At 46.0% G+C, this 57671-nt stretch carries 55 protein-coding genes (2 of these 55 cut by a window edge); 39 read left to right on the forward strand and 16 right to left on the reverse strand.

All coding sequences use genetic code 11. The annotated features are described in order from the left end of the window. Together MKX36_RS08940 and MKX36_RS08945 are read left to right on the forward strand one after the other, a co-directional pair. A protein-coding gene (locus MKX36_RS08940) for a methyl-accepting chemotaxis protein (RefSeq protein WP_016819205.1) crosses the window boundary here: on the forward strand, positions 1–1033 show its 3' portion. 686 nt of this gene lie to the left of the window's left edge; 1033 of the gene's 1719 nt are visible here — the last part of the coding sequence; its start codon lies off the left edge, out of view; the stop codon is at positions 1031–1033. Positions 1034–1123: 90 nt separating this feature from the next. After that, the gene (locus MKX36_RS08945; RefSeq protein ID WP_016819206.1) at positions 1124–2440 is read left to right on the forward strand and encodes an MFS transporter; all 1317 of its coding nucleotides are present in this window, start codon (positions 1124–1126) and stop codon (positions 2438–2440) included. A gap of 118 nt (positions 2441–2558) precedes the next feature. Here the strand turns inward: MKX36_RS08945 and MKX36_RS08950 are convergent, their stop codons facing one another. From MKX36_RS08950 to fsa, 3 genes are all read right to left on the reverse strand, one after another. After that, positions 2559–3758, reverse strand: coding sequence for an MFS transporter (locus MKX36_RS08950; RefSeq protein WP_016819207.1), 1200 nt, complete (start codon positions 3756–3758; stop codon positions 2559–2561). Between the two features lies 1 nt (position 3759). Further along, on the reverse strand, positions 3760–4215 hold the full coding sequence (locus MKX36_RS08955) for a MarR family winged helix-turn-helix transcriptional regulator (RefSeq protein ID WP_025364621.1): 456 nt from the start codon (positions 4213–4215) through the stop codon (positions 3760–3762). Between the two features lie 233 nt (positions 4216–4448). Then, the gene (gene fsa, locus MKX36_RS08960; protein ID WP_013370592.1) at positions 4449–5096 is read right to left on the reverse strand and encodes a fructose-6-phosphate aldolase; all 648 of its coding nucleotides are present in this window, start codon (positions 5094–5096) and stop codon (positions 4449–4451) included. Positions 5097–5280: 184 nt separating this feature from the next. Here fsa and MKX36_RS08965 point away from each other — a divergent pair, with 184 nt between their 5' ends. Both MKX36_RS08965 and MKX36_RS08970 read left to right on the forward strand, forming a co-directional pair. Further along, the gene (locus MKX36_RS08965; protein WP_017425779.1) at positions 5281–5991 is read left to right on the forward strand and encodes a CBS domain-containing protein; all 711 of its coding nucleotides are present in this window, start codon (positions 5281–5283) and stop codon (positions 5989–5991) included. A 22-nt stretch (positions 5992–6013) separates the two neighbouring features. Next, on the forward strand, positions 6014–6634 hold the full coding sequence (locus MKX36_RS08970; protein ID WP_340864558.1) for a TraX family protein: 621 nt from the start codon (positions 6014–6016) through the stop codon (positions 6632–6634). A gap of 87 nt (positions 6635–6721) precedes the next feature. Here the strand turns inward: MKX36_RS08970 and MKX36_RS08975 are convergent, their stop codons facing one another. The 3 genes from MKX36_RS08975 to MKX36_RS08985 form a co-directional block, all read right to left on the reverse strand. Continuing rightward, the gene (locus MKX36_RS08975) at positions 6722–7720 is read right to left on the reverse strand and encodes a polysaccharide deacetylase family protein (protein WP_016819211.1); all 999 of its coding nucleotides are present in this window, start codon (positions 7718–7720) and stop codon (positions 6722–6724) included. Between the two features lie 118 nt (positions 7721–7838). Then, on the reverse strand, positions 7839–11534 hold the full coding sequence (locus MKX36_RS08980; RefSeq protein ID WP_340864559.1) for a non-ribosomal peptide synthetase family protein: 3696 nt from the start codon (positions 11532–11534) through the stop codon (positions 7839–7841). Positions 11535–11678: 144 nt separating this feature from the next. Further along, a complete protein-coding gene (locus tag MKX36_RS08985) occupies positions 11679–13448 on the reverse strand; it encodes a methyl-accepting chemotaxis protein (RefSeq protein WP_016819213.1) in 1770 nt (589 codons plus the stop codon). A gap of 467 nt (positions 13449–13915) precedes the next feature. Between MKX36_RS08985 and MKX36_RS08990 the strand changes: the two genes are divergently transcribed. The 10 genes from MKX36_RS08990 to MKX36_RS09035 all read left to right on the forward strand — a co-directional run bounded on the left by MKX36_RS08990 (position 13916) and on the right by MKX36_RS09035 (position 22290). Further along, the gene (locus MKX36_RS08990) at positions 13916–14386 is read left to right on the forward strand and encodes a GNAT family N-acetyltransferase (protein WP_340864560.1); all 471 of its coding nucleotides are present in this window, start codon (positions 13916–13918) and stop codon (positions 14384–14386) included. Positions 14387–14446: 60 nt separating this feature from the next. Then, positions 14447–15115, forward strand: coding sequence for a ribose-5-phosphate isomerase RpiA (rpiA, locus tag MKX36_RS08995; RefSeq protein ID WP_016819237.1), 669 nt, complete (start codon positions 14447–14449; stop codon positions 15113–15115). Next, a complete protein-coding gene (locus MKX36_RS09000; RefSeq protein ID WP_330720433.1) occupies positions 15115–15564 on the forward strand; it encodes a VanZ family protein in 450 nt (149 codons plus the stop codon). The genes rpiA and MKX36_RS09000 overlap by 1 nt, the downstream gene beginning before the upstream one ends. Positions 15565–15761: 197 nt before the next feature. Continuing rightward, positions 15762–16223, forward strand: coding sequence for a MarR family winged helix-turn-helix transcriptional regulator (locus MKX36_RS09005; RefSeq protein ID WP_013309820.1), 462 nt, complete (start codon positions 15762–15764; stop codon positions 16221–16223). A gap of 182 nt (positions 16224–16405) precedes the next feature. Continuing rightward, the gene (locus MKX36_RS09010) at positions 16406–17470 is read left to right on the forward strand and encodes a cobalamin B12-binding domain-containing protein (protein ID WP_019686963.1); all 1065 of its coding nucleotides are present in this window, start codon (positions 16406–16408) and stop codon (positions 17468–17470) included. Positions 17471–17519: 49 nt separating this feature from the next. After that, complete coding sequence (locus MKX36_RS09015) at positions 17520–19253, forward strand: ATP-binding protein (RefSeq protein WP_330720434.1); 1734 nt, start codon at positions 17520–17522, stop codon at positions 19251–19253. 34 nt (positions 19254–19287) lie between these two features. After that, entirely contained in the window at positions 19288–20541 is a 1254-nt protein-coding gene (locus MKX36_RS09020; RefSeq protein WP_340864561.1) for an MDR family MFS transporter, read from the forward strand. A 22-nt stretch (positions 20542–20563) separates the two neighbouring features. Next, positions 20564–21118: a nucleotidyltransferase family protein gene (locus MKX36_RS09025; RefSeq protein WP_017425770.1), complete on the forward strand. Its 555-nt coding sequence runs from the start codon at positions 20564–20566 to the stop codon at positions 21116–21118. 41 nt (positions 21119–21159) lie between these two features. Next, positions 21160–21582, forward strand: a complete 423-nt coding sequence (locus MKX36_RS09030; protein ID WP_017425769.1) for a GNAT family N-acetyltransferase — start codon at positions 21160–21162, stop codon at positions 21580–21582. 69 nt (positions 21583–21651) lie between these two features. After that, complete coding sequence (locus tag MKX36_RS09035; protein WP_045243873.1) at positions 21652–22290, forward strand: GDSL-type esterase/lipase family protein; 639 nt, start codon at positions 21652–21654, stop codon at positions 22288–22290. 108 nt (positions 22291–22398) lie between these two features. Here MKX36_RS09035 and MKX36_RS09040 read toward each other — a convergent pair whose 3' ends face one another. The 4 genes from MKX36_RS09040 to MKX36_RS09055 all read right to left on the reverse strand — a co-directional run bounded on the left by MKX36_RS09040 (position 22399) and on the right by MKX36_RS09055 (position 25593). Continuing rightward, a complete protein-coding gene (locus MKX36_RS09040; RefSeq protein WP_016819245.1) occupies positions 22399–23076 on the reverse strand; it encodes a tetratricopeptide repeat protein in 678 nt (225 codons plus the stop codon). Between the two features lie 287 nt (positions 23077–23363). Beyond that, positions 23364–23735, reverse strand: coding sequence for an iron chaperone (locus tag MKX36_RS09045; RefSeq protein WP_016819247.1), 372 nt, complete (start codon positions 23733–23735; stop codon positions 23364–23366). Positions 23736–23768: 33 nt separating this feature from the next. Continuing rightward, on the reverse strand, positions 23769–24293 hold the full coding sequence (locus MKX36_RS09050; RefSeq protein ID WP_025364628.1) for a GNAT family N-acetyltransferase: 525 nt from the start codon (positions 24291–24293) through the stop codon (positions 23769–23771). A 265-nt stretch (positions 24294–24558) separates the two neighbouring features. Then, a complete protein-coding gene (locus tag MKX36_RS09055) occupies positions 24559–25593 on the reverse strand; it encodes a stalk domain-containing protein (RefSeq protein ID WP_340864562.1) in 1035 nt (344 codons plus the stop codon). A gap of 246 nt (positions 25594–25839) precedes the next feature. Here MKX36_RS09055 and MKX36_RS09060 point away from each other — a divergent pair, with 246 nt between their 5' ends. From MKX36_RS09060 to MKX36_RS09070, 3 genes are all read left to right on the forward strand, one after another. Continuing rightward, positions 25840–26991 (forward strand): iron-containing alcohol dehydrogenase, encoded by a 1152-nt coding sequence (locus MKX36_RS09060; protein ID WP_016819251.1) that lies wholly within the window; start codon positions 25840–25842, stop codon positions 26989–26991. A 191-nt stretch (positions 26992–27182) separates the two neighbouring features. Then, positions 27183–27605 (forward strand): MarR family winged helix-turn-helix transcriptional regulator, encoded by a 423-nt coding sequence (locus tag MKX36_RS09065; RefSeq protein ID WP_016819252.1) that lies wholly within the window; start codon positions 27183–27185, stop codon positions 27603–27605. 80 nt (positions 27606–27685) lie between these two features. Beyond that, the gene (locus MKX36_RS09070) at positions 27686–28267 is read left to right on the forward strand and encodes an NAD(P)H-dependent oxidoreductase (RefSeq protein WP_025364630.1); all 582 of its coding nucleotides are present in this window, start codon (positions 27686–27688) and stop codon (positions 28265–28267) included. Between the two features lie 88 nt (positions 28268–28355). Here the strand turns inward: MKX36_RS09070 and MKX36_RS09075 are convergent, their stop codons facing one another. Continuing rightward, positions 28356–28877 carry a hypothetical protein gene (locus tag MKX36_RS09075; RefSeq protein ID WP_016819254.1) on the reverse strand — a complete coding sequence of 174 codons (522 nt, stop codon included), beginning with the start codon at positions 28875–28877 and terminating at the stop codon, positions 28356–28358. A 325-nt stretch (positions 28878–29202) separates the two neighbouring features. Here MKX36_RS09075 and MKX36_RS09080 point away from each other — a divergent pair, with 325 nt between their 5' ends. Then, the gene (locus MKX36_RS09080) at positions 29203–30033 is read left to right on the forward strand and encodes a DegV family protein (RefSeq protein ID WP_016819255.1); all 831 of its coding nucleotides are present in this window, start codon (positions 29203–29205) and stop codon (positions 30031–30033) included. 74 nt (positions 30034–30107) lie between these two features. Here the strand turns inward: MKX36_RS09080 and MKX36_RS09085 are convergent, their stop codons facing one another. The 3 genes from MKX36_RS09085 to MKX36_RS09095 form a co-directional block, all read right to left on the reverse strand. Beyond that, a complete protein-coding gene (locus tag MKX36_RS09085; RefSeq protein WP_017425761.1) occupies positions 30108–30734 on the reverse strand; it encodes a BclA C-terminal domain-containing protein in 627 nt (208 codons plus the stop codon). A gap of 209 nt (positions 30735–30943) precedes the next feature. Then, complete coding sequence (locus MKX36_RS09090) at positions 30944–32170, reverse strand: MFS transporter (protein WP_045243869.1); 1227 nt, start codon at positions 32168–32170, stop codon at positions 30944–30946. Positions 32171–32237: 67 nt separating this feature from the next. Then, the gene (locus tag MKX36_RS09095; protein ID WP_340864563.1) at positions 32238–34265 is read right to left on the reverse strand and encodes a beta-galactosidase; all 2028 of its coding nucleotides are present in this window, start codon (positions 34263–34265) and stop codon (positions 32238–32240) included. 137 nt (positions 34266–34402) lie between these two features. On the opposite strand from MKX36_RS09095, the gene MKX36_RS09100 reads away from it, so the two are divergent. From MKX36_RS09100 to coaD, 8 genes are all read left to right on the forward strand, one after another. After that, positions 34403–35239 carry an AraC family transcriptional regulator gene (locus tag MKX36_RS09100; RefSeq protein WP_340864564.1) on the forward strand — a complete coding sequence of 279 codons (837 nt, stop codon included), beginning with the start codon at positions 34403–34405 and terminating at the stop codon, positions 35237–35239. Between the two features lie 193 nt (positions 35240–35432). Further along, positions 35433–37250: an APC family permease gene (locus MKX36_RS09105; RefSeq protein ID WP_013370622.1), complete on the forward strand. Its 1818-nt coding sequence runs from the start codon at positions 35433–35435 to the stop codon at positions 37248–37250. A gap of 164 nt (positions 37251–37414) precedes the next feature. Further along, positions 37415–38533, forward strand: a complete 1119-nt coding sequence (locus MKX36_RS09110) for an acyltransferase family protein (protein WP_340864565.1) — start codon at positions 37415–37417, stop codon at positions 38531–38533. 170 nt (positions 38534–38703) lie between these two features. Continuing rightward, the gene (locus MKX36_RS09115) at positions 38704–39336 is read left to right on the forward strand and encodes a hypothetical protein (protein WP_016819261.1); all 633 of its coding nucleotides are present in this window, start codon (positions 38704–38706) and stop codon (positions 39334–39336) included. Then, positions 39329–39844: an accessory gene regulator ArgB-like protein gene (locus MKX36_RS09120; RefSeq protein ID WP_107734260.1), complete on the forward strand. Its 516-nt coding sequence runs from the start codon at positions 39329–39331 to the stop codon at positions 39842–39844. The genes MKX36_RS09115 and MKX36_RS09120 overlap by 8 nt, the downstream gene beginning before the upstream one ends. A 5-nt stretch (positions 39845–39849) precedes the next feature. Beyond that, a complete protein-coding gene (locus tag MKX36_RS09125) occupies positions 39850–39972 on the forward strand; it encodes a cyclic lactone autoinducer peptide (RefSeq protein WP_013370626.1) in 123 nt (40 codons plus the stop codon). Between the two features lie 316 nt (positions 39973–40288). Then, the gene (rsmD, locus tag MKX36_RS09130) at positions 40289–40927 is read left to right on the forward strand and encodes a 16S rRNA (guanine(966)-N(2))-methyltransferase RsmD (protein WP_016819263.1); all 639 of its coding nucleotides are present in this window, start codon (positions 40289–40291) and stop codon (positions 40925–40927) included. Further along, positions 40920–41441: a pantetheine-phosphate adenylyltransferase gene (gene coaD, locus MKX36_RS09135; RefSeq protein WP_016819264.1), complete on the forward strand. Its 522-nt coding sequence runs from the start codon at positions 40920–40922 to the stop codon at positions 41439–41441. Before rsmD ends, coaD begins: the two co-directional genes overlap by 8 nt. On the opposite strand, the gene MKX36_RS09140 is transcribed toward coaD, so the two are convergent. Continuing rightward, entirely contained in the window at positions 41404–42687 is a 1284-nt protein-coding gene (locus tag MKX36_RS09140) for a nucleoside recognition domain-containing protein (protein WP_019686973.1), read from the reverse strand. The two genes, coaD and MKX36_RS09140, sit on opposite strands and share 38 nt — an antisense overlap. Before the next feature lie 193 nt (positions 42688–42880). On the opposite strand from MKX36_RS09140, the gene MKX36_RS09145 reads away from it, so the two are divergent. Then, positions 42881–43912, forward strand: coding sequence for a SepM family pheromone-processing serine protease (locus MKX36_RS09145; protein WP_340864566.1), 1032 nt, complete (start codon positions 42881–42883; stop codon positions 43910–43912). Here MKX36_RS09145 and MKX36_RS09150 read toward each other — a convergent pair. Continuing rightward, positions 43902–45137 (reverse strand): nucleotidyltransferase, encoded by a 1236-nt coding sequence (locus MKX36_RS09150; RefSeq protein ID WP_340864567.1) that lies wholly within the window; start codon positions 45135–45137, stop codon positions 43902–43904. The genes MKX36_RS09145 and MKX36_RS09150 overlap by 11 nt on opposite strands. A 354-nt stretch (positions 45138–45491) precedes the next feature. Between MKX36_RS09150 and MKX36_RS09155 the strand changes: the two genes are divergently transcribed. The 12 genes from MKX36_RS09155 to ftsY form a co-directional block, all read left to right on the forward strand. Next, positions 45492–46013, forward strand: a complete 522-nt coding sequence (locus tag MKX36_RS09155) for a YceD family protein (RefSeq protein WP_017427905.1) — start codon at positions 45492–45494, stop codon at positions 46011–46013. Between the two features lie 190 nt (positions 46014–46203). Next, positions 46204–46377, forward strand: a complete 174-nt coding sequence (gene rpmF / locus MKX36_RS09160; RefSeq protein ID WP_013370634.1) for a 50S ribosomal protein L32 — start codon at positions 46204–46206, stop codon at positions 46375–46377. Between the two features lie 277 nt (positions 46378–46654). Continuing rightward, positions 46655–47251: a transcription factor FapR gene (fapR, locus tag MKX36_RS09165; protein ID WP_014599659.1), complete on the forward strand. Its 597-nt coding sequence runs from the start codon at positions 46655–46657 to the stop codon at positions 47249–47251. Further along, the gene (gene plsX, locus MKX36_RS09170; RefSeq protein ID WP_016819269.1) at positions 47235–48227 is read left to right on the forward strand and encodes a phosphate acyltransferase PlsX; all 993 of its coding nucleotides are present in this window, start codon (positions 47235–47237) and stop codon (positions 48225–48227) included. The genes fapR and plsX overlap by 17 nt, the downstream gene beginning before the upstream one ends. An 8-nt stretch (positions 48228–48235) precedes the next feature. Beyond that, entirely contained in the window at positions 48236–49225 is a 990-nt protein-coding gene (locus tag MKX36_RS09175) for a beta-ketoacyl-ACP synthase III (RefSeq protein ID WP_017427907.1), read from the forward strand. Positions 49226–49306: 81 nt separating this feature from the next. After that, positions 49307–50248 carry an ACP S-malonyltransferase gene (fabD, locus tag MKX36_RS09180; protein WP_250247137.1) on the forward strand — a complete coding sequence of 314 codons (942 nt, stop codon included), beginning with the start codon at positions 49307–49309 and terminating at the stop codon, positions 50246–50248. A 51-nt stretch (positions 50249–50299) separates the two neighbouring features. After that, positions 50300–51049, forward strand: coding sequence for a 3-oxoacyl-[acyl-carrier-protein] reductase (gene fabG / locus MKX36_RS09185; RefSeq protein ID WP_017427908.1), 750 nt, complete (start codon positions 50300–50302; stop codon positions 51047–51049). Positions 51050–51158: 109 nt separating this feature from the next. Then, a complete protein-coding gene (locus MKX36_RS09190) occupies positions 51159–51392 on the forward strand; it encodes an acyl carrier protein (RefSeq protein ID WP_007429985.1) in 234 nt (77 codons plus the stop codon). A 227-nt stretch (positions 51393–51619) separates the two neighbouring features. After that, positions 51620–52858 (forward strand): beta-ketoacyl-ACP synthase II, encoded by a 1239-nt coding sequence (gene fabF, locus MKX36_RS09195; protein WP_016819273.1) that lies wholly within the window; start codon positions 51620–51622, stop codon positions 52856–52858. A gap of 12 nt (positions 52859–52870) precedes the next feature. Beyond that, positions 52871–53569, forward strand: a complete 699-nt coding sequence (gene rnc / locus MKX36_RS09200; protein WP_013309856.1) for a ribonuclease III — start codon at positions 52871–52873, stop codon at positions 53567–53569. A 255-nt stretch (positions 53570–53824) separates the two neighbouring features. Further along, positions 53825–57394 carry a chromosome segregation protein SMC gene (smc, locus tag MKX36_RS09205; RefSeq protein ID WP_123797101.1) on the forward strand — a complete coding sequence of 1190 codons (3570 nt, stop codon included), beginning with the start codon at positions 53825–53827 and terminating at the stop codon, positions 57392–57394. A gap of 38 nt (positions 57395–57432) precedes the next feature. Continuing rightward, positions 57433–57671, forward strand: the beginning of a protein-coding gene (gene ftsY, locus MKX36_RS09210) for a signal recognition particle-docking protein FtsY (RefSeq protein WP_107734255.1). It continues 778 nt past the right edge of the window; 239 of the gene's 1017 nt are visible here — the first part of the coding sequence; the start codon lies at positions 57433–57435; the stop codon falls past the right edge of the window.

Here is a 57671-nt window from a genome sequence, read left to right on the forward strand (position 1 = left end):
GTCTCAAGGTGGAGGAGATTTGCGAAGTCGACTGGATATTACGTCCAAAGACGAAATCGGTATGATTGCGAGCTCCTACAACAAGCTTATTGAAGGGTTCCGCAGTATCATTGTGGATGCTCAGGATACGGCTCGTACATTAACGGTAACCGCAGAGCGTGTTAACGTCAGTACTGAGGAAATGAATCAGGCCAATCGTCATACCTCCGGTGTAATGGAAGAGCTTGCGACGGGCATGGAGCATCAGGTCGATGATATTACACAAACTACAGATACCATGAAAGAACTTGCCTACGAACTGGAACAGATTGCTGCCACAAGCGAGCAGGTATATGAATTGTCTGATACCGCCGCTAAAGATGCAGAAGCAGGGGAACAATCTATTGGCCAGGCTATGCGTCAGATGGAGAAGGTAAGCGAAAGTGTAGACAGCTCTGCACGTGCTGTACGTTCACTTAGTGAACAGGCGGAGCAGATTGGCATGATCGGATCTGTTATTACCGGATTTGCCAAACAGACTGGAATGCTGGCGCTTAACGCATCCATTGAAGCGGCAAGAGCGGGAGAACAGGGCAAAGGATTTGCTGTTGTGGCCTCTGAGGTAAAAAGATTGTCCGAGCAGGTATCGGTTTCAGCAGCAGAAATCACACAGTTTGTGCAAAACATTCAGGAGCATGTTGGGCATGTCGCTTCCACCATGCAGTCTGGAACAGTTGAAGTGCAATCTGGCGTAAAGGTCATGCAATCCGCTGAAACTGCATTTCGTCAGATTGGAAGTTCCATTCAACAGGTCAGCGAGCAAATTCACAGTGTTAATCGATCTGTAGAACAAATGTCCGATGGATCAGAGCGAATGGTGAAGGCGGCGGAACGCATACGTGAAGTAGCGGAGCAGACGGCAGGAGGAACCCAAAGCGTCAGTGCGGCGGCTGAAGAGCAACTGGCTTCCATGGAGGAAATTGCATCGTCCATTCACACTCTGGCGGATATGTCGCAATTGCTAAACGCAAGGGTCGGTGGTTTTAAAGTATAGTCGTATAAATTCCCACCAATGTAAACACAATAACATCTGTTGAACGAATCTGGACAGCTGTGTTATTACTTTTGCAAAGGTGGTAACGGGATGCAACAAAATAAAGGGAATCTGGTTGCATTAGGTTCCATCCCGCTGATGATGACGCTGGGTAATTCCATGCTGATTCCGGTTTTACCGGAAATCGGACGTAAGCTACATGTAAGCTCCTTTCGGATTAGCATGTTGATTACAGTGTATGCGGTGGTGGCCATTTTACTGATACCGATTGCTGGTTATCTATCCGACCGTTTTGGCCGTAAAGCGGTGATTGTTCCCTGTCTGATTCTGACTGTGATTGGAGGGGGCATTTCTGCGGTTGGAGCATGGCTGCTACATGACCTGGCAGCTTACTGGACCATTATTGCAGGTCGTCTACTTCAGGGCGCGGGAGCGGCGGGGGCTTTTCCTATAGTCATTCCACTTGTGGGCGATCTGTATGAGAACGAGGATGAAGCCAGCAAGAACCTGGGGGTAGTCGAGACCTACAACACATTCGGTAAAGTATTAAGTCCGATTCTCGGTGCTGCGCTGGGAGCTGTACTATGGTTTTTGCCATTGGCAGTGATTCCGGGCCTCTGTCTGATTTCGCTTATTTTGGTCATTTGGCTGATCCATGTACCCAAGCGTAAAAACCAACCGATTAGGTTTCGAGAATTTGTGGGGAATGTGAAGCAGGTGCTTGCCGAAAAGGGACGCTGGCTCTATGCTATTTTTGCTATGGGCGGTATTTGTATGTTCGTCATTTTTGGCGTCTTGTTCTACTTATCCGACATACTGGAAAGTCGTTACAACCTCCATGGCGTCTGGAAGGGCTTTGTGCTGGCCATACCGCTTATTTCCCTCTGTCTGTGCTCTTATTTAGGTGGCAAGGTTATTGGCAAGCACAAAAAGCGTATGAAATGGATCGGTTTCGGTGGTTTGGCCATATTGACGATCAGCTTTGCTATTCTCGGATTTTTTCAACATATTTATGCTGTGATTGGCCTGTTTACGCTAGGGGGCGGGGGTATTGGGCTCGCACTCCCTTGTTTGGATGCACTGATTACTAAGGGAATTGAAAAAGAAGAGCGCGGAACCATCACTTCCTTGTACAGCAGTATGCGCTTTGTCGGAGTATCTTTAGGCCCTCCGGTTGTATCCTTGCTGATCGGCAGCAGTGGGCATGGTCTGCTTTTTGGCGTCATGGCCGCAGTGGGGGGGATTGCGGCTCTGCTTATGCTATTTGCGGTCAAGCCAGAGCAGGATGAACCCGCAGGGGGCAAATCCAGTGATCGTAGCCATAAGACTGAGGGAATGACATACGTGTCTCGAGAAAAGCCTCTTTCTTCTAAGCTAAGACACAAAACTCCTGCGAAATATAAATAAATTGCAATTGAAAAAGCTTTGAAATAAAAAAAGCACCCGTTTTCCATGTAAAGCCATGGTAACGGGTGCTTTTGATATTTGAGCAAATATAGATGGATACTCATTTTAAAGAATAGTCTTACCCCTCCAGAGGGACATTTGTTTTAGGCTTGCGGCTTGCGATAATCTGAATGACGTAAATCAGCAAGAACAGCACAACAAACAGCGACGAAAGACGATACATCCATGCATAATCACTGGCTTTGGCGATAACGCCAAGTATAAGTGCTCCGGCTGCGACTCCAAAATCGAGGGAATTGAGAAACATACCGTTTGCCATGCCCCTCTGTTTAGGTGACACGACCTGAATCATCCAGGTTTGCAAGGTTGGCTGCATAACACCAAACCCGATACCGTAGCAAAGAGCAGACAGATACATAAAGGCGTCACTGTGTGCGTAGGAAAGCAGAATCAGACCACCAATGAGAAACAGGGAACCAGGGATGAGCAGTGCCTTTGCCCCTTTTTTGTCATATATACGGCCCGAGAAGGGGCGCACGATCAGTACAGATACCGCATTAAACAGGAAAAAGTAAGCCGGGTGCGCCAGATTAGCTTCATCTCCATAGAGCGCCATAAAACCGAGCAACCCGCCATATGTGATAGACATCAACATGTTCAACAAGGCGGGAATCCACAATTTACGGTTGAATGCCGGTTTGCGCCCTTCCTCCAAAGGGACCATAGGTGGTTCGACATGCCCCTTAGGCAGTGTGCGAATGAGCCAGTAGGCTAGAGGGAAAATGACAACAATGACAGCAGATGTCGAATAGGCAAGCAGGTTAAAACTGCCGTATTGCAGCATCGAAATACCGATGGTTGGCCCAATAGACATGGCTAAACTAGTGGACAGACTAAAAAATCCCATTCCTTCACCGAGACGTTTGGGAGGGATGACGTCAGTGACCATTGTTGGAAAGGCAGTGCTGCTCATACCAAAGCCAATCCCAAACAGCATACGCATGAGCAGGAGTACCGCAATTGTCGGTGAAACACTGTATCCCAACGTTCCTGCTAATGCAAACAGCAGTCCAACGAAGATCAGGGCGCTGCGATGTCCTTTTTCCAGCATACGGGCAGAAAAAAGTCTTGCGACAATTGCACTTAATGCGAACAAAGTCGTAACAAGACTGACCTGCACGGAGGTAGCATGGAATGCATTTTTCACATAGGAAGGAATGGAAGATACAATCATCTGTAGTTCCAGAAACAAAAATAAATTGGAAACCGTAAGAACGATAAATTCCTTGGTCCAAAGAGGTTGCTTGCCTTGTTGCATATTAATCGTTCTCTCCTTGTTTTTCTGATTCAGTCATGTTGATATGAATTTGTAAAAGCGTTTGGCGGAATTGCTTCAGATCTGCAGAGGAAATTCCTTTTACAAAATCGTGGTTGGCATCTCGTTCGACGGGGAGAGTCTCCTTCACAAGCTGTCGGCCTGCTTCAGTCAAATGAAGCAAATAAGCCCGGCGATCCTGTGGGCTGTTCACACGCTGTACCCAGCCCTTCTTGTCCAACAAATCAATAATACGAGTCGTGGTGGGCTGGTCCTTTACAGCCTTAGCTGCAATTTCTTTCTGATTTAAACCCTCGGCCTGATAGATTTGGTACAGAACCGACCATTGCTCTGGGGAAATATCATAAGGTTTAAGCCGATGCGAGAGCTGTTGACTCATTTTGCGATGGGTGATTCCAAGCAACATCCCAATAGAGCAATCGGGAGGCAAATTATTCATATGACACTCCTTTCTAATTTTCCGCACAGGATACTTTGAAATTAATTAGTTGTTATAACAATTATATGGACAACAAGTTGTTTTGTCAAAAGAAGTTGTGCAGCGTTTTGTAAACATACATTCCTTTTCCACTTTACTTTTACTTGTCTATGCGGGAAAAAGAGCAAAAAAACAGCCCGTAAAAAACGGGCTGTTCGGGTTTTAGTACAATATAGTTTGCCATGACTGGCGAATTAAGCTTTAGGTACGGTTTCCCAATCCTTAAGGAAACGTTCGATACCGCTGTCTGTCAGTGGGTGTTTCCACAGGGAAGGAAGCAGGGAACCCGGAATGGTGGCGATATGTGCACCAGATAGAGCAGCATCTTCTACATGCTTAATGTTGCGGATGGAAGCAGCGATGATTTCGGATTTCAAACCATGAATGTCCAAAATTTGTCTCAGATCACGGATCAGCTTCATGCCGTCAACGGCGATATCATCCAGACGTCCCACAAACGGGCTGATAAAAGTAGCACCAGCTTTGGCTGCCATCAAACCTTGAGCTGCGGAGAAAATCAATGTTACATTCGTTTTGATTCCGTTCTTGGTCAGCTCGTTACAAGCGTACAAACCGTCTTCGGTCATAGGAAGCTTGATCACCACGTTAGGTGCCCACTTTGCGATGTCATAAGCTTCTGCGAGCATATCTTCAGCCTTCAGGCCAATTACCTCAGCACTTACGGGACCTTCAACGATACTGCAAATCTCCTGAATGACTTCCTTGAACACTCGACCTTCCTTAGCGATCAGGGAAGGGTTCGTTGTTACACCATCAACCAGACCCAAACGTTCAATACGTTTGATTTCTTCAATGTTACCAGTATCCAAGAAAAATTTCATTTGATTTTCCTCCTCAGGGTTATATAGTACATAATACATATCATATGGCGTACATTAGCTCATTTAAATGTAGCATATTGCACACGTTAAACTTATAATTAGTATGTATTACATTTTTAATTGTGACACATTTTAAATTTGAAAACAAGCGGTCTTTGATTAAAATTTGATGAATTGTCGAAACATGCTGAAATTGACCGACCTAAGCTCATTAATAATGTATACTACCCCATTCCATAAGGAGGTAATCATTATTCAACTGTCAGAAAGACAGCGGGAAATTGTAGATATTGTCCAGCGTCTGGCGCCTGTTACAGGGGATAAAATTGCTGAAGAGCTGGGACTATCGCGGCCGACTTTGCGTTCTGACCTTGCTTTGCTCGTTATGCTCGGGCTAGTAGATGCCAAACCAAAGGTAGGCTACTTGCCAGGGCGTTATCCAAACTATGATAGCCATATCGGCAGTATGCTCAAAAAGCTGACTGTGGCAGATATACTGAGTGACCCGATTTTGATATCAGGTGATGCTACCGCCTATGATGCGGTGTTAATGCTATTTCAGCAAAATACAGGCACTCTGATGGTCACGGGGGAGGAGCAGGAGCTCATTGGTATCGTTACCCGCAAGGATTTGCTGAAAGTCATGCTGGGACATACTGATCTTCACACTGTCCCGGTGACCATGGCTATGACCCGCCGGGCCCAAATGACGACGCTTGCTCCAGGAGATTCTTTACTGGAAGCAATATCGAGACTGATCCGGCATCAGATTAATTGTCTTCCTGTTTTGGACGAGCCATGTACCTCCTCGGCTCCAATTCAGGGGCTAGTAGGGCGGGTTACGAAAACGGATATTATGAACGCCATTCTGAATTTGACGGAAGAAAAGACCTAAAACATGAATAAGGGGGCCTTATATGTACTGGTTGGCCATGCTGACGATGCTGATTGACCATGTCGGACTTGTGTTTTTTCCGACAGATCCGGCTTGGAGAATTGCCGGCAGGCTTGCTTTTCCAATCTACGCGTATGCCCTCTATATGGGCTATACCCGTACCCGAAATATGCGGAGCTACATGCTTCGCCTGCTCGGACTGGCCCTGATCTCCCAGGTGCCCTACATGTTGGCGTTTGATGTGCATAGACCCAATGTGATCTGGACGCTACTGGCGTCGTTGCTCGCGCTGGCTGCTGCATCTCGCATGAAGCATTGGGTGGCTGTATCGGGTCTGTACGTCCTCACAGCCCTGTTCATGGAGCTCAGCCAGATGGATTACGGAGCCTATGGTCTGCTGCTTGTTCTCATCTATCGATACACCCGTTCATATATGATGATTGCTGCCCATTTTGTTTTGAATGTTGTGTATGATATGGTACACCATGCGAATATTCAGCACTTTAGTCTGCTGTCCAGTATTCTGATTGTATGTTTTGCCACAGGGGAGAGCGGATTTTATCGTCGGGTACCGCGTTGGTTGTGGCGCAGCTTTTATCCCGTACATCTGGCTGTTATTGCGCTAATTCGTATCTGGCCCTGAACTCGAATCCATACAACAAAAGAACCTTTACAACCACGACTTATAGTGGTTGTAAAGGTTCTTTTTATCCTAAATATACTATGCTGTTCAGGATACTTTGTTGGGACCTTGGGCAAAAGGAAGTGGGCGAAGTGGAGCCCCTTCTTTCATATATTGCACCAATACTTCGGGAATATTGTGTATTCCTCCTGCATTGACGCGATAGCCGTTCGTTTGCCCTGGTGAGTTAATTCCTCGTTTCACCGTAAACGTAACGTCAATTCCCAAGGAGCGGCAAATTTCCAACGTCTCCTTGGTATACCCACCATAAGGGAAGGCCAGTACATTCTGATCATTGTGTAAATGTTTAAACAGCTTCTTGTCAGCCAGGTCCAAATCGGTATAAACCCGCTGTTTGAACTCGTCCTCGGTTTCCATTCGCCCCAGCTTTTTCGAATACACCGGGCCCATCAGAAGTGGTTTTTGTTTGGTGCGCTTTGTGTTGGAGTATCCGTAAGCATGCTGGTCATTGGTATGATTGTAAAAATCAATGCCCTCTGCATGCATCTGATGAATTTGATCCCATGTCAGCTTGGGTATACCAATATGTTTAGGATTGCTGATTGTGGATGTAATGAGAAAATTGGTAGCCGGAACATGATACTTCTTCAACACGGGAAAAGTGTCCGTATAGAAGGATTCATAACCATCGTCAAATGTCATAAGGACCGCATTAGCGGGAACCTTGCCTTTATGTAAAATAAAATCCGTATACTCTTTCATGGTGATCCAATGGAAGCCATTTGCTTTCATTTCGTCCAATTGTTTCGTTAAATTACTAAGCTTGAGAGCACCGGGATCAGGTGGAGTCTTGGTTACTTCATGATACATCAGGACAATTACTTTGTTTTGGTAATATACCTTATCTGGGGTAGGCGTCAGTGAAAATAAATGGCGTACCAGTCGATCTGCATTAGCAGTGCGTGTACGATGAGTTCCTTTGACTACAGGTGTGTGATAAATGTTACGTGCTTCATGCACCAAAATCCCGAGAATAGCTACCAAGCTTATGATGAGCAATGTTCTTTTTAAAAAAGTGTGTTTCATTGAATGACATCCCCCGCATGCAAAAAATTCTGAAAGTATAGAGGTTTATACTAAATATGAAACTAGCAAAATCTAGTCTATCATACCGAAAACACGCGGGGGAAATATCACAACTTTGTTACCTCTGTGTTGCTTGTACAGATACCGAAGATGAGGCCGGGAAGTAACCGATCTCGACCGCATGCTGGATCATATTGCGAATAAACTCCAGGTTGGTTACCGGACACTGTACGCCAGCTTGTTCCAGCAGAGCTGTGGTTACAGAGCAGCCGTAACGGTAAGCTGAATCCTTGGCACCATCACCTTCGAGTTGTCCCATAGCAAGGTGAAGTGCATCTTCCTGAATGCCAGAAGACGGATTCAGCAGCCAAGCGCTGTAATCGTCAAAAGGCAGCGTTTCTACTGCGTAGCCGAGCTGGTTTACCATTGCGATCAATTCATCATATGGCAATGGGTTCGGATTACAGATATGGAAAATACGATTTGCACTTTTTTGCTTGACAGACAGTTCTACGATCGCACGGCTGGCGTAATCAATTGGTGTAAAGTCTGTATGCCAATCGGCCTGTGGAGCTTTGCCCAGCAGCAGCATCGCCTTCATCATACGATAATAAGCATTGCTGTCGATATTACGCTGGAAGCGTCCGTTGGCCGAATGGGCTGTCAAATTACCCGCACGGTAGATCGAGACAGGTGTACCTGCTTGAGCTGCTTGGAACAATAGCTTCTCTGCCGCAAGTTTACTGTTCGTGTACAGGTTGTCCACGTTCAGTTCATCTGGGAAGGCAGAGAGCTCTAATGTCGATTCCCATTTTCCTTCGTTTGCAAGATCCTCCGGTATTCCCATAGTGGAAACATGATGGAAGGAGACTCCTGGCTTAGCTTGAGCGATTTTTAGCAGTTCCAATGTTCCGGTGACATTCGTGCGATCGAAGGTTGCCGAATCACCAAAATGGCGAACGTCAGCGGCGCTGTGAATGATACCGTCGATGTGGTGCTCTAGCATATGGCGATCGACAGAAGAGAGACCCAGATCCGCTTGCTCTAAATCGCCATAGATAGCCTTCACCCGTCCTTCCATCAAGCTGGAGATATCTTGACCAAAATATCCTGTCAAAACGGATTGAATACGCTCAAAGCCAGATGGACCGTCCTGAGAAGGTCGTACCATTGCGTATACTTTGGCTTCTGTCCGGTGGAGCAGGTCATACAGAATGTGTGAACCCAGATATCCTGTGGCTCCGGTTAACAAAATCACGCGCAAGTCGCGGATTTCAGCTAAATCTGAAGCACCAGGCAACTCAATAGGATGTTCATTCAAATCTGTTTTCTCCTGAGAAATCGCGAGTGACTTGCGCTGCGGCGCTTGTTCTGTACCTAATTGCTCCACGTATTCAGCAAGCTCACGAACAGTTTTGTAGCGGAAGAAGTCTCCAATACGCAGCGCGCCATAACGCGGCTTCAAAATAGCCAGCACATGAATGACACGAAGCGAATCGCCTCCGATCAGGAAGAAATCGTCAGTCGCGCCAATGTTATGTTTACCAAGCACTTGTGTCCATGCTTCGGCAATGAGTGTTTCAGTTCCTTTACGGAGAGGTTCCCCGCCGGACGTAAGATCAGACACTTCAGGAAGTGGGCGCAGAGCCAACTTTTTACGATCGATCTTGCCAGTTGGTGAAATAGGCATAGCTTCCAGGTGAATGACATGGGTTGGTACAAAATAGGAAGGCAGCTTGCCTCCAATATAAGACTGTATAACGTCCTGTGGAATGGACTGTCCGTCCGAAGTGGTGAAATAGCCCACTAACATGTTCTGATCTGTGTGATCTTTGACGGCGACAACAGCTACGTCCTGAACACCTGGATGTTTGGAGAAATGGTCTTCAATTTCTCCTATTTCAATCCGGTTCCCCCGAATTTTGAGCTGCGAGTCCTTCCGGCTTACGTATTCAATCGTACCGTCTGGCAGCAGCTTGGCAATATCACCTGAACGGTACATTTTTTCACCTGGGACAAAAGGATTGTCCACGAACGATTGGGCTGTACGCTCCGGCTGATGGAGATAGCCGTGGGCCAACGCAGGCGTAGCAATACATACTTCACCCGGAATATTGACTGGGCAAAGCTTGTTATCGTCGTTAACGATGTACACTTTGTAATTGTAAATCGGCTTGCCGATCGGGATATTAACGACATGTTCAGGGACGGCACCGCGGACCCGATGGGTCGTCGTCGCTACGGTGCATTCGGTTGGTCCGTATACGTTGACGATGTCTGTGTCTGTACCGAATTTGCTTTGGAACGCCCGAACTTGTGAGCCATACAGTGCTTCGCCTGCTACAGTAACAATTCGAACATTTGCGAGCTTGCGATAACCTTCATCTGACAGGTACGTCGATAGCTGATTAAAGAATACAGTTGGCAAAATGGTAATAATCGTCGTGCCCGTACGTTCGATGGCTTCAGCGAATTCTTCCACAGATACGCGCTCTTCGGAAGACAGCAAGTACAATTTTGCACCGTAAAACAAGGCTCCAATCGTATCCCATACAGAAGCATCGAAGCTATAGGTGGCGAATTGGGTCAATACATCCTGAGGCGTAATGTCACAATCGCGTTGTACGACAGCTCCTAGGTTAACGACACCGCGGTGAGCGATCAGGGCACCTTTTGGTTTGCCTGTAGAACCGGAGGTGTAGATGACATAAGCTAGATCATCTGGACTTACTTCAACGTTTGGATTGCTTGCTGCATAACCTGCCAGTGGTCCGTCAATAGCTAATATTTCTTTTACGGTTTCAATGGACCCGCATAGTTCAGCCGCTTGTTGGGTGAGTGCGGAAGTTGTTAAGACAAATGGAGAACGCGTGTCCTCGACAATGTAGCTACTCCGGTCAGCAGGGTGAGCGGGATCAACAGGAACGTACACGCCTCCGGCTTTTAGGATGCCGAGCAGGGAAATAACGGTCTCCAAGCTTCGTTCCATGAAGATGGTCACGAATTCACCTTTGGTGAGACCTTTGGATAACAAAACACGTGCGACTTGGTTAGCACGCTCGTTCAATTCACGGTACGTATACTCCCCAGTATGGGAAGCAATAGCTGGACGATCAGGGTACTGGGAAGCCGCTTCTTCAAACATTCCGTGAATCGTCTGATGCTCAGGATATTTTACGACGGTATCATTTAAAGCTTCGTGAGCAGCTCGATCTGCGTCCGATAATATGTCAATGGAATTTACAAGTGCATGGCTGTTGTTGAGCGCGCCTCGCAGAAGGGTTGCAAAGTATTCTGCGTAGCGAACCACCGTTGTTTCCAGCAAGAGTGATTGATCATACCGAATCTGTAATTGATAAGTGCCATTGTTATCACGAACAGCCCAGTCCATAATACGGGATTCTACACCGCTGTCTGTAGGAAGTGTTGTTGAAAATGAAGTATCAGCTTGCGGTTCTGCCAGGAATGCATTAGGCTCACGGAGCATCTCCTGAAATAAGCTTGCCAGTTCATGAAAAGTCGTCTCCTTTTCCACTGTCAACGATGCTGTAAGCAGACCGGATTGAGGCACAAAAGTAGAGAAAGAAACTTCTTCCTCTGCGGATAGACGATATAACCATGCAGTATACGCTGATAAGAGCACTGCTTGTTTGTCTTCCGCAGTGTTTTGTTGATTCAGTTGTTCCGAGATGGATGTTTCTAACTCTACTTGATAAGTAGAGGATGTATACTTGCGCTGTATACGTGCAAAATCCAAGGGAACTAGGAATGGGGATGGAGCTGTCTGTGTGCTGTTTTGTAGTAATGAAGCCATTACGCTAACCTCCTGAATGTTTGATGTTTCAATATAAGTAATGAAGCTAATAAATGCCTCCGATCCCTTCAAATGGATGAACAGGAGGGAGGCATCACCGAACGACTTACTTATGAAATATGCATTGAAATCGATAAATGGATATTATGATTTGGTACGGTTTGTGTCTGCAATTTTGAAATAAGATGTAATTTCTTGAAGCTCTTCAGACATGGACGTCAACTTATGGGATGACTCAATGATAGAATCCAAAGAGGCTTTTTGTTCCTCTACCGTTTGCATAATGTGAACACTGTTATTGGCTGTTTTGGTTACGGTGGAGGAAAGATCGTCTGCTGTCGCGGTCATTTCCTGTGTCCCCGCAGATATTTGCTCAGTAGCACTGGATACTTCTTGGATTTGCCATGCTAGATTTTTAGTTGCTTGAAGAATGTCATTGAACAACTCGCCTGCTTGTCCAGCAACGACGATACCGTTTTGAACTTCAACGTTCCCTTGCTCCATCGAATTCACAGCTTGTCCGATTTCACTTTGAATTTCTTCAATCAGAGACGTAATTTGTTTAGTTGCCTCCGCAGATTGTTCTGCCAGCTTACGTACTTCATTGGCCACAACGGCAAAGCCTTTACCTTCTTCACCGACACGCGCAGCTTCAATAGAAGCGTTCAGGGCGAGCAGGTTCGTTTGGCTAGAAATTCCTGAAATGGTGCTAATGATATTGCCAATTTCCTGTGAACGGCTGTCTAGCAACTTGATGATACGGGAAGTATTAGTTACTGAATCGGTAATCAAATGCATTTGGGATGATACCTTATCTACAATCTCGTTACCTTCATTCGAACGCTTCTCTACCGAATTGGCTTCTTCCGCCACATTGGAAGAACTTGTAGCAATATTTTGAATGACTGATGCCATTTCAGCCATAGCTCGTGCACTATCGCCTGTCGCTTTTTCCTGTGAACGGATATTATCCGTAATTTCATTGATATTTTGGTTGATGATGTTGGAATTGATTCCGTTTTGCTCACAGATTGCGAGTAATTCCTTCGCAGATTCATTGACTTCATCAGTAGTCTGCTTCACTTTGGTCATAATGCTGTTAATATGGCTTACCATATCGTTGAAGTTCTGATTCACGAGCCCCAAGTCATCTTGGCCAGCATGAATTTGAACATCCAGATTTCCTCTGCTTACTTCACTGATACCGTACATCAGTTGCTTAATCGGAGATAGTGTGCGTTTTACTACCCAATATTGAAGCGCCAGGCAGATCAGTAGGAATATCACCAAAATGGTGGCGCCGCTAATGAGCAGCTTGGTCAATCCGGCAGGTACAGCACCGGCATCAGCATCGACAGCAAAATAGGCAAAGATTTTGCCACTAGGATCTTTAATCGGCGTCATCAAAGTCGTCCATGTACCAAAAGAGTCATCGTAAAAACTGGTGAATGTAGGTTTGCCGGAGTCCAGCATGCTAGTTACGCCTACTGCTACGACATTGGGTTGCTCGTACATAGCGCCGACACCCATTTTATCTTTTTCAAATGATTCTCTCAGATCTGTTGGCATGGCGACAATAGATGTCTGATTGCCATTTTCCAGCTCTGTTCCGAAAATATAGGCGTGAGAGATATTCGGGTTCGTTGCCATGATGTTATCAAGATAGGTACGAAGTTTGGTTTGAATGGGTCCATCATAATTTTTTTCTTGAACCGCTTGGGATACTTCATCGGAATTAATGCCCTGCGCCCACTTCAATGTGATTTTTTCCACTTGCCCATGCAATTGGTCAATCAAAATCGTACGTTGGATCAAATAGCTAGACACAATAAGGACTAGCCCGATCAATACGATATTGAAGAAGGATAATAATAAGTTTTTGGTGAAGAATGATAAGCTACTCCACTTTTTCAAAATGTTCCACTCCCTGGTAGTATTTTTGTATATGGTGTTGAACCGCTTATCGAATGAGATAATCAAGTCCCCCTTACAAACACAATAAATAGAGATAATTGACCCTTGATTTTTTCAAAATAGGTCTTAAGTCTTTTTTAGACAAGTATGATATCCCTATATATATGTCGTACAAAAAGCTCATGAAATGAATACCTAACGCAATAAAAAATTAATTTTTAATAGGTAAAGGTTGTGTGTATTTCAGTATTTTCCAATTTATACTCCTGCTTGAAATTCGAGTTCATTTCAGTCCATAAGCAACTATTCAACAGAAACCATCATACTTTATAATAGAGTCAAATGCACTTATCAATTTGGGACATTTTTCATATTTGAAGCCGCGAATGCTTGATTTATCGCGGTTTTCGTGATTTGTTCGCGAAATGAGTCCATGTATCTATGCATAGAGAAGAGGGATGAGAAAAGTGTCGAGGTTTACGATTTTAAAGGTTGAGAGCGATCATGCGGATCTGCATGATTTGATTCGTAGGCTGGATGAAGACTTGTTGGAAAGGTATCCTGCCGATCAAATTTACTTGGTGGATTTTTCCAACCCGAAAGTTAAAAATATGATTTTCGCTGTTGTGTATATGGATGGAAAACCAGTTGCTTGCGGAGGGCTTAGGCCTATAGATACGGAAGAGATGGAGCTTAAAAGATTTTATGTCGATTCCTCTTATCGCAGACAAGGAATTGCAGTTAGCCTATTATCTTTTCTGGAAGAGGAAGCCAGAAAGCGGGGAGTAGTAAGGATTAATCTAGAGACTGGAGCAGCTCAACCTGAAGCAATTGCCTTCTATACCAAGCAGGGATACGAACCTATTGAACGATTTGGGGAGTATGAACACGATGAAAATAGTCTTTGTTATGGTAAAAAGCTGTCTCTGTCTTTATAAAGCGTTCTCATATAAAATAGATGTTGATCAACACTAGCCTATATAGCGGGAGAGATGATAATGAATTTGAAGCAAAAAGCGGCCGAAAAAGCAGTTGAGGCGATTCAGGAAGGTATGAAAGTAGGACTTGGTACAGGCTCGACAGCCTATTGGGCTATTCAAAAAATCGGAGAGCGTGTGGCACAAGGATTACATATACAGGCTGTAGCTACATCCCAAGCCTCGGAGGATCAGGCCAGGGAGCTGGGAATTCCCATCATTCCGTTTGATCAGATTGGGAGGCTTGACGTTACCATTGACGGTGCAGATGAGGTGAATGAGCAACTGGTATTGGTAAAAGGTGGAGGCGGTGCTCTGCTGAGAGAGAAAATTGTGGAAAGCAATACCGATCGATTAATCATTATTGTGGATGAGTCCAAGGATGTGAAGGTACTGGGCGCATTCCCTTTGCCAGTCGAGGTGGTACCTTTTGCCAGTGAATGGACGTTAGAGGCTCTGCGGCAGACAGGCTGTAAAGCGGAATGGCGTATGAAAGACGGCGAGCGCTTCCTTACGGATAACGGAAATTATATTGCCGATTGCCGCTATGGTACGATCGAGAACCCGCAGGAACTGGAAATTCGCTTGAATCAGATTCCGGGTGTAGTCGATAATGGACTGTTCATTAACATGGCGGATCAAGTTATTATCGCACGAGCTAATGGACAAATTGACGTACGGAATAAATAATGTCTGGTAACCGTCTGTTTTATAATGTAGCATTCGTGTTATTGATATTATATACAGGGCTTCTATTATATTGGATGTTTCTCGGTTTTGGTCGCACGCTGCGGCCAGGACCTCCCTATTCATATAATGTTGTTCCCTTGGATACGATCGGGCGATACTGGCGGGCCATGCATTCTTCCCCTTTTCGGGTATGGGGTGTTAATTTGCTTGGGAATATTGGTGTGTTCATTCCCTTCGGTATTCTTTTGCCGATCATTTGGGTATCTATGCGAAGGGTAGGCAGGCTGCTGTTAGTGGTGGTGGCCGCATTGGTCATTCTCGAAGTAACCCAAATGCTGCTGGGCGCAGGTACGATGGATGTGGATGACATCATACTGAATGTACTGGGAGTAATATGCGGACGTGTTGCCTACGTATTTTTACGTAAGAAATTAAGAATTGAATCATAATCGCCCTGCTCTCGATATCAGTATTTAATGACTGGTCGAGGGCAGGCTTTTTTACATAATGAACGGCAACTTTCGCATAATAGATGGTAATTCCTTCAATACAGACTGTAAAAGCAGGAAGGGAAGCGCTTAAACTTGACAAAAGTACGCAATTAAGATATCTTGGAATAAAGATATGAGTAACGGAGGCTGTTAATATGTCTGTAAAACCAGATGATCAGGACTTAGCGCTTAATTTGTTCGTTGTTCTGGCTCGTGCCTATAATTCGGTCACGTCTCGCACGAATCGGGACATTCATAGTCATGGATTAAATACAACTGAATTTGGTGTGCTTGACCTTTTGTATTATCGCGGACCGCAGCCTTTGCAGAAGATTGGAGAAAAGGTACTGATCTCCAGCGGGAATATTACGTATGTGGTGGATAAACTCCAGAAAAAAAACCTGCTTACCCGCCGTGCGTCACAAGATGATCGGCGTGTAATTTATGCAGAATTAACTGATGATGGACGTCATTTTTTTGAGCAAATATTCCCGCAGCATCATCGTGTTATTATGGAGACTGTGGATGGCTTATCCGTGGAAGAGAAGGAGCAGGCTATTCATCTGCTAAAAAAGCTTGGACTAACAGCTGAGGGACAGAAGAGTAACGGATCATAAGTGTTGCATTTTCTGGTTAAATCAGCTTTAAGATAAAATACCGACTTTTCGGTATTTTATTTTTTTGTCTAATTTTGGGCAGTGGGGACGCAAATCAGGTATAATTGTCTAATAGTCTCGATCTGAGGTCATCCCTAGAACCTGTTTCATATACAAATACCTTGTCGGGGAAGGAGCTGTACATGAGTATACAGCAATATACCGCAGGTGAGTCGCTATTGATGCAAGCAGGAGATTTGGCTGAGCTAGTTACCCACAAACAATACGAATTACAGCCAGATCTTTTGGAGCGCTTTGGGGACAACGGTAAAATAAAGACAAAACAGGACTCTTTATATAGTTTGAACTATTTAGCTGAAAGTGTAATCGTGAGCAGTCCTATTTTATTTACGTATTATGTTTCCTGGTTAAAGAGACTTTTAGAAGGTTTCGGCATAACCCAAGAAGATTTGATCATCAATTTTCAATTAATTCGGGAGACATTGGTAGAGCACTTTCACCACAGGGAAAAAACGGTGGTGCTGGAGCATTTGGAATTGGGGATACAGCAAATTGGGAAGAAAGAGGAGTACGCCTCTTTTATTACAGATGATAATCCCTATGCTGCCGATGTGACTCAATATTTGGAATATTTACTGTTTGGTAATCGCAGACAGGCTTTGGATTGGATCGTCCATTTGCTAGATGAAGGTATGTCTATTCAACATACTTATAAATATATTTTTCAAATTTCGCAATATGAAATAGGTCGTCTGTGGCATGAAGGCAAAATTACGGTTGGTCAAGAACATTTTTGTACTGCCGCGACTCAGTTTATTATTTCCAGCCTGTACCCCAGATGGATAGGTGCTGGAAATAAGGGACGCAGCCTCGTAGCAGCATGTGTAGGCAGCGAGCAGCATGAAATAGGCCTGCGTATGCTGGCTGATATCTTCGAGATGGATGGCTGGGATACGTACTATTTAGGTGCCAATGTACCTGATCGGAGTCTGCTTCAGGCCATTGTGAGCTACAACGCAGATGTGGTGGCTATCTCAGCTACCATGGCTTACCATGTCCATCTGGTGAAAAAGCTGATTACTGTGATCCGCCAAAATACTACTACGAGTCATGTGAAAATTATGGTCGGTGGATTGCCCTTTAATCTTGATTCACACTTATGGCAGGAAGTGGGAGCGGATGGATATGCACCAGGTGCGGAGGAAGCGCTGGAGGTAGCAGAGGACATACTTTCGCTCAAGAGATAATGTTAGTGTTGGCAACCCGTAAGTCATTTTGTAAAGGGGGCCTTTTAATATGAAGGAACCGACAGCAGAAATGGCTGTCCTGCGGAGAACGGTCGAACAATTAACGGATGAGGTTCTGAAAAGCAAGGCTGAGGAAGAAAAGCTGCTGAATGAATTTTCAGCAATGAACAACGAACTGGTCAATCTGCAGCGTCAGCTTGCCAAAAGCAATGCGGAATTAAAGCGGACAAAGGAAGAAGCGATAAGGGCTAATGACCTGAAGAGCACTTTTCTCGCCGTGGTTAGTCATGAATTTAGAACGCCAATGAACGGAATTTTGGGGATGATCGAAATGTTAGCTTCATCCAAACTATCTCCAGATCAGCGGCAGGCCATCGGTGTGATACGTGAGTCGGCCTCTCTGCTGCTAAACATGATTAATAATCTGCTCGATATATCCAAAGTAGAAGCAGGACAGATGGAGTTAGAGATCGGAAATGTCAGAGTTCAGGCGATTATGAGCCATGTTGCCCAGTTGTTGGAGCCGCAAATTTATCAGATGGGCAACCAGTTGAGTATAGAGACTGATCGTGCCGTGGCAGAGCATCTCGAAGGAGATTCGGCAAGGATTATGCAGATCTTGCTTAATCTGTTGAACAATGCGAATAAATTTACAAGCGAAGGGAACCTTGTTGTTCGGACAAAATTGGTTGAGGAAACTAAGGATTCCCAACGTGTTCGTTTTGAGGTGCAGGATTCGGGCATCGGGATTTCAGCGGAGGATCAGGACAAGCTGTTTCAGCCTTATGTGCAAGCTGGTGAAGGCAGCGCCTCCCAATATGGAGGAACGGGACTGGGGCTATGGATATGCAGCTCATTTGTGAAACTTATGCAGGGAGAGATTGGGGTCGTTAGCGAAGAAGGCCAAGGCTCCACGTTCTGGTTTGAAATTCCCTTCAGGAAGGCATCAGGACAGGCAGTTGAAATAGAAGAACATGAAAATGGTGAATTGACGGTACGTAGCGAGTTGCTTCGTGAGCATAGTCATTCTCAAGCTATTTTGGTAGCAGAGGATAATCGGGTGAATCGTCAAGTAGTGCAATTACAGCTCAACCACCTGGGATTCCAGCATATTGACTTTGTCGAGGATGGACAAGCTGCAGTAAGAGCGGCCTCCGAACGATCCTACGCCTGCATTCTAATGGATCATCATATGCCTTTGCTAAATGGTCACGATGCGGCGAAAGCGATCCGCCAGTGGGAAGCAGAAAACCAACAGCCGCCTGTGCCGATCATTTCTTTGACCGGAAATGTGTCCGAGGAAGACCAGGCTCGTGGGCGGAAGATTGGTGTGAACGATTACTTGATGAAGCCAGTGACGATTGAAAATCTCTCAGAAAAGCTGGCCAAATGGCTACCCATTCCGGAATCTGAGCCTATTTTGGATGAGGATGTTATTCGTGAGATCATGCTGCTGGACGAGGATGGTAGCACGGGATTACTTGAGTCATTGGTCGAAATGTATACCAGTGATACACCTGCCAAAATCAACAAGTTAAAAGAACTGGTTGCTGCGGGCGAAGCCACAAAAGTAGTAGAGGCTGCTCATGAGTTGAAATCAGGCAGCGTGAGTCTAGGTGTCGGGCGTTTGTCCAAATTGCTGTCTGATATTGAACAGCTTGCACGGGAGAACCGACTTGAGAATGTACAAGGGAAGTTGTCTGCGCTCCAGTCTGTTTATCAGGCAACGTGTTTAGAACTGGAACGTTATATTCACCAGTCGAGACTGACTCCCCCTTGTTAGACTTGTACCTAGAAGGAGGACCTAAAATATATATATGAAAGAACAGCTGCGTTCCATTCACCCGCTGGCCTGGACAATTATAGCGGGTACGATTTTTGGTCGGATGGCGACCTCTATGAGTATCCCATTTTTGTCTATTTATCTGACCACCCGTCTGGGGGTCACCCCCTTTCATACGGGGGTGATCGTATCGGTCAGCTCGCTGGTTGGCATTTTTGCCAGCTTTTACGGTGGATATATTTCAGATCGGATCGGACGACGTAAGGTCATGCTGGTATCCATCGCGAGTTGGGCGCTTGTATTTGTCGCTTTTGCGTTGGCAGAAGCGGCTTGGGCCTTTTTTGTTATTAATGCTCTGAATGGACTGTGCAGATCCTTGTTCGAGCCAACTTCGCGGGCGCTATTATCCGATGTAACCCCCAAGGAGAAGAGATTGCTTGTCTATAACATGAGATATGCGGCGATTAATGTTGGTGTGGTGGCAGGACCGCTGCTTGGTTTGATGTTGGGATCGGCATCTACAGGTACGCCGTTCATGGTAGCCGCTGGTGTGTATGCTCTGTACGGGGTACTGCTGTTGATCCAGTTTACTCGGTATGCATCGGATCTGCATGTAGGCACAACAGCGGGAGAGGCTCCGCTGCGGATAGGCGAGGCGTTCCGAACAGCCAGCAGAGATCCCATATTTATGCCGATTCTGTTGGGAACTGTATTCTGCGTAATGGGCTATGCCCATTCCAATTCGACAATGCCTCAATTTTTATCGTTGTCCTTCGAGGAAGGTACCCGGTGGTTTACATACATGCTAACGGTCAACGCGGTTTGCGTATTGGCTTTTCAGTATCCACTGGTGCGGCTGGCAAGCCGCTTTTCTCCAGTGAATTCCTTAATAGCAGGGAATATATGTATTGCGGTCAGCTTGCTGCTGTGCGGTATGCTAAACTCAGGCTGGATGTTTATACTGGATATGGTGCTGTTTACAATAGGCGAAGTATTATTGTTCACGATGCTGGACGTACTGATTGATCAAATTGCTGATGCTCAATATAAAGGGACCTACTTCGGTACGATCGGCTTTAATAATTTGGGTAGTGTACTGGCTCCTTTATTTGGTGGCTGGTTGCTGGATGTCTATGGTCAAACGGCACCGCTTGCCGTGTTTGTTCCGGTTGCACTGTCGGTTGTGATCGGTATTCCCTTCCTGCTGGTCGCACGCCGCCGTTTGGCGCAGCGTACAGCCCGGTTCGCGGCTCAAGGAGGAGAGTCTGTGCAGCAACTGTCATCATAAAAAAAAGGGGGCTGAGTACAGGATGAAGTCGGAAGAAAATGTGCTACGAATCATACAATATATGAATGATCCACAGGTCTTGGAAGACTTGCGCTATGTGCGAGAGCTGAAGCTTCCGCAAGGTTGTATAGCCGCGGGCTATGTACGCAACCGTGTGTGGGACAAGCTACATGGTTATACAACGGCTACACCACTAAACGATATCGATGTTATTTATTTTGACCCCAAAAATACGCTAGAGGAACGAGATGAATTTCTGGAGCAGTCCTTGAATCGTAAACAGGCGGGACGCAACTGGTCTGTCAAAAATCAAGCTCGGATGCATATTCGCAATGGGGAGGCTCCGTATTCCTCGATAGAGGATGCGATGAGTCGCTGGCCAGAGACGGCAACTGCTGTAGCCATTCGATTGAATGCCAAGGATCAAATGGAGGTCATTTGTCCGCATGGGCTGGAAGATCTGCTGGATATGCGGGTACGTCAAAGCCCATTGTTCCGTCACACTACGGCTTTTCGTCAGCGTGTATTTGAAAAACAGTGGCTAGATAACTGGCCGTTGCTTATTGTGGAGAATTAAAGTGTAATCTCATTTCAGATTGTAAGGAGAGACGACTAACGATGTTTAAAAATATAAAACCAGATTCAGCTCGTGAGGAGGTGTTGGAGCTGCTTACCTACGCCGTGCTAGATCATCCTGAACGCGGAGAGGCAGCTTTGCGTGCTTATCAAGCCTCGGATGAATGGAAGTTGTTCGGTGTGGAAGATGAAGGACTTATTGTAGGTGTTGTCGGTTTTGAGGAGCGGGAGGATGGAACGATTGTGCTCCATCATCTGGCTGTATTGCCTGAAAATCGTCATAGAGGCTATGGCAGAGGGATGTTGCTTACGCTTATTAAGGAGCGTAGCCCGAAGCGACTTATGGTGGATACAGATGCGGAGGGGGCAGATTTCTTCCGCAACGTGGGGTTTGCTGTATATGGATCAGAGGATTTGCCAGATGGTGGGCAATTTCATTGTGTATATGAAATAGACGAAGAATAAGCGAATCTCCGGGTCCCGCTTCCTTTTTTTCTACATAATATATGTTATGTCGGAGGGAGGTGGGGTTCATTGGCGTATCACTACACAGCGATTGGAGATTCTTTAACGACAGGTGCAGGGACGTTGCTAGGTGGCGGCTTTGTACCTGTCTATCGGCAAATGGCAGAAAGATATCTCCGTACACCAGTCAGTTACGAGAATCTGGGAATCAACGGACTGACATCGCAGGAGCTGCTGTCTATGGTTCGCAACAATCCGCTTTTTCGGTCAGCAATCAATCGGGCTGAACTCATAACGGTGACGATCGGCGGCAATGATCTACGTCCATATATCAGTACACTTGCTGGAGGCCCAGGCTCTTCAGGTTCTTCCATTCCACAAGCACTGAATCATACCAAAGAACATGTACGCCAAATTGTACATGCCCTGTATCAAATAAAGTCCGGTCAGCGTGAGCCATTTATCATCCGAATGGTGGGATTATATAATCCTTTTCCAGGGATAAGAGAGGCGGGAGTATATGTACGCCAATTCAACTCGTTTCTCTATACATTGGGTGGACCCAATTACCGGGTAGCGAACATTTATCCTGCGTTCGAAGGCAATGAACGGGCATTGCTTTCGCTGGACCGGATACATCCGAATAGCCGTGGTTATCGTGTGATTGCGGAAGAACTGAATCGACTTGGTTATGCGCCGTTACGATGAGTGTGAGCGGATGCTTCGGATCGGACAAAGTATATGAAAGAAAGAGGTTCATGATGGCAGTAGGAACTGACCATCATAAGCCTCTTTTTTTGCGTTTCAGTGTGCGGTTTAGCCGATTAATTTACGGAATAAGCTACGAGCAGCCCACTTGCGCTCACTTCGTTTGCGGTATTTGGGCAGAGAACGATAGACAGCAATGGATTGGTTAAATGCAGCGCTGGCTTCATCCTTGCGTCCCAGCATACGGTACATTAGGCCTGTCAGATAATAGCCCTCACTAGAAGAAGATTGGATCTCCTGAAATTGCTGTAGATAGTGTAGTGACTTATTTACGTCACGTTCCTTGAAAGCAGCGGCTAAATGCAAATAGGGTTCACCGTATTGCACTCGTGGGTTAATGTCCAGTGCCTTGAGTAAATGCTGTTCTCCATCCTCCAGATGGGTTGTGTGTACCTCAGCCGTACCCCGCGCGTTCCAATAGTCTGCTGAATCTTCATATCGGGATTGAATTTCCAATAGTAGCTCCAAAGCCTGCGAGTATTTCTTGCTTTCGATCCAAATTCGAGCCAAATCAAACTTGGCAGCCACATCGTTGGTGTTTAACGCAATCTGTTGACGCAATCGTGCTGCATTGCGTCTTCTTTTCCACGGTTTGCTGATGCTGGGCAATACACCGACAAAGCTGCGATCCAATATATAGATCAAGATTAAGAGTACGAGCATTGCCAAAAACGGGTTACCGAGCAAACTCCACAGTAGAGAGAAAATCAAAAATTTCCCAATCATTCTGCTCCAATCCTCCTGTATATGTAGCTATCCATACTTTCCACATTATAGCATAGAGGCGCTTTAAGGGGCATTAGCATGATGAGGTTTCGAAGAATGATAGCTTTCAATGTTGGTGGGGAAATGGTAGAGTATACAGCGTTTAGATTGATGCTTGTGAAAATTCGTATGTACAAAAACTCCTCCTTGTATGGAGGAGCATGAGAAATATCAGTATTACATTGAGTGACTGAAGACAACTTGGGAATATGCAGATGAGTTAGTTGCATTGGCCCATCCTATTTTTTTTATTCCCGCCAAAAGGTTGAACAGTCGGCCTTATCCAAAATATTAAACTCGATCATTTTCTCAAGTAATGCGAAATCAACTGGACTATCCCACTGGATACGTACCAACTGCTTGGTGTGATTATAGCCAGCCTGCACAATTAACTCAGAAAAATGATGAATCCCTGCCTTTTCAGGGGCAACGGCTAGATGATGTTTGGCTACGCTAAAGCCAATAATAAATGTGCCGTGATCCGTAAACATAGGCTGTTTCCACGCAATTTTTGGCCTTAAATTTGGAAACTTCTTGATTACCCAAGCTAAAACCTCTTCCGTTCGGGCTTGATGTTGCGGGTTATCAATATGCGCTAAATATTCTGCAAAAGCTTCCATGTAAGTTCCCTCCTAAAATCAAAATTGTATCGTTTAGAGGAATTCCTCAACAAGAATAGAGTACAAATATGAATCATGAAACTCGCCTTTGTAGTACCAGTGTTCTCGCATTATACCTTCACGTTGCATTCCGATCTGTTGCATAACCTTCTCAGAAGCTTTATTTTCTGGACGACATGTTGCATAAATACGATGGACATCAAGTGTACTAAATCCAAATCCTAGCAGGGCTCGTGCCGCTTCTGTTGCATAACCCTTTCCTTGATAATCTGGGTTTAAAATATAACCCACTTCTGCATTAGTATCTTTGACATGAATACCAACACCGCCGATCAGAATTCCAGTGTTTTTCAGACATATAGCTAGTTCGTAGTCTTGTCGTGGCTTTTCCTGCTGGGAGGCTAGAACTTGTTCTATATATGCCTTTGTATCTTCTTCTGTATTGGGTCCCCATGCTGTGTGCCTAGTAACTTGGGGCAATGACGTGTAGGTATGTATACTTCCCCAATCGGATCTGCAAATATCACGAATGATGAGCCGATCTGTCTCAAATTGCATAACGATTCCTCCTGTCCATCATTAGCATACATATTCGTGTTTTCTCGACAAGCTATTAAACCTATTTAAGCAGATCTGATGGAATATTCAAGATTTTAAGAGAAAGTGTTAAAGAAGAGGATCGAATTACGTGTTGAATAAGGGGTACGAATCAATCCTTTTGCCGCCTGAACGCAAACCGCAAGGGAGGCGTCCGGCAAAAGGCAAACAGAAAAAATTGAATGTGGTACTGGATTAGCTGCTGTTATTGGCTATCCAGTCCGTCTTAAAACAGTCTACGGGCTGTTACGAAACGTTCCTTCCATTTATCGTCAAACGTATCAAAATGAACGCCGCGCTCTTTGGAGAAAGTATGCAGCAATTTGTTGTTCCCTGCATAGATCGCCACATGGCCGATCTCCAGCCCACGCGCACTGAAGAACAGCAGGTCACCTTTGCGCAGTTCGTTCAGCCCCACCTCCCGGCCTTCTTTAGCCTGATCGTAAGAGACACGGGGGAGGTCGATAGAGAGCGTATGTCGGAACACTTCCCCTACAAATGAGGAACAATCAAAGGTCGCTGTCTGTCCGGTTGCTGCGCCGAATTCATAAGGGGTACCAAGGAATTTTTGCCCGTAGGCGATCAGTTCATCACCCTGCCGTTCTGCTAGAGAAGTGCTGGTGTAATCACTGTATTTTGGTTTAGCAGATATGTATCCGGTCAGGTTGTTTTTAGTGCGCACTTCCAGCCAGAGAGCATTAACCTCGCGGATGACATGAACCTTTTCACCGGTTGGAATAAGCCGCAGGGAAGGGGAAGCTTCTGATGAATCTGGTTTGCTGCGCAAGTTGACTCCAAAAAGAATCGTTGTGAAAAAGTCTTCTTTAGAGGCAATTCGGATCGTCCGGGTTAGAGCGTCCCATTTCACTGTGCTCCCGAGTGCTTCGCTCACAAAACGCAGTGGAATCATTGTGTTGCCCTTAACAATCTGTCCGGGAACGTTCAGGGACAGAGTTTTGTCGTTGAGGGTGGCAGCAACTTCTCCAATACGATAGGTCAGCGTCGTGTCGTTTTTGGTTGCTGTTACGGTTTTGCTGGCTCCGTTCCAGGAAAGCACAGCTCCTTGCGCCTCAAACAACTGACGCATAGGGACGAGCGTTGTCCCGTCTAGCAGTAGCGGTTGGGCAGTAAGTTCAAGCGGGCGGTCATCCACATAAACGGTTGTTACTGAAGTTAGCGGCGCCGACTTGGCGTAAGATGGGGTTGCTTGCAGCAGTGATACGGTCAGCAGACCCAGCCATACTTTCTTGTTGATTGTCATGCTGTCATCACCTCGTTGTTAAGTTGTTCATCTAAGTTGTACGAGACTGCCTCCGATTAGTTGTGTACCAATTATTGGATTAATTCAAAAACCAAAATAAACAAAAATAAAACAAAGTTATATCTGTGTTTTTATATTGACATCAAAATTAAATAAAGATAGAATTACAAATGTGAAATGTTTCACTTTAGAGTAGTTCTGTATTTAGCGAGGGATCAAAAGTGAATCCTTAGGAGGCAGATTTTTATGAGCGCACATGTATTTTTTGTACCATCTATCAATCTGATGGGAAAAGGCTGTTTGCATGAAGTTGGACCCTATATAAAAGAACTACATTTAAACAAAGCACTGGTCGTGACCGATAAGTTTCTGATGAAGAGTGGAATTGCAGGCAAGGTCACATCCTTGCTGAATGATATTGGCTTGAACTATGTAGTATACGATGAGGTCAAGCCCAATCCAACCTGTAAAAACGTACATGATGGCGTTCAATTTCTACAGGACAACGGCTGCGACTTTTTAATTTCTATTGGTGGAGGATCCCCACAGGATACGGCCAAGGGAATTGGCATTATTGCTACCAATGGGGGACATATAACGGAGTATGAGGGCGTTCATCAATCCAAGCATAAATCGCTGCCCATTGTCGCCATTAATACAACGGCAGGAACATCCGCAGAAATTACAATCAATTATGTCATTACGGACGAAGAGCGCAAAGTCAAAATGGTTATGGTTGACAAGAATAGCGTAGCTACGATTTCAGTCAACGACCCTGAACTGATGGTAGACAAACCCGCCGCATTAACGGCAGCTACAGGACTAGATGCTTTGACTCATGCCATTGAAGCTTTGGTTACTCCGGGTTCTTATCCTGTTACAAATGCGACCGCGTTGGCAGCAGTAGAACTTATTTTTAACAACTTGGCCCGTACAGTGAGCGACGGTCATGATATAGAAGCACGTGAACAAATGGTTTACGCTATTTTCTTGGGAGGACTTGCATTTAATAATGCCGGGTTGGGTTACGTCCATGCTATGGCCCATCAGCTAGGCGGCGTATACGATTTGCCTCATGGGGTTTGCAATGCCATGCTGCTGCCGATTGTGGAGGAGGAGAATGCCAAGCATGTACCAGAGAAGTTTCGTGCCATCGCTAAGGTAATCGGTTTTGAAGATAAGGGGAAAACGGATAAAGAATGCGCGGACTATGTAATTCAAAGAATCAAAGACCTGTCGAAGGAAGTAGGGATTCCTGCCAAACTTTCTGAACTAGGTGTAAATGAGGTGGATTTAGATTTGCTTGCCGAAAACTCCATGAAGGATGCTTGTGCTCCGGGCAATCCGTTCATACCTAGCAAAGAACAAGTTATCGAAATGTTTAAGAAAATTCTATAAATCATACTGCTATTATTTTGTTATATACTTTAAGGGCTGTCCCAGGAACTGATTAAGAACACCAGGGACGGCCCTTTGCATTCTCATTATAACAGACTTAAATCTTATTCATTGAAGCATTTCATACGTGAAAATCCGATCAGACTGACTGAATACTTGATTTATATAGATGTCTATGCAATAATGCTTGTATGTTAAAAAATAATGCAGCTGCACTTGTAGGAACCATTAGGGACTCGATCAATAAATTAATTGTATCTGAGCTCGAATCCTATGGAGTTGAAGGAATTGTACCTACCCATGGTGGAATACTGATGTTTCTGTATCAAACGGATGGACTTTCGATTAAGGAATTGACGCAAAAAATTGCTCGTCAGCAGCCCACAGTCACTGTTCTGATCGACAAGCTAGTAAAATTGGGGTATGTGGAAAGGAAAAAAGAAAGGGAGGATAGCCGGCTTACTCTGATCTATCTTACCGAAAAGGGAAAAGAGCTGGAGCCTATATTTGAGACGATCTCCTATAAATTAAAAGAAACCATCTATGGGGGTCTCAAAGACGAGGAACAAAAACAACTGGAATATCTGCTGGAGCATGTAAAAAACAGGTTTTAAATTTTTTTAAACAAATGTATAGATATCTATACAAATGCCAAAATAACAATAAAACAATAAAACATCTGGGGGTCATGAAAATGAAACATCTTATCATCTATGCTCACTCTAACGCTGAAAGCTTTAATCACGCGATACTGGAAACGGTTGTAACCACCTTGAAGGAAAAAGGTGACGAAGTCGTTGTACGCGATCTATACGCTCTTAATTTTCAACCGGTATTAAAACCTGAGGATACTGCTGCGATGAGAGCTGGACAAACACCGGCTGATATCAAATTAGAGCAGGAGTATATCACGCAGTCCGATACGATTACGTTTATTTCGCCCATTTGGTGGACAGGACTTCCTGCGATCTTGAAAGGTTATGTTGATCGTGTATTTGCATACGGCTTTGCCTATACGGCTGGTGCAGAAGGGATTAATAAGCTGCTTACAGGTAAAAAAGGGTTTATCGTGAATACACATGGTACTCCCAACGCGATCTACGATGAAATCGGTATGACCACAGGATTGAAGCTCACATCAGATACAGGAATTTTTGATTTCGTTGGAATTGAATCGGTTGGTCACTTGCTGCTTGGAAGTATCGGCTACCTTGATGAAGACGGTTATAAAGGATTGTTGAAACAAGTACAAGACACGGTTAAAACAGTGCTGTAAAGTTAGTTCATATTCGTTCAGAAGCGTAGAACATTCTTTAAACGACAAGGTCAACCAGCATTTGAAGGTTGGCCTTTTCTTATAAATGTTAATACTTTTCTAATATAGTCCAGACAACGATCTGATCCTGCTTGTTATTATGGGGATATACAAAACTAGCCTTTGTATGATTTGTTTTGTCATAATATACTAAGGCGTTTAGGCTTTGGGCGGAGTCGTAGCTTTGATCCACGAAATGGTTACCCAATTTATTTTTTACATCATCAAGTTTCTGAAGCTTGTGACCATCGATGCTGGAAAATTCACTCTCGGACAAGGTTTGCAGTTTCATAATCTCTCCACTAGAGCTATAGACAATCAAGAAATTTTCAAAATATCTGTGATCGGCATCTTTCGTGTGTTTATCGTTAAAATCCGGATTCTTTCTATAAGCAGTCAAATCAATCTCCGCAATATTCTTGCTTAGTGGAATATGGTTTATTGTCAATTCCGATAGATCCGTTGATTTTACCGACATCTCCGTCCATAGATCTTTTGTGAAATATGCCGTTAAAGCGATCAGGATAACAATACATATAATGAAGCTTTTTTTGGAGATTAGCTTAAGCATAGTTTGAAGACTCCTTACTATCACAGAGATTAGCATGGTTTATTTTATCGCAAATACTGGAATATACTATTTATTGTAACGAGTCAATGAATGAGATTAAAGAATTTTTTGTTCTCGGCCTGAGAGATGTCTATAGGTGGAGGGGGAAGGATAATAATTCACAAATATTTCATTGTTATTATTGTTGGCAATTCTTTATAGTACATAGTATCCATATTTAGTTTAACGTCGAGATAATGAAATTAATTTTCCTTACTTAGTGATCATCTGCATGTATTCAGAACAAGAATTACGGGAAAAATAACATAATGTGAGGGTGTACTGGGTGAGATATAAAATCATAGCAGATAGTTGCTGCGACTTAACGACAGAGCTTAAAGAAGAGATGCAAGTAACTACGATTCCATTAAACATGACATTGGGTGAAAAATGCTTCATAGATGATGACACATTGGACTTGCCTCAGTTTATGGAAGAAATGAAAGCCTGTACAACCAAGATTGGTTCCGCATCACCATCACCTATGCTGTATAAGGAAGCCTTTCAAGGCGCGCATACTTCTTTTGCCATTACATTATCCAGCAACCTGTCCAGCTCGTATTCCAGTGCATTGGTAGCAAAGGATATGGCGGAAGAAGAGGGAGCGGATGTTCATGTATTCGATTCGAAAAGCGCATCGGCTGGGCAACTCTTGTTAGCTTTAAAACTACGCAAGCTGATCGACGAAGGATATCATAAAAGCGAAATTATCTCTTCCCTGGAGAGCTTTATCAGCAAGATGAAAACCTATTTTGTTTTAGAGAATTTGGATAATTTGGTCAAGAACGGACGAATGAATAAAATCACGGGTAAGATACTCTCATTCTTGCATATCAGGCCTATTTTAGGTTCAGACGGTGACGGAAACATCGCATTATTTACTCAAGCCCGTGGTCAGAATCAAATCATTGAAAAGTTGGCAGATACCATTGAAAAAAGTGGTCGAAGTACCGAAGGGGAAAGCATCGTTATTACTCATTGCAATAATCCCGGACTGGCGCAAAAGTTAATGAATACCTTGAAGAACCGCTATCAATTTAAAGATATTCATATTGTGCCCACCAGGGGAATTAGTTCAATGTATGCCAATGACAAAGGGATCATTATCGCCTTTTAAAAAGTATTCAGGGTTTATCCTCGTGCGATGGATAAACCCTTTTTAGTATGTTGGGGCTTTGCATGAGTCTAAGCCTATCCCAATTTTCTAATGAGAACAGAGGCGTTTATGCTGGCTTGAGTTCCTCCGGCCTGTGTTTGCAGGGTAACAGCAGCAGTAGAGCTATGGTTACGCAGAGTAAGGACATCACCGCATGCCAGGGCGAGGATGGCTTGCCCGGTGTTCTGTTGTGTTCCCGCTCCTGAGCCGTACACGGTTCCCTCAGCCAGTACGCCATTAATAAAGATGGCGAATTGGTTAGGTTCTACACCCGACACCGAAAAGCGGACTTCATACTTTCCTGCATCGGCTACAGCAATTTGTGTAGTCCCTGGAAGGTGAGCAATCCCAGGTGTAAGTATGCCGTTCGTATCGAACATGACCTCCCCTTCAATCGAAACGAGTTGGGGCCTCACATTATAAATGTAACCGAACTGCGCTATATCACCTGTGGTTCTGGAATCCCCTTCAGCATCATGATTAATGTTCACACGTACAACTTGCTTTTTGACAATGATGTCTTTACCAAACGATTTCCGTTTCGAGCGGCTTCTTTTTTTGGGGGGCATTTCCTCAAACTTTTTTTCTAGCTTATCAAACCAGGCACGAACAAAAACATCTTTTTTACGGCCTTTTTTTTGGTTCAATTTAGGACGACCCAATACAAACACCTCCATATGGTTTGTTGTATAGTACTCCATTCATCTAGAGGAGGCATAGATATCTGTCCTGTGTTTCATAGGAAACGATCTATTTTGACTAAAAACAGGCTTCTGTACAAGGTACATTCGTCTAGTATGTAAAAAGCACCTCCAAAAGTATCCTTGGTTGTCAACTAAGGATACTTTTGGGGTGCCAGTAGTAGCTTATATCATGATGAAGCGGTTTGAAGCCGCTTTTTGCGCACATATAGGGCGTACAGGATACCGCCAAGCAGGCACAGGATACAAGCAAATACTGCCAGTAACCAAGCTGAAGCAACTGCCCCTCCACGATCCATACTGTTTCCAAGCCATAGGGGCAGCAGGGCCCCCCCGACTCCACCTGCACCGATAAGCAGGCTGGTCGTCGATTCTTCTGTACCTGGCATCATTTTGCTGGCAAAAACAAGAGCGATGGAAAAGATGCCTGACATGCCGAGTCCCAGCAGTACGATAAGGACAAAGGCACCAGCAGTGCCTTGGATCAACGGGAACACACACAGCAGCAGAGTCGCTGCCAGTGAGCTCAGAGCGACAAAGACACCGTAGCCGTATCGATCGGCAATGTAGCCTGTGAACAACCGTCCAAAGGCCATTGCCAACCAAAAGCAGGTGACGCTGAGTGCTGCTTCGGCTTGTGTGAGACCGAGTCGCTCGATGAACATGGAGGGCAGGAAATTGGCCAGACTCATCTCCGTTCCTACGTAGATAAAGAAAAAAACGATAAATAATGCAAGGAGCCTCCAATTGCCTATAGGGCTGCTTTTAGAAGCCTTTACGGTAGGTGACTCCAGTGAATTAGTGGCACGCTTATGGTAGTCACCTCGGTGTTCTTGTTCGTCCAATAGAGCGTCCATTGTGCCAAAGGACCCGCGCAGCCAGGCTATAGTGGCTACGACTGCAAACAAGGAGATGATGGGGAATGCCAGTCGCCACCAACCTAGAGCAATGAATTGGCTGGCGATAGCCGGCATTGCTAAGGCGCCGATCCCGAAAAAGACTTCCAGACGGCTCATAGCCGCGCCCGTTCCTTGGGTAATACCCCCAATAACAATAGTACCTATGACTGCTTCTACCATGCCGAAGCCAAATCCGGCTACTGCCCCGACGGCATATAGCCAGCCCCAAGGCGGCAGTAGTGAATATAGCACTTCAGCCGCACACAGCAGGAGTAGGGCAAATACCAGGCTTCGGCGTTTGCCGAAAGTCCGGGCAAGCCACGGTGACAGTAGGACTCCAGCCAGAAAGCCGGAAAATTGAGCGAATATCAGGCTTCCGCCATCTGTATAGTTTCTACCGTAATGCTCTAGCAACACGGGCAGTAGGGAGCCTACAACCACATGGGCTAGACCAATTAAAAAATAAGACAAGCTGCCGATCCATAGCAGTCGTTTCATGATTAACTCCTTTGGTACTAATTACCTTCATGCAGTAAAGTGAATGGTATAAGTCAGATTTGAATCATTAGGATAGCTCCAGTACTTGAAAGCCATAGCCTTCAATAGAAATATCTCCTTCCAGGAATTTCCCACTGATTAGCTCTTTTCCTTTTTGGTCATCCAGATGATATTGCTGTGTCTGGGCATTATGGTTCAGAACAAATAGATAAGACTTTCCATCTTTGGACCGCATAGTGGCTTCTATGCCCGCAGGAGCACGCAGCAGGGATGAAATCCCTTTTTGCTCACAAATGTAGCCCAGCAGACCATCAAGGAAAGGTTCCTCAGGGTCGGAAGCGACGTACCACGCCTCCCCTTGACCAAAACGATTGCGTGTCAGCACTGGCTTGCCCTGATAGAAATCATCGCCGTATTCCGCCAGCACCTCGGCTCCTTCGCTATGCAGCAAGTCGCAGAGCAACCCACATTTATATTCACCTTCTAATACGCCCACTTTTTCTTTCAATATAATGCGATTGTGTGATTCAGGCAGAAGCGCATCAATTTCCTCCACCCAGATCCCGAGCAGATTACGCAGCTTACCAGGATATCCTCCGGTTGTGACCAGATCGTTTTCATTTACAATGCCGCTGAAAAAGGTCGTTAGGAAGGTGCCGCCACGCTCTGTGAATTGTTCCAGCTTCTCAGCAGTACCCGGCTTGACCATGTAGAGTACAGGCGCGATAATGAGATCATATTTTTGGAAATCTGTATCCACAGAAATCATGTCTACCTGTACGTTGCGCCGGAAGAAGGTAGCATAATACTTATGCACCTGATCTAAGTATTTCAAGGCGACAGAAGGGCCGCTTGATTTTTCCAAAGCCCACCAATTATCCCAATCAAACAAAATAGCTACTTTGGCATGAACAGTTGCGTCAAGCAGCGTGTTGCCTAAAGCATTAAGCTCGCTGCCAAGCTGTGCCACCTCGCGAAATACACGTGTGTTCTCATGCCCGGCATGCTCAATTACAGCCCCGTGGAATTTCTCACAAGCACCGATCGAGCGGCGAAGCTGGAAGAACATGACCGTATCCGCGCCATGTGCTACAGCCTGATAACTCCATAAACGCATAACACCAGGCCGTTTAAGTGAATTATACGCCTGCCAATTCTGCTGGCTCGGTGTTTGCTCCATCAGCATAAAGGGCTGCCCATCCTTCAAGCCGCGCATCAGATCATGCGCCATCGCCGTATAGCTTATCGGGGTATTAGCTCCGGGATAGCTGTCCCAAGATACTATATCCATGTGCTTAGCCCATTTAAAATAATCCAGTTGCTTAAAAAAGCCCATCAGATTGGTTGTTACCACGGCATCGGGAATATGTTTTTTAATCGCGTTATATTCCAGCAGGTAGCAATCCAGAATACTGTCTGAATTGAAGCGCGCATAATCGAGGGATATACCCTGGAATGTGGAGTGATTTTCTCCCCAATGTTCGCTTAGATTATTTGGAGGTACAATTTCATCCCAATCATAGAAGGTGTGACCCCAGAAGGAAGTATTCCACACCCGGTTTAGCTCTTCCAGTGATCCGTATTTTTGTTTGAGCCACACTCGGAACGCTGCGGCACAATTGTCACAATAGCAATCCCCGCCATACTCATTGGAAACATGCCACACGAGGATCGCGGGATGGTCTTTGTATCGCTCTGCAAGTCGGTCAGCCATCTGCTCGGCGTATTTCCGATAGGTTGGGCTGTTCGGACAAGAGTTATGGCGTCCACCGAATTTTCGCTTACGCCCGTCAGCATCGACCCGAAGAATGTCGGGATAACGGGTAGCCATCCAAGCAGGGTGCGCTGCCGTACTAGTAGCTAGACAAACGAAGATATCGCTTTCATAAAGATTATCAATTAGCTGATCTAGCCACTCAAAATGATATGTGATTTCATCAGACTGAATTTTAGCCCATGAGAAAACGTTGAGTGTGGCGATATCAATGCCGGCCTGCCTGAACATCCGTAAATCCTCCTGATGCGTGGCCTCATCCCATTGCTCAGGATTGTAATCCCCACCGTAAAATACTTTAGGAAGTTTGCTGCTTATCATGCCAATCACCTCTGTATATAAGAATAATCCTATCTTATAATACAAATTAATGCTTTTAAATATAATAAAATGAACATGTATATAACAATATGGATCTATATGAGACACAAATACCGCATACGCCGGAGGTGCTTTTTATGATTTTGACTCCCCATCATTTGCGATTTTTCCTGACTACTCGTGAGCACTCTTTACCTCTTTTTATTGAAAGTATCGGATTTAATAGCAGACAGGAGGATGTGTCCCGTCCAGAGGGCTATCCATGTTTTCACTGGATTCAGACGGTGTCTGGTGAGGGGATGTTTACATATAAAGGGGGGACCTTCCGTTTGGGCGAGCAGTCCGGGGTCCTGCTGCTGCCAGGCGAAGCCCATGCATACAGACGGGCGACCAAGGTATGGCGAACGTTATACATCACATTTGACGGACCCATCGCCGCTGCTGTATTGACTGCACTCGGATTGAAGCATACGCGAGGGTATCATTGGAACCCGGATAGCGAGCTGCACAGCTTTGGGGAAAACATGCTACACTCCATGGTTAGTGAACGTGATTTGTCTGGATTAGATGCTTCGGCCAATATGTACCGTTTTCTGACTCTGCTGCGTAAACATGGACAACATAGCTCGATGCCTTCCCTTTCTCATAATGTGGAACGTTTAACCCCTGTACTGACCTTTATGGAGCAAAATTATGCCAGCCCAGATGTGGGTTTAAGGGATATGGCCGTGATGATGAATGTCAGCGCTCGTCATTTAAATACATTGTTTAAGCAAGCGTTCGGTGTGACTTCGTATGCTTATCTGATTGTAATTCGGTTGCGGAAGGCGAAGGAAATGATGACGGAGTATCCGCAATTAACGGTGAAGGAGATTTCGGAGCGCGTAGGCTTCCGAGATGTCAGTCATTTTGTGGCAACATTCCGCCGAGCGGAAGGAATTACGCCTGAAAGGTTCAAAATACTGTATACATAAGGGTATTTTATCAAAATACTCTTTCTTACTCGGGAATGCTCTTTTTAGGGAGCATTCCTTATTGTTTTTTTCTGGATGAGGGAGTATAAAATAATAGTTCATTTGTTTCATCAATCTGATGTGCAGGTGACATAATAAATATACGATTCATAGTTCTTTTGCAAAACCCTCATCCAAAGAAGGAGTCAACGAAATGCTGAGTAAAGTCAAAAGGTTATTAATCGGTCGTCCGCGAAAGTCGACGGCCCTTGAAGATGAGAAACTGAATAAGCTCAAGGCACTGGCCATTCTGTCCTCAGATGCATTGTCCTCTGTAGCTTACGGCACGGAGCAAATTCTGCTGGTTTTAATTACAGCGGGCTTCGCTGCCCTATGGTATTCCATCCCTATATCCATTGCGGTGTTGGGTTTGCTTATCATCCTGATCCTGTCGTATAGACAAACCATTTTTTCCTACCCTGGTGGTGGGGGAGCCTACATTGTCGCACAGGACAATTTGGGAAAGAGTCCAAGTCTGATTGCAGGCGGCTCTCTGCTGGTCGATTATATTCTAACGGTAGCTGTTAGCTCATCGGCAGGTACAGATGCCATTACATCGGCGTTCCCATCGTTACATGATCATCGGATCGCAATTGCTTTGGTGATGATTATCTTTTTGACTATTATGAATTTGCGCGGGGTGACGGAATCTGCCTCGGTGCTGGCGATACCGATTTACTTATTTGTTGTTGCCATTTTTGTTTTGATTATTAGTGGTATCATTCACTATCTGGCAGGAGGAGCCCATGCGGCGGCGCCGCAATTTGGAGCTACGGTATCCAACGTCAGTCTGTTTCTCTTACTGAAAGCATTCAGCTCGGGCTGTTCGGCGCTAACCGGTGTAGAAGCTGTCTCCAATGCCATTCCGAACTTCCGCAAGCCTGCTGCCAAAAATGCGGCAACTACATTGATGATGATGGGCTTGATTCTCGGCTGTATGTTTATCGGAATTAGTTTGCTGGCTTATTGGTACGGTGTTCGTCCTAATCCGCAAGAAACAGTCATTTCGCAAATTGCGAATGCCACTTTTGGGCGCGGTGTGATGTACTACATCATTCAAGGTGTGACGGCGCTTATCTTGTTTTTGGCGGCCAACACAGCCTATTCAGCCTTTCCGTTGCTCGCTTTTATGCTCGCTAAGGACAAATATATGCCGCATATGTTTATGGTTCGTGGAGATCGACTCGGTTATTCTAACGGTATCCTGTTTTTGAGTATCTTCTCGGCATTGCTGGTCATCGTTTTTGGTGGCAATACCGAAAATCTCATTCCGCTTTATGCTGTAGGGGTATTTATCCCGTTTACCCTGTCGCAGCTTGGTATGATGATTCGATGGATTCGGCTCAAACCTGCTGGCTGGGTCGTCAAGCTGGCTATTAATACGGTTGGGATGCTAACCACGCTGTCGATTACGCTCATCTTTATCTTCACTAAGTTTAGCCAGGTGTGGGTAGTCTTTATCTTCCTGCCTTTGGTACTGTATTTCTTTATGAAGATCAACAAACATTACAAAAATACGGCTGAACAACTGCGCATTGATATCACGAAGGACAAACCTATGGTCAAGGGCAATACAATTATTATTCCGGTGGCAGGCATTACACGAGTCGTTATGAATACCATCAGCTATGCCAAAACATTGTCGGACAATGTGGTTGCTGTATATGTGGGTGTGGATGATGAAGCGATTCAAAAAATGGAACAGAAGTGGGAAGAGTGGGATGTAGGTATACGTTTAGTAGTGTTGAGATCCCGTTATCGCAGCATCATTAATCCGCTCCGCAAGTTCATCGATACAGTAGAGTGGAAAAAGGCAGACGAGGACCATATCACAGTTCTCATTCCACAATTTATCACTAAACACTGGTGGGAAAATATACTGCACAATCAGACCAGTTTGCTGATGAGAGCTTATTTAATCAATTACAAAGACGTCATCGTAACGACCGTACCTTTTCATTTAAACAAATAAAGCCATATTAATACTCATTAGTATGATAAAATCAACACTTTTTGACCGCATCTTGGTGCGGTCGGAGGGTGTTTTTTTACATAATGGGGATATTTACTTGGGTGATACATTTTGTGTATTATGGATACAAAACGTATCATCAAGAATTGTTATGGAGGGATACGATGCCCGAAGACAAGGGGAAGATAGAACAAGATAAGTTGCAATTTGTAGATACGCTAAGGGCGCTGGCGATTATCGGAGTGTTACTTGTGCATGTCAGTCAGTATGTGGACGGATTAAACGGTTGGTTGCAAAAAGGCTTGAGCATAGGAGCCAAAGGAGTCGCTTTATTTTATATGGCTAGCGCTTTTACGCTGTTTCTATCTCTGAGCAGGCGTTCGAGTGACAAGAGAGAAGGAATGGTGGCCTACCTGTTGCGTCGTTTTTTTCGGATTGCACCCTTGTATTACATAATGTTAGGAATCTATTTAGTTGTAAATGGGACAGGTCCGCGATTTTGGCTTGGAGATCAGGAGGGAGTTACTGTCACTAATATTGCAGCCCATGCTCTGTTTTTGAATGGTCTCAATCCGTATTGGATCAACAGCATTATCGGTGTGGAATGGTCCATTGCGGTGGAATGTATGTTTTATCTATTTATCCCCCTCTTATTTAAGTTGATTCAATCGGTTCGCCATGCGACTTGGTTTGTCGTGATGGTGCTTGTGGCAAGCTTCGGGTTAAATACGGTGTTTGCTCAATATCCATTGATTAGTGATCAATCTTTATGGGGGCATTATTTGTATTTATGGTTTCCGAATCAGTTGCCTGTCTTTGGGCTGGGGATATTGTTGTTTTTCATTTGGAAAGACGAGCGTCATTGGAAAAGTGTAGACCCGCTCAGTGGGGGGCTTCTGCTTGTTACTGTGCTGTTTGCGTTTTTTGGAGGTATGACGGATTATCTCATAGGTGTTGGCTTGCTGTTAGGGGCGTATGCTTTGTATCATTGGCAGCCGAAATGGCTACTTAATCGCGTGTGGTCATGGATCGGCCGCCTCAGCTACAGCATGTATTTGACGCATATGCTGGTCCTGGGACTAATCGTACAGATTAAATTACCGTCTGCTCCCTTAGTCAGCCTCTCACTTCTGTTCATCATGACGTTGCTATTCACCGTCGGACTTTCCTGGTTTACCTACACGTGGATAGAACAGCCCGGCATCCGATTGGGGAAAAAGCTTATATCACGTATAAAATCTGTACGCGAGCAGGAAGATTCGGTCAAAGAAAGTGTTGCCTAGTTGCAACTTGAAGCAGCATCAGATAACATTTGGTTGAAGTGCTTGAATAAATCTACGAAATTATTGAAAAGACCTCTTGAAAAGTAGCTCCCAGCCCTTTATATTCGATGTACATCCAAGTTTTTGAATACACCGATGAGGTTTGTTGGAATTGTAAAGGAGATGCACGTATGCTTTTGGAGCCACTTGGCTTTTTACTTTTCTCTACACTGGAAGGAGTAGCTGTTTTTGCGCTGATTCTCAGTATCTTTAAAGTTAGAATGACTCCTTATCTATGGCAGGCTATTTTTGTGAATCTGATTATGAACCTGCAAAGCTATTTGCTCCGAGAGGAATTTTCACTCTCCTATTTAGTACCTGTCATTAATATGCTGCTTTTTATTTTTTTACTTGCTACAGTGGTGAAGATTCCGATTGTTTGGTCAGGTATTATGACAGTTACCGGTTATTTTGCATATGCCGTTATTCAGTCGGTACTCCTGAAAGCTATGTTCGGTAACCTACCGGTTGCTGAGCTGCAGAACGGTTCCTTGAAGGGCTATCTGTTACAAGTGGTTAGCGCAGCGACAGGACTACTAATTTCATTTATATTGTATCGAAAAGAGATCGGCTTTTCCCCAAATTTCAAAAAGCTTAAGTTCAAAGAGGAATATGGCATTGTCATCACACTGATCATTCTGTCTCTCATTTCAACCTCTATTGTGCTTTACTATAGCGAGGTATGGTTGAGTATGATATTTTTTGCACTGGTATCGGGATTTTTTATCTACTATGCAGTCGGAAAGGAATACCGAGATGATTGAAACGATGGCTTTCAAACTTGCTAACCAGATTAAACGTACTGTGCCTGATCATCCGGCTTCCGTCCCAGTACTTAAATACTCACTTGCTCTCATTCTGAATGCGTCTATGATCATCGTGTTGACACTATTCGCCTCATTCTTCACGGGGCGGATGGTCGAAGCTGTAACGATTCTCGTCGCTTTTGCCTTGCTGCGCCAAGTATCTGGTGGTATTCACTTGAAAACGGGTATGGCATGTGTGCTGGTGACCTCTGTAGCTTTTACATACATATCTTGCATTTCCTTAAATAATGGGTTGACAAACCTGTTTACCGGAATCGCTCTCATTCTTGTTTTATGCTTTGCCCCGTCCAGAATTGAAAAGCAGTCGCGCATTCCAGTGCGATTTTATCCCCTCTTGCGATTGTTATCTTCCTTGCTTGTATGTACTAACTTTGTAATAGGTTCTTCTGTAGTGGCTGTTGCTTTTTTGGTTCAAAGCCTAACATTAATCCGGGGAAGGAGGTGAGTGGAATGATGAAAAAAGTAGTATACGGGTTAGCCACATCGTTGTCTATGTTCGCGACTTTTGCTGTATCAGTGGCAAGTTATGTGTATGTTTATCAAGGAGATACACCCGAGGAACTGCTGAAATAAGCAAAATGCAGAATAGAAAAAAATAATACATAGAGCTGCTATAAAGCAGCTTCTTTTTATGCAAAAAAACAGGCGCTCTACGAAAGAGCGCCCGAATGGGAGAGGAGAAACCGGACGAAGAGCTTATGGGGAAACGTAAGTCTTCTCCGCGGTTGTCTACGACATTGGTTGAATGCCGATATCCTAAGGATGCCCAGGAGATGGTTTTTTATACCTGCTTCATCACTAAGTTTTTCAAACGGCGATGCATGTGGTACGATAACGTCATAATCTTTATATGGTTATGAACACATATAGAAAATAGGTGAGTTTCAGCGTGAGAGTGGTATCGGGTAGTGCCAAAGGAAGGCCGTTAAAGGCAGTTCCCGGCACCGGGACGCGACCGACCACGGATAAGGTCAAGGAAGCGCTATTTAGCATGATAGGTCCTTATTTTGATGGAGGAGTCGCGCTTGATTTGTTTGCTGGCAGTGGCGGCCTGGGTATAGAGGCGCTTAGTCGGGGAATGGACAAGGCAGTTTTTATTGATATGGAATCCAAAAGCATTGATGTCATTAAAGAAAATTTGCGAAAAACTGGATTGGAAGGAAAGGCAGAAGTGTTCCGCAATGATGCCGGACGAGCGCTTAAGGCGCTGGCAAAACGTGGAGCTCTTTTTGATGCTGTTTTTCTGGACCCGCCTTATCGTCTCAAGCACGGGGATGAATTGATGAGCCGCATGGCCGAGTTGGACTTGCTTCGTTCAGGTGCAATCATCGTGCTGGAGTATGAATCGGGACATGAGTATCCGATAAGTTTCGGACCGTTTGAACAGGTTAGAAAAGCGGTCTATGGTGAAACAGCGTTATCCATTTATCACTTTGATGATGCTTTGTCAGACGCCGAAGAACATACAGAAGCCGAAGGGGTCAAATTCGGCATCACCGAATCAGACGGGGAGGACCATCATGATTGAGCACAAACCACGTATTGCCGTATATCCGGGAACCTTTGATCCCGTGACGATGGGGCATCAGGATATTATTCAAAGAGCGGCCCGACAGTTTGATTTACTGATCGTCGCGGTTCTTAACAATATTAGTAAAAATCCGCTGTTTTCACTTGAGGAGCGAATGGAGCTGCTACGTACGGTAACTCGCGATATTCCAAACGTTGAAGTGGACAGCTTCCGTGATCTGACAGCCAATTATGTACGCCAAAAAGGGGCTCAGGTTATTGTCAGAGGAATTCGGTCAGTGACCGATTTTGAATATGAACTCCAATTAGCCTCTACAAATCATAAGTTGAACCCGGATGCGGAAACGATCTTTATGATGACCAACCCGGCTTATTCATATCTGAGTTCCAGTATGGTGAAGGAAATTGCGCATTTTGATGGCAAGGTCGTAGATCTGGTGTCACCAGAGGTGGAAGACGCACTGCGTGCCAAGGTTAGCGCGAATCGCGGTGGCTCCACCATGAAGTCATAAAGGAAACGGCGAGCAGAGCAAGTATAATCGTACTCAGAAGTACAACGGACAGTACGGTTAGTTGCCAGGGGTACATGGATGTTCCTACTATTTGTGTTAATAAGCTGCTGGCTCCGGCCATGACAGATTGCGATCCGGAATCATTTACACTTTCGGCAAAAGAAGATACAGAACTGCGGCTGACGTAAGCAGGAATTGTATTACTGACAATGTGGCTAAGCGGAGTCCATGCCGCCAAGGTTAGTCCAAAAGCAATGATCCCATGTAGCACTCGTGATAAGGTGAAGGTGATGCCCTTGTCGGAAGGTTTGGTGACGGCGGTAATTTGAAGCCAGCCGCACAAGCCGCCCCAGCCCAACACAGCACTGATCAGCGCTGCTTGTGTACGGAGATCGTAGGGCAGGCGGCTGATTTCATAGGAACCCAGATGGATTTCCATCCAGGCAGGCCACACCATAGAAAGCGTTCCTTGACCTGAGTATAAGGTCAGCAGCCGAATCAGTACGGAAAAGAAAATAATGAATCCACCTGTCACCATCAGCATCTGTACAGCATGGGATACGGTTTCGCCTAACAGTTTTCCAAAGCTGCGGCCATCCCGTTCTCTGGCAGAGCGGGTAGCTTCCCATGCGGATCGGATCAGGGAGGTGGTAGTGCGGGAAACAGAAGCGCGCCGGATGGCAGCTGGCGTTTCCCGTTTTTTCGATTTTTTGGACGAATCAGGTATTCTGGCTGTGATCCAGCCTGCCAGCAGCCCGGAAATCCAGTGAACGGCAAGTAACAGCCCACCTACAGCAGCATTGTGCAGCAGTCCTGTGCCAATGACGAGCAGGATCGTAATCGGATTGCAGAAATGAGCGATAGCAGTCAGACGTCGAAGCTGAAGCGCGGTCATATCCTCCTGTTGTGCCCATTGGCGTACCGCTTCCGCAGCAGCCGGGAATCCCGCAGTTAGACCGAGGGCCAATACCCAGCCGCTTCGTCCCGGCAGCCGAAACCAGGATCGCATGAACGGCTCCAGCAGAACACCTAGACCATGTACCAGACCAAAGGCGATGAGCATTTCAGATAGCATCAAAAAAGGCAGCATGGCCGGGAAAATAATGCTCCACCATAATTTAAGTCCCTGGGTAGAGGCTTGAAATACTTCTTCTGGTGAGGCAACAATAGCCATTACAAGCAAAATGGCTCCGAGGCCAAGCAGCAAGGTTGTCCAGTAAGGAGCAGGGCGGGCTTCCTTTTGCATCAAAGATTTCACCTCTCATAAATATACTAAGGAGAGTCGGATGCTGTCTCCAGCGTTATTCACCTTCATTGTCTGGATATAGGTTGCTCGTACATGTTGTCGTAAACAATGTATGCTTTTTTGAAAGGCTTGAGAACAGGTGGTGCAGAGGTTGGGTAAGATAAGAGAAGTTAGGCTGCAAGGGGGAGAAGCAATGATGCGAATTAACCGGAAAAGAGCCTTTTTTACAACCGGTTATGTCTTAATGCTGGCTGCAATGGTCTATGTGCTGGTTTATATGCCAACCCCTTATCTGATCTATGGACCAGGTGGGGCAAACGAGATCAAACCGATGGTTAAAGTACAGGAAGGTGATAGCAACGAACGGGGGAGCTTTATGATGACGACGGTATCGGCGCGATATGCCAATGTCATCATGCTAGCTATGTCCAAACTGGACAGCAACTCGGAGATTCAGCGCAAAGAGGATCGTCTGCATGGCAGAAGTGAAGATGAATATGCAGCAGAGCAGGTATGGTATATGGGGGATTCCCAATCTTCCGCGATGGAGGCTGCCTATACCCGTGCCCATGTTTCCTATCGCATTGTGCCGGATTATGTGTATGTATTTAAGGTTCCGGGACCGAACAGCGTGTTTGAGCCCGGAGATGAAATATTAGAGTTAAACGGTACGAGGGTAACTGATAATCATTCCATTCGGAAGGCATTGGAGGATGAGAAACCCGGAACGCTGGTTAAAGTGAAGCTAAAGCGCGATGGAAAGTTGCTGGCAGTGCAAGCTCCATTAACAACCATCACGGACAGTGAGACGAGAAAACAACGTTCCGGGTTTGGTGTCAGTATTGCTACAGTACAGAAGGTAGAGCCGAAGGATGGACGTAAAACGATTCATTTTACATCCACGGATGTCGGCGGACCTTCGGCAGGTTTGATGTTTACTATGGAAATCTATAACCAGTTGACGCCAGGTGACTTAAGTAAGGGATATCGTGTAGCCGGTACGGGTACTATTGATAAGGACGGTCAGGTTGGAGCGATTGGTGGCGCCAAGTATAAAATCGTCGCTGCTGACCGTCAGGGTGCGGAATTGTTTTTCGTCCCGGCGGATAATTATAAAGAGGCCAAAGCCAAAGCAGAGCAAATCGGAACCCAGATGAAGCTTGTCCCGGTTCGCAAGCTTGGCGATGCGCTGAATTATATGGAAAAGCTGCCTATTAAACCATAAGGGGTGGTCGCAAGTAATCAGCATACATGTCACGTATGGCGGGACGCGGCATCCCGGCTGCATGTATGGCGGCTGCGGCAGTATCCCAGTCCAGATGGGCATGTGATCCGGCAGACGGCTTGACCCATACTGGCAGGGTGGCGGTGTCTTTCATTCGCGCCAGCAACTCGCGTCCAGCCCTATTAAAGCCGAGCACGCGGATATAGCCGGGACCTTTCGCCAGCTCAGTGGGAGTCATATCAGCTTTGGCATGATTCAGCAAAATATGTGTACACATCCGCTGAAGCTTTGTACGAGTATAGCGCTTTGTCTTGACAGTGGCAAACAGGGCCTCCATAGAGGGATGAGGCAGCGTGTACAGCGATTGCTGTAGGCGATGCTCCAGCCCTTCGGTGACCTCGTGCAGCTCCGCCAGCTGCTGCGGGCTACGCGTGATCAGGGCGTTCAGCAACGGCTGGCAGAACGCTTCCCAATGCAGCGGGGCACGTTCTTCTTGCCACTCGCGCTGCAAAATCTCCAGGGTCGCCGCAGGTACGTACGGCGACCCGGCCTCCGGCCCGCCGTCCAGCAGCAGACGGCGGATGGCCGTGGCGCTGGCGATGACTCCGTCCGCAGGCGCCACCGTCTCATGGTATCCCGATCCCGTGCGGGCCACCGTAAAGGGCTTGATTGTGCTGCCCAGCCGTTCCAGCGCAATCAAGTAATGCAGCCCGAGCGTGTTGTTGGGCTGCTGCATGAGAGCGGCGAGCGCAGCACCGTCCGATCCTTCGGCCGCCAGCGCGGCTGCGGCTCCTGCGTAGGCGGCGGGATAGCTTGCGCCCTTGCTCAGGCGCTGGGCGATGCCGGCCTTAAGTTCGGCCGGCTCTGCCGCCAGCACGCGGGCCAGCGTGTGCAGCGGGGCGATATCTCCGCTCTCGCTGCCGAAGCAGAGCGCGTCGACGATGCCCGTCGCGCAGAGCAGGGTCACCGCGCCACGGGCAAACCATTCTGCGGGCTGGACAGCATAGGCCACAGGCAGCTCCAGAACCAGATCTACCCCCATAGCAAGTGCCATTTCGGTGCGTGACCATTTGTCTGTAATCGCGGGTTCGCCTCGTTGAAGGAAGGGACCGCTCATCACAGCCACCGTTCGCTGTGCACCAGTGATACGAAGAGACTCCTTCCAGTGATGGACATGTCCGTTATGTAGGGGATTATACTCTACAATGATACCGAGTGTTTTCAAGACTGTATGTCGGCTCCTTTCTTGAAGTAGCTTATTTGATAACTATTTTGAATGAGTGGTTTACTACTAGCGAATGCATGTTTTCAGGGCAGCTATCTGATATTTCATCATGCACTTGAACAAGACCATTGAGACCTGAAGCAAAAAGCTTTATACTCGCATTATTGTACACGAAGAGTGGCGGGGGTACGAATACTCACAGGTACATGATAAATACAACACATTTTTGCATCCGCATAGATCTTGCCGAACCATTGGAAAATCGATGGATTTGTAAGTGGTGTAAAGTGAAAGGTGTTGACAAACGACTCGATCAGTCGGTATAATAATTTTTGTTTGTTTGGAGTGATAGTGATGCAACTATTTTTTCGCAAAGTAGCAACAAGTGACGGTCCCTTTCCTATCCGTGAATCTCTTAATGTGAGTGAATTGGTGGATGATCGTGCTGATGTTACAGCCGTTTCCCCGCTGGAGACCGACTTGGTCGCCGTTAGTCTGGGTCAAGGCTCGATGAGTGTGGAAGGCACGTTGACCGCAGGTCTGGACATGCTTTGCTCCCGCTGTTTGAGCCCGATGCACGAGGATTTGAATATTGAATTTCGTGAACGGTTTAAGCAAACCTCATCTTCAAATGTTGAAGAGGAGGATGAAGATGGCGATTTTATCGCAGTGACGGAGGATTCCTTCGACATTGCACCGTATTGTGAAGAACTGTTTGTGCTGCATGTGCCGTTTGCGCCTATATGCAGTGAGGATTGTCAGGGGATCGCGCCAGCGGCCGGACAAGACTGGAGCCTTGGCTCCGACGACAGTAACGATAGTGATACGGAAAAGATTGATCCGCGTCTGGCAGGGCTTAAGGATTTTTTTAAATGAGAATTGAGTTCAATTCTGAAAAAAATCATCATCCGCTTGTGCCGGGAAGTTATTGAACCGATACGTGGATGTTGCAGGCTTGATTCACCGGCTGTAAGATCATTGTCTTTTGGCATTTTCTTTCGGTCTTGAATGAGATAAGAAGTCATACCCGTCATGCGGGGTTGATCTGTTTAAGGAGGTGGGAATAATGGCAGTACCTCAACGGAGAACATCCAAAACTCGTCGCGACAAACGTCGTACTCACTTTAAACTGGAAGTACCAGGTATGGTGAAATGCTCCGAATGCGGCGAATTGAAACTTGCTCACCATGTGTGCAAAGTTTGCGGAACGTACAAAGCTAGAGAGATCATCTCTCAATAATGTCCGATAAGCGGATTCTTTGGAATATTCGCAGAGAAAGTAGCGCTTCACTACAGTGAGGCGCTACTTTTTTTTATCAGCATGCTTTCTTTTTGCGTCAGCATGCTATATACTGTTTTAGTACCAGGTTCTAAGAAAAAAGGGCCTAAGGGGTTCCTTTATACATACAAGAAGACAAACCGGCTTGAAGTTTAGCCGTTAGAACGTGAAGTAACCTGAACTGTCGGCTGAACGGCAGTTTACTGTAGGGAAAGGAGGCGTCACTGATATCGAACGTTTGCCGAAGAGACAGAGACAGCAACGGCTGACTCAATTAATTGACGATAATCCGTTCGTGACGGATCAGGAATTGACAAGACAGCTGAAGGTAAGCATTCAGACCATTCGGCTGGACCGGATGGAACTGGGAATCCCAGAATTACGGGAGCGGCTAAAGCTGATGGCTGAGCGCTCCTACGATCAGGTTCGTTCCTTGCCTTTACATGAAGTAATTGGGGACATCGTTGATCTCCAGTTGGATCGAAGTGGTATTTCGATTTTTGAAATCAAAGAGGAACATACTTTTTCACGTACAGGCATTGCGCGAGGACATTATGTGTTTGCACAGGCCAATTCATTGGCCGTTGCCGTAATTAACGATGAGATAGCATTGACCGCTTCAGCGGATATTCGCTTTGTTCGTCCGGTTCATTTGGGTGAAAAATGTATTGCCAAGGCATATGTACGCTCAAATCCAGAACAAAAAGGGAAGGCCAAAGTGGAAGTGTTTGCTTACGTAGGAGAAGAAATGGTATTCCAAGGCAACTTTGTCATTTATCGCTCCACGGAGGAAGAGTATAGCGAAGGAGGAAGTCAGCATGCGGATCGCCATTGATGCCATGGGAGGAGATAATGCTCCTGAGGCGACAGTAGAGGGCGCGTTATCTGCGGCGGCGGAATGGAAGGATACAGACATTACGCTGGTTGGTGACCGGGAACGGATTGAAGCGGTTTTGAACGGGAGGGCGCTGCCGACGAACCTCACCATTCGCCATGCGTCCGAAACGATAGATGCACAGGACGAACCTGTAAAGGCAGTGCGGCGTAAAAAGGATGCCTCCATGGTCGTAGCGGGTCGAATGGTTAGAGAAGGCGAAGCGGATGCCATGATTTCCGCAGGTAATACAGGCGCTCTAATGACTACAGGATTACTAGTGGTTGGAAGAATGGAGGGCATTGAGCGTCCGGCTCTCGCGCCGATGATACCGACGATTGATGATCAAGGTATTCTGGCGCTGGACTTGGGGGCCAATATGGATGCTAAGCCTGAACATCTTGCCCAGTACGCACTGATGGGGAGCTTGTACCGCCAGAAAGTTCACGGAGTGGCTTCTCCAAGGGTAGGTCTGCTGAATGTTGGGACTGAAGCAGGAAAAGGCAATGAACTAACAAAGTTGGCGTATCCTCTTATCGAGCAGTTACCTGTCAATTTTGTGGGGAATGTTGAATCCAGAGATGTGTTAACCGGGAATTGTGATGTACTGGTGTGCGACGGATTCGCCGGAAACATTATGCTAAAATCGCTAGAGGGAACAGCCGGAGCGATATTTTCTCTCCTTAAAGAGCAGTTCACCAAATCCTTAAAGACCAAGCTTGCGGCAGCCTTGATTATGCCTGAACTTCGGGGTCTGAAAGGGAAACTCGATTATAAAGAGCACGGCGGGGCTCCTTTGTTGGGGTTGAGCGGACTCGTCTTAAAAAGTCACGGTTCGTCTGATGGCATTGCCGTCAAAAATGCGGTAAGGCAGGCTCGTACGGCCTTGCAAAACCGGTTGGTGGAAAGTATATCCAAGGAAATCAGCAGGAAGTGAGTGACGATATGAATAAATTACGGCCGGTTGGTGTTATCGGAACAGGGAAATACGTACCTGAGAAAATTCTGACCAATAAAGATTTGGAAGAAATCGTTGAAACAAGTGATGAGTGGATTGTTAGCCGTACAGGGATTCAGGAGCGCCATATTGCAGCTCCTGAACAGGCTACATCTGATTTGGCTTATGAAGCAGCAGTTAAGGCGTTGGAGTCTGCGGGTATGACGGCACAAGATCTGGACCTGATTATAGTAGCTACGGTTACACCAGATATGGCGTTTCCGTCAACTGCTTGCATTCTTCAGGATAAGTTGGGGGCCAAAGGCGCAGCGGCTTTCGATTTGTCTGCTGCATGCTCGGGTTTTGTGTACGGGCTGGCTACGGCAACGAGTTTCATTAAGACAGGTATTTATAACAATGCGTTAATCATTGGTGCAGACTGTCTTTCCCGGATTACAGATTATACTGACCGCAACACCTGCGTTCTTTTCGGAGATGGAGCAGGAGCTGTAGTGATTGGTGAAGTACCCGAAGGTAGAGGATTCCAATCCTTTGATCTGGGGGCTGAAGGCGCTGGAGGCACCTTGCTCAAGTTGGAAGCTGGAGGCTCACGTTTGCCTGCGAGTGCAGACACACTGGAAAATAAACAGCATTATATTTACATGAATGGACGCGAAGTGTTCAAGTTCGCGGTTCGCGTTATGGGAACAGCAACGGTTGATGTGTTGGAAAAAGCAGGGTTGTCCAAAGACGACATCGATCTGTTCGTTCCGCATCAAGCCAATATCCGAATCATCCAATCAGCAATGCAACGTTTGGATTTGCCAGAGGAAAAGGTAGTTATTAATGTTAATAAATATGCGAATACATCCGCAGCATCCATTCCTCTTGCTCTTGTGGAAGCAGCTGAGGAAGGCCGCATGAAGGAAGGCGACCGTATACTAATGGTGGGCTTTGGTGGCGGTTTGACTTGGGGTGCGTCGGTTCTTATCTGGTAATTAAGTGGAAGATTTGATATAATATTGAATTTGTCTGGTGTTTTACAGAAGAAGCATTGGATACAGAGAGGTGCATGCACGATGGGCAAAACGGCATTTATATTTCCCGGTCAGGGTTCACAAGCTGTAGGTATGGCTAAAGATGCTTATGAAGCAGTTCCGGCTGCAACAGAAGTATTCCGTAAAGCGGACGAACGTTTGGGTTTCGCGCTAAGCACACTGATCTTTGAAGGGCCTGACACAGCCTTGAAGCAAACATCCAATACGCAGCCTGCGCTGTTAACGGCGAGCATTGCGTTGTATGAAGCGTTCAAGGAAAAGGGCATCCGCCCTGATTATGTGGCTGGGCACAGTCTAGGAGAGTACAGTGCTCTAGTGGCTTCCGGTGTTCTCACATTTGAGGATGCAGTTGAGACTGTTCGTGCACGTGGTCAGTTTATGGAGCAGGCCATTCCTGATGGACAAGGCGGGATGGCTGCTGTGCTGGGCGCTGATCGTGAAGCATTGGCGGCATTGTGCCGTGATATCACAGAATCTGGTCAACTGGTAGAACTGGCTAACATCAACTGTCCCGGACAAATTGTTGTATCCGGTACAAAGGCGGGCGTAGCTGCCGTCGCTGAACGTGTGAAGGAAGCAGGCGGCAAGCGTGCTATTACTTTGGAGGTCAGCGGACCTTTTCACTCGTCATTGATGAAGGAAGCGGCAGATAAGCTCTCCGATAAATTGGAGACTGTGAAATTTGCCGAAGCCCAGATTCCGGTTGTGACCAATGTGACAGCAAAACCTGTACGTGAGGGAAGTGAAATTCGCCAACTGTTGGTGGAACAGGTCTATTCCCCGGTACTATGGGAAGACAGCGTAGCATGGCTGCTGGAACAAGGGGTGGACACCTTTGTTGAGTTCGGACCGGGAAGTGTTTTGACCGGACTGGTTAAAAAGATTGACAAAACGGTTAAGCTGTATAACATGAGTAGCCTGGAGTCGTTTGCTTCTATAACAGAAGCCCTAGAAGCCCGTTAAAAGTATTAATGATTACCTTTACGGGTTAAATACTTGCAAGGGAGGATAATGATGTCTAAGCCATTAAGTGGAAAAACAGCGCTGGTTACGGGAGCATCGCGCGGAATTGGCCGTAGTATCGCACTGGCGCTGGCTGAAGCAGGCGCTAATGTTGCAGTAAACTATGCTGGTAGTGAAGCGGCTGCGACTGAGGTAGCAGAGCTGATTCGTGCCAAAGGTGTGGAAGCTATTACAGTTCAGGCTAATGTGGGACGTGCTGAAGAAGCTGATCAGTTGATCAAGGATGTGGTCGGCGCTTGGGGCAAGATTGATATCCTGGTGAATAATGCTGGCATAACAAGAGATAATTTAATCATGCGGATGAAAGAAGAGGAATTCGATCAGGTGATCGAAACGAATCTCAAGGGTGTGTTTAATTGTCTCAAAGCGGCGACACGTCCAATGATGAAGCAGCGTTCCGGCCGAATTATCAATATCTCTTCCGTTGTTGGTGTACTTGGTAACGCAGGACAAGCCAACTATGTTGCTGCTAAAGCGGGAGTGATTGGACTTACTAAATCCTCTGCTAGAGAGCTTGCCTCAAGAGGAATTACAGTCAACTGTGTGGCTCCTGGATTCATTGATACTGAAATGACGCAGGTGCTGGCTGATGATTTGCGTGACAATATGCTTAGCGGTATTCCGCTGGCCCGTCTTGGACGGCCTGAGGAAATTGCAGATGTGGTGCTATTCTTGGCCTCGGATGCTTCCTCATATATGACGGGCCAGACTTTGCATGTGGATGGCGGCATGTATATGTAGTTCATGTTGCCAATCCGCATGCCCCGATGGAGAGTAGTTAATGAAAACTCTCTTCTATGGCATTTTAATTGTAATTTTCGTATAATACCATAAGGAGGAGGTGAGCCGGATGTCCGATGTATTGGAGCGCGTAAAACGCATTGTCGTTGACCGTTTGGGAGCCGACGAAGCCGAAGTTACACTTGAAGCATCTTTTAAAGATGATTTAGGCGCTGATTCTCTCGATGTAGTTGAATTGGTTATGGAATTGGAAGATGAGTTTGATATGGAAATCTCTGATGAAGATGCAGAGAAAATTACAACTGTAGGTGAAGTTGTGAAGTACATACAATCTCATACCTAATTCATGTCATCAAAAGTCCCGTTCTGTTACAGGCGGGACTTTCTCCTAATTATACAGATTGAACTAAAGACGGAATTGTCGTGTGTTTTTGAATTTGCTTAGCTTCACTTCGTCAACGGCTGAGTATAATGCGGCATTACTAACTTTAGTTGATTCTATATTATTTTTGTACACAAGCGTGTGCGATCTAAAAATACAATTTGCAGTAGACATAGAGGTGATTATCTTTGAAACAACGTGTTGTCATAACAGGAATGGGTGTAATCACTTCGCTGGGACAGGATTTGAACACACTATGGGATAATCTGATGGCTGGTAAATCTGGCATCAGTAAAATCGAAGCTTTCGATACAAGTGAGTACACTACGAAAATAGCCGCTTCCATTAAAGATTTTAATCCAGAGGATTATATCGATCGTAAGGATGCGCGCAAAATGGACCGCTTTGTGCAGTTTGCGGTTGCTGCTAGTAAATTGGCACTTGAGGACAGTAAGCTCGTAATCGGAGAGAATGTGGATGCCGAGCGTGTTGGTGTATCTGTCGGTTCTGGCATTGGCGGATTGGGTACTTGGGAAGATCAGCATAATGCATTGATCGAAAAGGGGCCTAAACGCGTAAGCCCTTTCTTCATCCCGATGATGATTGCTAATATGGGTTCCGGTCAAGTTTCGATTTCACTCGGTGCTAAGGGCCCCAATACATCGCCAGTTACGGCTTGTGCCACAGGTAGTCATGCCATTGGTGATTCCTTCCGCATGATTCAGCGTGGTGACGCTGACGCTATGATTTGCGGCGGTGCCGAAGCGACGATTCGCCCGATTGGTATTGCTGGATTTTGCTCCATGAGAGCGATGTCCACACGTAACGATGAGCCGGAAAAGGCAAGTCGTCCATTTGACACCGAAAGAGACGGGTTTGTTATGGGCGAAGGCTCTGGTGTTCTGATTCTGGAATCGTTGGATCATGCCTTGAAGCGTGGTGCACATATTTACGGCGAAGTGATTGGCTACGGTCTTTCTGGTGATGCCCATCATATGACAGAGCCGGATCCAGAGGGAGCAGCACGCTGCATTAGAATGGCGATCCGTGATGCTGGGTTGAATCCTGAAGATATCGATTATATCAATGCACACGGTACATCTACACCGGTTGGTGACAAGTCGGAAACAGAAGCAGTCAAGAAAACGCTTGGAGAGCATGCCTATAAGGTAGCGATCAGCTCAACCAAGTCGATGACAGGGCATCTACTGGGTGCAGCGGGAGGTGTTGAAGCTGTAATCTGTGGTCTTGCGCTTCAACATCAGACGATTCCGCCAACAATTAATTTGGATAATCAAGACCCGGCTTGTGATCTTGATTATGTGCCTAATGAGCCAAGAAAAGCGGAACTGAATGTGGTTATGTCCAATTCCTTTGGTTTTGGCGGTCACAATGCTACGGTTATTCTAAAAAAATATGAAGCGTAAGGGGTCAGTTCGTTGAGTGGAGACTTGAAGCAATTACAGCAGAAACTTCATATTCAATTCAACAATCGGCAGCTTCTGAAGCAGGCCTTTACGCACGCTTCCTACGTAAACGAACATCGGTTCAGTCAGCATGCAGATAATGAGCGTCTGGAATTTCTGGGTGACGCTGTTCTGGAGCTGACGGTGTCCGAGCAATTGTACAATCAGTACCCTAACCGGCCCGAAGGCGAACTAACCAAGTTGCGTGCAGCTATTGTCTGTGAGCCTTCTTTGGTGAAGTTTGCTGTCGGGCTTGAGTTCGGGCAGTATGTACTGCTTGGAAAAGGTGAAGAGCTGACAGGCGGACGTACTCGTCCTGCTCTGTTGGCTGATGTGTTCGAGGCGTTCGTAGGCGCGCTTTATTTGGATCAGGGTCTGGAAGCCGTCCGGTCGTTTCTAGAACGTTATATTTTTCCTCAAATTGTATTAAACGGTAAGCTTCAGATGAGTGATTTCAAAACAGAGCTTCAGGAACTGACACAGCATCATAACATGGGGATGCTTGAATACAAGATTGTCGAGGAACGCGGACCTGCCCATGAACGTGAGTTTGTAGCCGAGGTATATATGGACAGCGAACGGCTGGGGGCAGGTACAGGACGCTCCAAAAAAGAAGCTGAGCAGCAAGCGGCGGCAGTTGCTTTAAACCGTTTGAAGCTGGCGGAATCGTAATCGGTACCTGAGCGGCCCGAACGGGTGACGCAAGCAGAGGACACAAAGTAAGAGCAAAGGGCAGTCCGCGGGGAGTCCCGGCCCGTAATGGCGAATGGACTGCGTTTTGCTCTTTTTTCGTGGCTTTACTGCTATAACGTGAGCGTCGATACTGTGCTTTTTCCACATTAGTCTTATGCTACAATAGGGATAATTCATATCAATCAGGCAATGGTGATGTACAAGCATATTTGAATGTTAGAGGTGAGATTGAGGATGTTTTTAAAGCGCATTGAGCTGGCGGGCTTCAAATCGTTTGCAGATAAAACGGAAATGGAATTTGTCCGCGGCATTACGGCAGTCGTCGGACCCAATGGGAGCGGGAAAAGTAATATTTCCGACGGAATTCGTTGGGTACTGGGCGAACAGAGTGCCAAATCACTGCGTGGCGGCAAGATGGAGGACATTATTTTTGCAGGTAGTGATGCTCGTAAGGCTGTTAATTACGGTGAAGTATCGCTTACGCTGGATAATGAAGATCAGGCGTTGCCTCTGGATTTTGGTGAAGTGACGGTAACGCGACGTGTGCATCGGAGTGGGGATAGTGAATATTTCATTAATCGTCAATCATGCAGACTTCGAGATATTACAGAGCTGTTTATGGATACAGGGATTGGTAAAGAAGCTTATTCGATTATTGGGCAAGGACGTATTGAAGAAATTCTAAGTACCCGATCTGAGGATCGACGGGGGATTTTTGAGGAAGCCTCGGGTATTGTAAAATATAAATCACGTAAAAAAGATGCGGTTCGCAAGCTGGATGAAACAGAGCAAAATTTGCTGCGTATTCACGATTTGGTCAGTGAACTGGAGGAGCAGATTGGACCTCTTAAGGAGCAGTCTGAAAAGGCGATTCATTTTAAAGAGCTGCGCAGTGAATTAAAATCCAAAGAAATTTCGATGTACGTCCATCAAATTGAACAAATCCACACTTCATGGAGCGAAGCGACTTCCAAACTAGCTTTGTTGCAGCAGGAGCAGCTTCAATTGTCTACAGTGGTGTCCCGCCACGATGCAATGCTGGAAAGCGACCGCAATGAATTACGGCAACTGGAAGAGCAAGTAGAACGTCTGCAAAAGGATCTGCTGCAATACAGTGAAGCTACGGAAAAAAGTGAAGGCTACGGTGAATTGCTCAAAGAGCGCACACGCAATTTGGAGGCCAATCGGGAACAATTGATCTTATCCCTCAGCACAAGCGAATCACGGCATTCCGAACGCAAAAGCGAACTGGATCAACTAAATGAAAAGCTGTCAACGCTGAATGTAGAGTTGGACGAGTTGCGTGCGCGACTGTCTGACGAAGAAGCCAAACTGATTGGCGTCACAGGTGGAATCAGCCAGGAGCAAGAGGAGAGCCTTAAGGGTGGTCTGCTGGAGCTGATGAATCAGATGGCGCAGGCGCGTAACGAAATTCGTTATACCGACCAACAGAGGGAAGCGTTGGAACGCCGAGTGAATCGTGTGAGTGATGAATCCGGCAAATGGGAAGCCCAGAAAGCTGAGCTTGAACAGCGAAAAAAAGGATTGGAAGCAGCGATTCAGAAGCTGGGACAGGAAATTAGCAGTTTGCGCAGTGGCTATATTCAGGGAAGTGAACAATACCAGGCCCTGCAAAAACTACTGGAAGAAAACCAGGGTACGGTTCGTAAATGGGAACAAAAACGAGAGGCCCAAATTTCACGACGAGATACAATGAAAGAAATGCAGGATGACTTTGACGGCTTCATGCTCGGAGTTAAAGAGGTGTTAAAGGCTTCACGCAAGGGTACTTTGCACGGTGTGCATGGAGCGGTAGCGGAGCTGATTCGAGTACCTGAGCATTTAGAGCAGGCGATGGAAACCGCTTTGGGCGCTTCAGTTCAGCATATTGTGATGGAAAATGAATCGGTATCCAGACAGGCGATCAGTTTTCTAAAGCAACGTCAACTGGGCAGAGCGACATTCTTGCCTATGGATGTTATCCGTCCGCGTCAGATCGGTGCGGGGGAACGCCAGATTGTGGAAAGCGCAGAAGGCTTTGTCGGGATCGGTGCAGATCTTATTCAGTACGATGATCGATATGCCGGAATCGTAGGCAGTCTCTTGGGGAATGTGGTCATTGCTCGTACGTTGGAAGATGCCAATCGCATTGCGGCCCGTTGCCAATATAGATATCGTGTTGTCACGCTGGAAGGCGATGTTGTCAATGCAGGTGGTTCCATGACTGGGGGGAGCCAGTTCAAGAAAAATGCTAATCTGCTAGGCCGTAAACGTCAGCTGGATCAGTTAGATCAAGACATTCTAGATACGGAACAGCAAATTGCAAGATTGCGTCAGAGTGCAATAGATACCAAACGGCAGTTGGAGGAGACACAGACCCGTCTGGACGAACTGCGCCAGGGTGGCGATGTGAAGCGGACCGAAGAGCAGCAGATGGCAATGGAGCTCAAACAACTCGAGCATGAACTTCGTCATGTACTGGAGCAGGTAGCTGCGTCTGGTCAGGAGAAAAAGGGCTTTGACCAGGAAATCAAGGAGCTGGAAGCTTCCCGTGCAGAAGCACTGGTAAAGTTGGCTGCGCTGGAGGAAGAAGAGAAGAAAACGCATCAGGCCATTCACGCTGCCGAATTTGCGCGTAAAGCGAATGAATCAGCCAAAGAGCAGCTGCAGGGAGAGCTTACGAATCTCAAGGTAAGAGAAGGCAAGCTGGACCAAGAGCGTTTTTCATTGGAAGAGCAGATTCGCAGATTGCGTGGGGATTATGATACCCTTGGTAAGGATTCAAGACAAAACAAGACCTTGCTTGCTTCCATTGAAGCGGATTTGCTCACCAATGAGCAGGAGACCGTAAAACAGATTGAAAATCTCAATCAATACCGTTTGAAAAAGGAAGAAGCTGCAGAGCAATTGGAGTTCAAACGGGCTGCACGTAGCAGCTTATCCAAAAAACTGGAAGCTGCTGAGAATGATACAAAAGAACAGCGAATTCAGCTTAAGTCGGTGGAGGAACTGCTTCGCCAAACAGAAATTGGAGTAAACCGACTTGACGTGGAACTGGAAAATGTTTTGAAAAAATTAAGTGATGATTATGAACTCAGCTATGAGCTGGCCAAGCAGCGTTACCCTATACCGGAAGATATTGAAGGTACGCAGAGTGAGGTGGAAAGGCTCAAACGCGGGATCTCTGCGCTGGGTGAGGTCAATCTGGGTGCTATTGAGGAATACCAGCGTGTACACGAGCGTTATACGTTTCTGGATGAGCAAAAGTCTGATTTGGTAGAGGCCAAGACAACGCTCTACCAGGTTATTCGTGAAATGGATGATGAGATGTCCAAGCGCTTCAAGACCACGTTCGATGCGATTCGTCGTGAATTTGGAACGGTTTTTTCCAAGCTATTCGGAGGCGGACGTGCAGACCTTGTGTTGCTTGATCCAGAACGATTGCTGGAGACGGGTATTGACATTGTAGCTCAGCCTCCAGGCAAAAAACTTCAAAACCTGCAGTTATTGTCAGGCGGTGAACGGGCTCTAACAGCAATGGCTTTATTATTTGCCATTTTACACGTTAAACCTGTTCCATTCTGTGTACTTGATGAAGTAGAGGCAGCATTAGACGAAGCAAATGTGGTGCGTTTTGCTCAGTATTTACGGGAATTCTCAGAGCAGACACAGTTTATCGTAGTTACACACCGTAAGGGCACCATGGAAGAATCCGATGTGCTGTACGGGGTGACAATGGAAGAAGGCGGGGTTTCTAAACTCGTATCTGTCAAGCTGGACAACGATGAAGCTGAGATTGCCTGACATCAAATAACATACTTTCAGATCAACGGAGGGAATCCATGAGTTTCTTTAGAAAATTGAAGGAAAGCATCGCAAGCAAAACGGAATCGGTCACAAAGCAGTTCAAAGATGGCTTGGAAAAGACACGTAAAGGTTTTGTTGAAAAAGTAACGGACCTGATGATTCGCCGTAAAAAAATTGATGAGGAATTTTATGAGGAACTGGAAGAAATTCTGATCGGAGCGGACGTAGGCGTCAATACGGTTATGAACCTCATTGAAGACTTGCGGGGAGAAGT

Origin of the sequence: Paenibacillus sp. FSL W8-0439 (genome assembly GCF_038008995.1) — a bacterium.
GTDB classification, from domain to species: Bacteria; Bacillota; Bacilli; order Paenibacillales; family Paenibacillaceae; genus Paenibacillus; species Paenibacillus polymyxa.

Excerpts from the sequence above, each read along its gene's own strand:
- fabD (WP_250247137.1), top strand. The coding sequence starts at position 49,307 with ATGGGCAAAACGGCATTTATATTTCCCGGTCAGGGTTCACAAGCTGTA.
- MKX36_RS08965 (WP_017425779.1), top strand. The coding sequence starts at position 5,281 with ATGCTGAAATTGACCGACCTAAGCTCATTAATAATGTATACTACCCCA.
- smc (WP_123797101.1), top strand. The coding sequence starts at position 53,825 with ATGTTTTTAAAGCGCATTGAGCTGGCGGGCTTCAAATCGTTTGCAGAT.
- coaD (WP_016819264.1), top strand. The coding sequence starts at position 40,920 with ATGATTGAGCACAAACCACGTATTGCCGTATATCCGGGAACCTTTGAT.
- MKX36_RS09095 (WP_340864563.1), bottom strand. The coding sequence starts at position 34,265 with ATGATAAGCAGCAAACTTCCTAAAGTATTTTACGGTGGGGATTACAAT.
- MKX36_RS09070 (WP_025364630.1), top strand. The coding sequence starts at position 27,686 with ATGAAACATCTTATCATCTATGCTCACTCTAACGCTGAAAGCTTTAAT.
- MKX36_RS09065 (WP_016819252.1), top strand. The coding sequence starts at position 27,183 with ATGTTAAAAAATAATGCAGCTGCACTTGTAGGAACCATTAGGGACTCG.
- MKX36_RS09005 (WP_013309820.1), top strand. The coding sequence starts at position 15,762 with ATGTCTGTAAAACCAGATGATCAGGACTTAGCGCTTAATTTGTTCGTT.
- fsa (WP_013370592.1), bottom strand. The coding sequence starts at position 5,096 with ATGAAATTTTTCTTGGATACTGGTAACATTGAAGAAATCAAACGTATT.
- MKX36_RS09030 (WP_017425769.1), top strand. The coding sequence starts at position 21,160 with ATGTTTAAAAATATAAAACCAGATTCAGCTCGTGAGGAGGTGTTGGAG.
- rpmF (WP_013370634.1), top strand. The coding sequence starts at position 46,204 with ATGGCAGTACCTCAACGGAGAACATCCAAAACTCGTCGCGACAAACGT.
- MKX36_RS08980 (WP_340864559.1), bottom strand. The coding sequence starts at position 11,534 with ATGGCTTCATTACTACAAAACAGCACACAGACAGCTCCATCCCCATTC.
- MKX36_RS08945 (WP_016819206.1), top strand. The coding sequence starts at position 1,124 with ATGCAACAAAATAAAGGGAATCTGGTTGCATTAGGTTCCATCCCGCTG.
- MKX36_RS09045 (WP_016819247.1), bottom strand. The coding sequence starts at position 23,735 with ATGGAAGCTTTTGCAGAATATTTAGCGCATATTGATAACCCGCAACAT.
- MKX36_RS09140 (WP_019686973.1), bottom strand. The coding sequence starts at position 42,687 with ATGCAAAAGGAAGCCCGCCCTGCTCCTTACTGGACAACCTTGCTGCTT.
- MKX36_RS09125 (WP_013370626.1), top strand. The coding sequence starts at position 39,850 with ATGATGAAAAAAGTAGTATACGGGTTAGCCACATCGTTGTCTATGTTC.
- MKX36_RS09175 (WP_017427907.1), top strand. The coding sequence starts at position 48,236 with ATGAATAAATTACGGCCGGTTGGTGTTATCGGAACAGGGAAATACGTA.
- MKX36_RS09050 (WP_025364628.1), bottom strand. The coding sequence starts at position 24,293 with ATGCAATTTGAGACAGATCGGCTCATCATTCGTGATATTTGCAGATCC.
- MKX36_RS09105 (WP_013370622.1), top strand. The coding sequence starts at position 35,433 with ATGCTGAGTAAAGTCAAAAGGTTATTAATCGGTCGTCCGCGAAAGTCG.
- MKX36_RS09145 (WP_340864566.1), top strand. The coding sequence starts at position 42,881 with ATGATGCGAATTAACCGGAAAAGAGCCTTTTTTACAACCGGTTATGTC.
- MKX36_RS09040 (WP_016819245.1), bottom strand. The coding sequence starts at position 23,076 with ATGATTGGGAAATTTTTGATTTTCTCTCTACTGTGGAGTTTGCTCGGT.
- MKX36_RS09100 (WP_340864564.1), top strand. The coding sequence starts at position 34,403 with ATGATTTTGACTCCCCATCATTTGCGATTTTTCCTGACTACTCGTGAG.
- MKX36_RS09025 (WP_017425770.1), top strand. The coding sequence starts at position 20,564 with ATGAAGTCGGAAGAAAATGTGCTACGAATCATACAATATATGAATGAT.
- MKX36_RS09075 (WP_016819254.1), bottom strand. The coding sequence starts at position 28,877 with ATGCTTAAGCTAATCTCCAAAAAAAGCTTCATTATATGTATTGTTATC.
- MKX36_RS09110 (WP_340864565.1), top strand. The coding sequence starts at position 37,415 with ATGCCCGAAGACAAGGGGAAGATAGAACAAGATAAGTTGCAATTTGTA.
- MKX36_RS08970 (WP_340864558.1), top strand. The coding sequence starts at position 6,014 with ATGTACTGGTTGGCCATGCTGACGATGCTGATTGACCATGTCGGACTT.
- MKX36_RS09020 (WP_340864561.1), top strand. The coding sequence starts at position 19,288 with ATGAAAGAACAGCTGCGTTCCATTCACCCGCTGGCCTGGACAATTATA.
- MKX36_RS09120 (WP_107734260.1), top strand. The coding sequence starts at position 39,329 with ATGATTGAAACGATGGCTTTCAAACTTGCTAACCAGATTAAACGTACT.
- plsX (WP_016819269.1), top strand. The coding sequence starts at position 47,235 with ATGCGGATCGCCATTGATGCCATGGGAGGAGATAATGCTCCTGAGGCG.
- MKX36_RS09010 (WP_019686963.1), top strand. The coding sequence starts at position 16,406 with ATGAGTATACAGCAATATACCGCAGGTGAGTCGCTATTGATGCAAGCA.
- MKX36_RS09155 (WP_017427905.1), top strand. The coding sequence starts at position 45,492 with ATGCAACTATTTTTTCGCAAAGTAGCAACAAGTGACGGTCCCTTTCCT.
- MKX36_RS08975 (WP_016819211.1), bottom strand. The coding sequence starts at position 7,720 with ATGAAACACACTTTTTTAAAAAGAACATTGCTCATCATAAGCTTGGTA.
- MKX36_RS09090 (WP_045243869.1), bottom strand. The coding sequence starts at position 32,170 with ATGAAACGACTGCTATGGATCGGCAGCTTGTCTTATTTTTTAATTGGT.
- MKX36_RS09060 (WP_016819251.1), top strand. The coding sequence starts at position 25,840 with ATGAGCGCACATGTATTTTTTGTACCATCTATCAATCTGATGGGAAAA.
- MKX36_RS08955 (WP_025364621.1), bottom strand. The coding sequence starts at position 4,215 with ATGAATAATTTGCCTCCCGATTGCTCTATTGGGATGTTGCTTGGAATC.
- MKX36_RS09055 (WP_340864562.1), bottom strand. The coding sequence starts at position 25,593 with ATGACAATCAACAAGAAAGTATGGCTGGGTCTGCTGACCGTATCACTG.
- rpiA (WP_016819237.1), top strand. The coding sequence starts at position 14,447 with ATGAATTTGAAGCAAAAAGCGGCCGAAAAAGCAGTTGAGGCGATTCAG.
- MKX36_RS09000 (WP_330720433.1), top strand. The coding sequence starts at position 15,115 with ATGTCTGGTAACCGTCTGTTTTATAATGTAGCATTCGTGTTATTGATA.
- fabG (WP_017427908.1), top strand. The coding sequence starts at position 50,300 with ATGTCTAAGCCATTAAGTGGAAAAACAGCGCTGGTTACGGGAGCATCG.
- MKX36_RS09190 (WP_007429985.1), top strand. The coding sequence starts at position 51,159 with ATGTCCGATGTATTGGAGCGCGTAAAACGCATTGTCGTTGACCGTTTG.
- MKX36_RS09015 (WP_330720434.1), top strand. The coding sequence starts at position 17,520 with ATGAAGGAACCGACAGCAGAAATGGCTGTCCTGCGGAGAACGGTCGAA.
- MKX36_RS08950 (WP_016819207.1), bottom strand. The coding sequence starts at position 3,758 with ATGCAACAAGGCAAGCAACCTCTTTGGACCAAGGAATTTATCGTTCTT.
- MKX36_RS09115 (WP_016819261.1), top strand. The coding sequence starts at position 38,704 with ATGCTTTTGGAGCCACTTGGCTTTTTACTTTTCTCTACACTGGAAGGA.